This window comes from Halomonas halmophila, from assembly GCF_006540005.1.
In the GTDB taxonomy this organism is placed as follows: domain Bacteria; phylum Pseudomonadota; class Gammaproteobacteria; order Pseudomonadales; family Halomonadaceae; genus Halomonas; species Halomonas halmophila.
In genome coordinates, this window is the sequence record NZ_BJOC01000033.1 from 1 (window position 1) to 54,184 (window position 54,184).

The window sequence follows — 54,184 nt, forward strand, 5'->3', positions numbered from 1 at the left end:
TGGAGTTGGGGGCTTTTGTTTGTGCCTGTACGATGACCAGGCCTTGCCAGGCGCCGCAGAGGCGTCAGGCACTTACATGAAAAATCCCTCGGGGCTTCCCGGGGGATTTTTTTATGTCCGGTTTTCGGGCGATGAGCTGCCTGGGTGGGTCTTGAAATGGCGGTGTAGCGATAAGGCGAATTTCAGGGAGGGGCCTGTTCCGATAGAATACGGGTTTTGCTTGGTTGGGGCTTGTGCATGACCATCGGAGATCTGATCCGTTTGCTGAGTGACGGCGAGTTTCACTCTGGTCAGCAACTGGGAGAGCGCCTGGGTGTGTCTCGAGCAGCGGTGTGGAAGCAGTTGCGCAAGCTTGAGTCGCTGGGCATTGCCATGGAAGCCGTCAAGGGGCAGGGCTATCGTCTGGCCGAACCCCTCGAGCTGCTTGATGGCAGCGCCATCGTGGCGGGCTTGCCGCGCGAGGCTCGAGGCGGTGTTACCCGGCTGTTTGTCGAGGAAGTGCTGCCTTCGAGCAACCAGTTCATGCGTGAGCGCTTCGCTCAGGGAGCAGGTCACGGTGAGGTCTGCTTCGTCGAGCAGCAGAGTGCCGGCAAGGGACGGCGTGGGCGAACCTGGGTGACGCCCTGGGGACGCACGCTGATGCTCTCGGTGGGCTGGCGTTTCGAGTCGGGCATAGCGGCCATGGAGGGCTTGAGCCTGGCTGTCGGCGTTGCCTTGTCACGCGTGCTGGAGGCGCACGGGGTCATGCCGCGCTTGAAATGGCCCAATGATGTGTTGCTGGACACCGAGAGTGGCGCATACGGCAAGCTGGCGGGCATTCTGGTCGAGATGAGTGGCGACGCTGCCGGGCCCTGTGAAGCCGTGATCGGCATGGGGATCAATGTCGATCTGCCCGCCGCCTTCCGCGCCAGTATCGAGCAGCCTGTATCCGCGGTACGCGATCAGGCCCCTGAGCTGTCTCGCAACCAGCTGGCGGCCGAGCTCCTGGGGGAGTTGATGCCGATGCTGGCTTGCTTCGAGGAAATTGGCTTCGCCGGTTGGCAGGAAGCGTGGAATCAACGCCATGCGCTTGCCGAGCAGCAAGTCGATATTCTCCACGGGGAGCGACGTGACACCGCGATCGCCGAGCAGGTGGATGCGTCCGGGAACCTGTGGGTCAGACGCGATGCCGAGCGCTGGAAGCTGGCGGGTGGGGAGATCAGTGTGCGGAGCCGCTCATGATCCTGGACCTGGATATCGGCAATACCTTGTCGAAATGGCGGCTCAAGGATGCCGACAGCAGCGAGATTCGCTCACGCGGTGCCGTCTGGACGCGTGAAGAGTGGCGGCCCGGCGCGGATATTCCGGATCTGGATGTCGTGGAGTCGGTGCGCATTTCCAGTGTGGCACGCAAGGCCGTGCTGGCCCAGACAGTGGCACTGTTGCGCGATCGGGTCGGGGCGGTGCATGTGGCACGCTCCGTCCCCGAAGCCCTGGGGGTGACCAATGGGTACGAAGAGCCCGGACGCCTCGGCGTGGATCGCTGGATGGGGGTTCTGGCCGGCTACCAGCTGGCCGGTGGCTGCTGCTCGGTGGACTGCGGGAGTGCCATCACCATGGACTTCGTGCTGCCGGGTGGCAGGCATCTGGGGGGCTATATTCTGCCCGGGTTGCGCCTCATGAAGGAGAGCCTGAAGCTGGGGACGCGCAATGTGGCGATCGACCCCGACAGCGAAGCCGACGAGCTGCTGGAGCCCGGCGTGCGCACCGTGGAAGCTGTCAATCACGGCATCTACATGGCCGCGGTGAGTGCGGTCAATCGGGTGTACAGTGAAGTCTGTGATCAGCAGGGAGTGGCCTTGCCGCTCCTGGTGACGGGCGGGGATGCCCGGGTGGTGTCGAGAGGGATTCAGGCACCGCATGCCATCTGGCCGGACATGGTCTATGGCGGCCTCGAGGCGTGCTTCCCGTTGACCGCGGCCGAACGCGCCGGGCGCATGTCAGGCGCGCCGACGGTGCCGCGTCCCGTGACGCTGGAAAAGATACGGGCCGGTCTTGCATTCTCCATGCTGCTTTGACAGAATACGTGCTCGTTCCGGGGCGGCGATCATGAGTTTGACGGCTTATGATGGAAAATCAGCCACTTGACATCGGAACGTGGAGCTGTAAAATGCTCCGCCAGTTGGAGGGGTTCCCGAGTGGCCAAAGGGAGCAGACTGTAAATCTGCCGCGAAAGCTTCGGAGGTTCGAATCCTCCTCCCTCCACCAGATTCTGCTGTCCTCGCCTGGCGAGAGCGGCACGGAGTGAGGCAGGCGGGCATAGTTCAATGGTAGAACCTCAGCCTTCCAAGCTGATGATGCGGGTTCGATCCCCGCTGCCCGCTCCATTGTTCCAGGCGCCTGGCGCCGATGTTTGGCTCATGTAGCTCAGGGGTAGAGCACACCCTTGGTAAGGGTGAGGTCGACGGTTCAAATCCGTCCATGAGCTCCATCTTGAAAAGGCGAGCATTGGCTCGCCTTTTCTTTATGCTCCTGGTGGGCGAGCGAGCCAGGAGGGGTTGTCAAGTAGTGCGCCTTTCGCTATGATGGCGCACGCTGTCGCTCGGGTTCGCTGCAAAGGCGAATCATGAAGGCATACAGGCCAGTGGCTCAATTGGCAGAGCAGCGGTCTCCAAAACCGCAGGTTGGGGGTTCGAGTCCCTCCTGGCCTGCCAGTCTTCCCCAGGCTGGCATCATCTTGTATACTGGTTTGTTTTCGATTGCTGCCCCTGAGGAGTCTTGTGGTCATGAAACATAACGCCGAGGTGCAGGAGTCGCGCCACGACGGTCTCAGATGGGCGGTTGTCGTCATTCTGCTGGTTCTTGCTGTCGTCGGGAATACCTATTTCACCGACGTGGCCCTGCTTTATCGGGTGCTGGGTGTTGTCGCGCTGGGCGCTGTCGCCGCGATGGTAGCACTGACAACCACCAAGGGCCGCGAACTGCTCGAGCTGGCTCGTCAGGCGAAGAAGGAAATTCAGCGCGTTGTCTGGCCGACTCGTCCCGAAACCATTCAGACCACTGCCATTGTGCTGGCGGCCGTCCTGGTGGTCGGATTGATGCTGTGGCTGATCGACACGCTTCTTGGCTGGGCGATGTCCGGCGTCATTGGTTAGGAGTCTGCATGTCCAAGCGTTGGTACGTCGTACACGCCTATTCCGGCTTCGAAAAGCATGTCATGCGTTCTCTTCATGAGCGCGTGAAGATGTACGGCATGGAGGATAGCTTCGGCGAGATTCTGGTGCCGACAGAAGAAGTTGTCGAAATGCGTGACGGCAAACGCCGCAAGAGTGAACGCAAATTCTATCCCGGCTATGTACTGGTCGAGATGGAAATGACCGATGAAAGCTGGCACCTGGTCAATGAGACACCGCGTGTCATGGGCTTCATCGGCGGAACCAAGGAGAAGCCGGCGCCCATCACGACGCGTGAAGCGGACGCCATTCTCAGCCATGTTCGTGAAGGCACGGAACAGCCGCGGCCCAAGACCGTCTTCGAACCGGGGCAGTCCGTGCGTGTCGTCGACGGGCCCTTTGCCGACTTCAATGGCGTGGTCGAAGAGGTCAATTACGACAAGAGTCGTCTGCAGGTCAGCGTCTTGATCTTCGGTCGTTCCACGCCAGTCGAACTTGAATTCGCTCAGGTCGAGAAAGAGTGATCTGAGCCTGTTTGTGGCGGCTGCGCAGTTGGCCGTCTAACCCGGGGAGCCGCAAGGCGTTACTACCCAACTGGAGTCTACATCATGGCCAAGAAAGTACAGGCTTACGTCAAGCTGCAGGTGGCAGCTGGCAAGGCCAATCCTAGCCCTCCCGTGGGCCCTGCGCTGGGTCAGCACGGTGTCAATATCATGGAGTTCTGCAAGGCCTTCAACGCCGAGACGCAGAACCTCGAGCCGGGTATCCCGACGCCGGTCGTCATCACCGTCTATGCCGACCGCAGCTTCACCTTCATCACCAAGACGCCGCCCGCGGCGGTGCTGCTGAAGAAGGCAGCGGGTATCAAGTCCGGTTCCGGTGAGCCGAACCGTAACAAGGTCGGCACCGTGACGCGTGAGCAGCTCGAAGAGATCGCGCAGTCCAAGGAGCCGGACCTGACGGCTGCCGACATGGATGCCGCGGTTCGTACCATTGCTGGTAGCGCCCGTAGCATGGGCCTGAATGTGGAGGGTCTCTGATCATGGCCAAGCTGACCAAACGTGCCAAGCTGTTCCGTGAAAAGGTCGACCCGAACAAGGCCTATAGCCTGGATGAGGCGGTCCAGCTCCTTTCCGAACTCTCCACCGTGAAGTTCAAGGAGTCTGTCGACGTCGCCATCAATCTCGGGGTCGATCCGCGCAAATCCGACCAGATTGTCCGTGGTTCCACGGTCATGCCCAACGGTACCGGCAAGGACGTGCGTGTTGCCGTCTTTACCCAGGGCGATAACGCCGATGCTGCCAAGGAAGCCGGTGCCGACATCGTCGGCATGGACGACCTGGCCGAGCAGGTCAAGAAAGGCCAGCTCGACTTTGATGTCGTGATCGCTTCGCCGGACGCCATGCGTGTCGTCGGCCAGCTGGGCCAGATCCTGGGTCCGCGCGGCCTGATGCCCAACCCCAAGGTTGGCACGGTGACACCTGACGTGGCCACGGCGGTGAAGAACGCCAAGTCCGGTCAGGTGCGCTTCCGCAGCGACAAGAACGGCATTATTCACACCACCATCGGCAAGGTCGATTTCGAAGCGGGTGACATCCGGGGCAACCTGGAAGCACTCATCGCCGACCTGAAAAAGCTCAAGCCGAGCACGTCCAAGGGTGTGTATTTCAAGAAGGTCTCGCTGTCCACCACCATGGGCCCCGGCGTGACCCTCGACCATTCCGCGCTGGTCTAAGCGCGGAGAACAAGAGGCAAATGACTTTGCGGTCCCCGTGCGCTGTTTCGACAGGAGCCGGCGGGGCACCGTCAAAGACCGCAGGTGTCGCTGGCGAACGGCGACTTAATCATCCCGCCGGATGGCCTGCGCAGATGGTGTTGCCGCCAGCCAGCTGGTGAGCACCATCTCCCAGGACCCTCGCCGATATCGGCGGGGGAGATGGTAACCATCGGAAGGCTCCTGCGAGCTTCCGACACGAAGGAGTGATCACTGTGCCACTAGCACTAGAAGGCAAGAAAGCGATTGTTGCCGAGGTGAGTGAAGCGGCCAAGGATGCTCTCTCCGTCGTAGTTGCCGACTCTCGTGGTGTTCCGGTCAGCAAGATGACCGATCTGCGCAAGCAGGCCCGCGAGAATGGCGTGCAGATGCGTGTTGTCCGCAACACTCTGGCACGCCGCGCCCTGGAGGGCACTCAGTGGGAGTGCCTGAACGAGACCTTCGTGGGTCCGACTCTGTTGGCCTTCTCCACTGACCATCCGGGCGCTGCCGCTCGTTTGTTCAAGGAGTTCGGCAAGACCGAGAAGAACCTCGAGATCAAGGCGCTGGCATACGAAGGCGAGTTCATCCCGGCAAGCGACCTCGATCGCCTGGCGAATCTGCCGACCCATGACGAAGCCATCTCCAAGCTGATGTCCGTCATGAAGGAAGCGTCCGCCGGCAAGCTGGTTCGTACCCTCGCTGCGTTGCGTGACCAGAAGCAGGAAGAAGCCGCCTGAACGGCGATTTCGACTGCTTCACGCAAAACGACTATTGAATCACCGAGTCATCGGATGACCGAGACTCCCGCAAAGTTAGGAAAGTGAAAATGGCACTTACCCAAGAAGACATCATCAACGCCGTTGCCGACATGTCCGTGATGGAAGTCGCTGAGCTGATCGAGGCGATGGAAGAGAAGTTCGGCGTCTCCGCTGCGGCGGCTGTCGTGGCAGGCCCGGGTGGCGGCGGCGAAGCCGAAGCCGAGGAAGAGCAGACCGAGTTTGACCTGGTGCTGACCGGCGCTGGCGACAAGAAGGTCAACGTCATCAAGGCCGTCCGCGAGATCACTGGCCTGGGCCTGAAAGAAGCCAAGGGCGCTGTCGACGGCGTGCCGGCCACTCTGAAGGAAGGCATGTCCAAGGACGATGCCGAAGAGGCCAAGACCAAGCTCGAAGAAGCCGGCGCTTCTGTGGAAGTCAAGTAACTCTTGGCGCCACAGGCTTTACGCGCGGCGTAAGCTTGTACGGCTGGTGGCGGGACACCCGCTGCCGGCCTTTTTCTGTTGTTGCTGGCCGGCAACGTTGCACGCTGACGGCCAGCCGAATTCCGATGGCGAGCCTCTACCGGGGGCTCGCCGTCAGCGCCTGACGGAGCCGACTCCGTCGGGTGGCGCCGACACGCATCGGTCACCCATGGTGAACAAGCTGGGGAATACAGATGGCTTACTCATACACTGAGAAAAAACGCATCCGCAAGGATTTCGGCAAACTGCCCCAAGTGATGGATGTGCCTTACCTGCTGGCCATCCAGCTTGATTCCTATTACGACTTTCTCCAGCAGGATCGGTCACCCGAAGAACGCTTTGACGTCGGCCTGCACGCCGCCTTCAGCTCCGTGTTCCCGATCGAGAGCTTTTCTGGCAACGCCGCACTGGAGTATGTCAGCTATCGTTTCGGTACGCCGGCGTTCGACGTCAAGGAATGTCAACTGCGTGGCGTCACCTATTCGGCTCCCTTGCGCGTCAAGGTTCGTCTGATCATCTACGACAAGGATTCGTCGAACAAGGCGATCAAGGACATCAAGGAGCAGGAAGTCTACATGGGGGAAATCCCCCTGATGACGGAAAACGGCACCTTTGTCATCAATGGCACCGAGCGTGTCATCGTCTCCCAGCTGCATCGTAGCCCGGGCGTGTTCTTCGACCATGACAAGGGCAAGAGCCATTCCTCCGGCAAACTGCTCTACTCCGCACGCGTGATTCCCTATCGCGGATCCTGGCTCGACTTTGAGTTCGATCCCAAGGACAACGTCTTCGTGCGCATCGACCGTCGCCGCAAACTACCGGCGACCGTGCTGATGCGCGCGCTGGGCATGAGCTCCGAGGAGATCCTCGACGAGTTCTTCGCCACCAGCACCTTCCACATCGAGAAATCCGGTTTCTCCGTGGACCTGGTGCCGTCGCGCCTGCGCGGCGAAACCGCGACCTTCGACATCAAGGACGCCGACGGCAACGTCATCGTCGAGGAAGGTCGTCGCGTGACCCAGAAGCATATCCGCCAGCTCGAGAAGACCGGGCTGGAACGTCTCGAAGTGCCGATGGACTACCTGTTCGGCAAGACGCTGGCCAAGGATCAGGTCAACCCGAATACCGGCGAACTGATCTGCCCCTGCAATACCGCGATCACTGCGGAGCTGCTGGAAAGCCTGGGTCAGGCCGGCATCACCACCATCGAGACGCTCTACACCAACGACCTGGATTGCGGCCCCTTCATTTCCGACACCCTCAAGCTGGACACCACGGGTTCCCAGCTCGAGGCACTGGTCGAGATCTACCGCATGATGCGTCCCGGCGAGCCGCCGACCAAGGAAGCCGCCGAGACCCTGTTCAATAACCTCTTCTTCACCGAAGATCGTTATGACCTGTCCGGTGTCGGCCGCATGAAGTTCAACCGTCGCCTGCGTCGCGAAGGCGACACGGGTTCCGGTGTTCTCGATCAGCGCGACATCCTCGATGTGCTGGGCGAGCTGATCAATATCCGCAACGGCTTCGGCGATGTCGACGACATCGACCACCTTGGCAACCGCCGCATCCGTTGTGTCGGCGAGATGGCCGAGAACCAGTTCCGCGTCGGGCTGGTGCGCGTCGAGCGCGCGGTCAAGGAACGCCTGTCCATGGCCGAGAGCGAAGGCCTGATGCCGCAGGACCTGATCAATGCCAAGCCGGTGGCGGCGGCGGTCAAGGAGTTCTTCGGTTCCAGCCAGCTGTCGCAGTTCATGGACCAGAACAATCCGCTCTCCGAGGTCACTCACAAGCGGCGTATCTCCGCGCTTGGCCCGGGTGGTCTGACCCGTGAGCGTGCCGGCTTCGAGGTGCGTGACGTCCATGCGACCCACTATGGTCGCCTGTGCCCGATCGAGACCCCGGAAGGCCCGAACATCGGCCTGATCAACTCGCTGGCGACCTACAGCCATACCAACAGCTATGGCTTCCTGGAGACGCCTTACCGCAAGGTAGCCAACGGTCAGGTCACCGACGAGGTGGTGCACCTCTCGGCCATCGAGGAGGGCGACTTCGTCATCGCCCAGGCTTCGGCGACCGTCGACGAGAACGGCCATCTGGTCGACGACCTGGTCCAGGCGCGTCACCGTGGCGAGACTTCCTTCATGCGCCCCGAGCAGGTGACGCTGATGGACGTTTCGCCGCGTCAGGTGGTGTCCGTGGCGGCGGCGCTGATCCCGTTCCTCGAGCATGACGACGCCAACCGCGCCCTGATGGGCGCCAACATGCAGCGTCAGGCCGTGCCCACCCTGCGTGCCGAGAAGCCCTTCGTGGGTACCGGCATGGAGCGTTTCGTGGCGCGTGACTCGGGTGTCTGTGCCGTGGCCCGTCGTGGCGGCGTCATCGACTCGGTGGATGCCAAGCGGATCGTGGTGCGGGTCAACGAGGATGAGATCATCGGCGGTGAAGCCGGCGTTGATATCTACAACCTGACCAAGTATCTGCGTTCCAACCAGAATACCTGCATGAACCAGCGTCCGATCGTGCACACCGGCGACTCGGTGGCGTGCGGCGACATCCTGGCCGACGGTCCGTCCGTCGACATGGGCGACCTGGCCCTGGGTCAGAACATGCGCATCGCCTTCATGCCCTGGAACGGCTACAACTTCGAGGACTCCATCCTGCTGTCCGAGCGGGCCGTCCAGGAAGACCGTTTCACGTCCATCCATATTCAGGAGCTGACCTGTGTGTCCCGCGACACCAAGCTGGGCGCCGAAGAGATCTCCTCGGATATCCCCAATGTGGGCGAGTCGGCGCTGTCCAAGCTGGACGAAGCCGGTGTGGTCTACATCGGAGCCGAGGTCGGCGCGGGTGACATCCTGGTCGGCAAGGTCACGCCCAAGGGCGAGACCCAGCTGACGCCGGAAGAGAAGCTGCTGCGCGCCATCTTCGGCGAGAAGGCGTCCGACGTGAAGGACACCTCGCTGCGTGCGCCGACCGGCATGAAGGGCACCGTCATCGACGTTCAGGTGTTCACACGTGATGGTGTCGAGAAGGACTCGCGTGCCCTGTCCATCGAGCAGCAGCAGCTCGATGAAGTGCGCAAGGACCTTCAGGAGACCTATCGCATCGCCGAAGACGCGACCTTCGAGCGTCTCAAGCGCACCCTGTCCGGCCAGGCGGTCAACGGTGGGCCCAAGCTCAAGAAGGGTGATGTGCTGTCGGACGAGTACCTGGACGAGCTGCCGCGTCAACAGTGGTTCAAGCTGCGCATGCAGGACGAGTCGCTCAACGAGCTGCTGGCCCAGGCCGATGAGCAGCTGGAACAGCGTCGCAAGGAGATGGACGAGCGTTTCGAGGACAAGAAGCGCAAGTTGACTCAGGGCGACGACCTGGCGCCCGGCGTGCTCAAGATCGTCAAGGTCTACCTGGCCGTGAAGCGCCGCATGCAGCCCGGCGACAAGATGGCCGGCCGTCACGGCAACAAGGGTGTCATCTCGGCGATCATGCCGATCGAGGACATGCCTTACGACGACAGCGGCGAGCCCATCGACCTGATCCTCAACCCGCTGGGCGTACCGTCGCGCATGAACGTCGGGCAGATCCTCGAGACCCACCTCGGCATGGCCGCGCGCGGTCTGGGCGTGCGAATCGAGGAGATGCTGCGCGATGCCCGCGAGCAGCAGGTCAGCGAGATCCGTGACTTCCTGGGGCAGGTCTACAACACGGCCACCAGCACCAAGGTCGAGGAGCTCGAGTCGCTGTCCGATGAAGAGGTCATCGCCCTGGCGAAGAACCTCAAGTCGGGTGTGCCGATGGCCACGCCGGTCTTCGACGGCGCCCGCGAGAACGAGATCAAGCATCTGCTGGACCTGGGCGGTCTGCCGGAATCCGGTCAGATGACGCTCTACGATGGCCGTACCGGTGAAGCCTTCGATCGACCGGTCACCGTGGGCTACATGTACATGCTCAAGCTCAACCACCTGGTGGATGACAAGATGCATGCGCGCTCCACCGGCTCCTACTCGCTGGTCACGCAGCAACCGCTGGGCGGCAAGGCCCAGTTCGGTGGCCAGCGCTTCGGGGAGATGGAGGTCTGGGCCCTGGAGGCCTACGGCGCAGCCTACACACTCCAGGAGATGCTCACCGTGAAGTCCGATGACGTGGAGGGTCGCACCAAGATGTACAAGAGCATTGTGGATGGTGACCATGCCATGCAGGCGGGCATGCCGGAGTCCTTCAACGTGCTGGTGAAGGAAATCCGCTCGCTGGGTATCGACATCGAACTGGAGAGCTGAGGCTGCCGTAACGGCGCTTCTCAGTATGACGGTCCGCGGGGGCGTGCGCGCCCCCGCCCATGACAACTCCGCAACGGAGCCGACCCATGAAAGATTTGGTGAAAGTCCTCAAATCGCAGTCTCAGTCCGACGAATTCGACGCGATCAAGATTACTCTGGCGTCGTCAGACATGATCCGCAGCTGGTCATTCGGCGAAGTCAAGAAGCCTGAGACCATCAATTACCGTACCTTCAAGCCGGAACGCGATGGCCTGTTCTGTGCCAAGATCTTCGGTCCGGTGAAGGATTACGAATGCTTGTGCGGCAAGTACAAGCGCATGAAGCATCGCGGCATCATCTGCGAGAAGTGCGGCGTCGAGGTCACCAAGGCCGCCGTGCGTCGTGAGCGCATGGGCCACATCGAACTGGCCAGCCCGGTCGCGCACATCTGGTTCCTCAAGTCCCTGCCGTCGCGTATCGGCATGTTCCTGGACATGACCCTGCGTGATATCGAGCGCGTGCTGTACTTCGAAAGCTTCATGGTCGTCGACCCGGGCATGACCACGCTCGAGCGCGGGCAACTGCTGAACGACGAACAGTACTTCGAGGCCCTCGAGGAATTCGGCGACGACTTCGATGCCCGCATGGGTGCCGAAGCCGTGCAGGCCATGCTCAAGGATATCGATCTCGACGAAGAGATCGAGCGTCTGCGCGAGGAACTCCCGCAGACCAACTCCGAGACCAAGATCAAGAAGCTGACCAAGCGCCTGAAGCTGCTGGAAGCCTTCCAGGGCTCCGGCAATGATCCGGCCTGGATGATCATGGAAGTGCTGCCGGTGCTACCGCCGGATCTGCGCCCGCTGGTGCCGCTGGATGGCGGTCGTTTCGCCACCTCCGATCTCAACGATCTGTATCGGCGCGTGATCAACCGCAACAACCGCCTGAAGCGGCTGCTCGACCTCAATGCGCCGGATATCATCGTGCGCAACGAGAAGCGCATGCTGCAGGAAGCGGTCGACGCCCTGCTCGACAACGGCCGCCGCGGTCGCGCCATCACCGGCTCCAACAAGCGCCCGCTGAAGTCGCTGGCCGACATGATCAAGGGCAAGCAGGGACGTTTCCGTCAGAACCTGCTGGGCAAGCGTGTCGACTACTCCGGCCGCTCGGTCATCACCGTCGGCCCGACCCTGCGTCTGCATCAGTGCGGTCTGCCGAAGAAGATGGCGCTCGAGCTGTTCAAGCCGTTCATCTATTCCAAACTGCAGCACAACGGCCAGGCCTCGACCATCAAGGCGGCCAAGAAGATGGTCGAGCGCGAGCTGCCCGAGGTCTGGGATATCCTCGCCGAGGTCATTCGCGAGCACCCGGTGCTGCTCAACCGTGCGCCGACTCTGCACCGTCTGGGCATCCAGGCGTTCGAGCCGCTGTTGATCGAGGGCAAGGCCATCCAGCTGCACCCGCTGGTGTGTGCCGCCTACAACGCCGACTTCGACGGCGACCAGATGGCGGTGCACGTACCGCTGACCCTGGAAGCGCAGCTCGAGTCGCGCACCATGATGATGGCCACCAACAACGTGCTGTCACCGGCCAACGGCGAGCCGATCATCGTGCCGTCTCAGGACGTGGTGCTCGGGCTCTATTACATGACCCGCGAGCGCATCAACGCCAAGGGCGAGGGCATGGTGTTCGCCGGCCTCGACGAGGTCGAGCGGGCCTTCGGTACCCAGAGCGTGTCGCTGCATGCCCGCGTCAAGGTACGCCTCGATGAAGTGATCATCGAGGAAGAGGGCGGTGAAAAGACCTTCAGCCGCAAGATCTACGACACCACCGTGGGCCGTGCGCTGCTGTTCCGCATTCTGCCCGAGGGCGCGCCCTTCTCGCTGGTCGACCAGCCGATGAAGAAGAAGGCCATCTCGGCGCTGATCAACGAGGTGTATCGGCGTGCCGGCCTGAAACCGGCGGTGATCTTTGCCGACCAGTTGATGTACACCGGCTTCCGCATGGCGACCTGGTCCGGCGCTTCCATCGGCGTCAACGACTTCGTCATCCCGGATTCCAAGGCCGAGATCGTCGAGGGCGCCGAGGAAGAGGTCAAGGAAATCGAGGACCAGTTCTCCTCCGGTCTGGTGACCGCGGGCGAGAAATACAACAAGGTCATCGATATCTGGGCACGCGCCAATGACCAGGTCGCCAAGGCGATGATGACCGGTATCTCGAAGGAGAACGTGATCGACCGTGATGGCAACGAGGTCGAGCAGGATTCCTTCAACAGCGTCTTCATCATGGCCGACTCGGGTGCCCGCGGCAGTGCCGCGCAGATCCGTCAGCTGGCCGGCATGCGTGGCCTGATGGCCAAGCCGGATGGTTCGATCATCGAGACCCCCATCGTCGCCAACTTCCGTGAGGGCCTGAACGTACTGCAGTACTTCATCTCGACTCACGGCGCGCGCAAGGGCCTGGCGGACACGGCCCTGAAGACGGCCAACTCCGGGTATCTGACGCGGCGTCTGGTCGATGTGGCCCAGGACATGGTGATCACCGAGGCCGACTGCGGTACCGAGGAAGGCCTGACGCTGCACCCGGTCATCGAGGGCGGTGACATCATGGTCTCCCTGGCGCAGCGGGTGCTGGGTCGCGTGGTCGCCCAGGACGTGATCGATCCCGAGTCCGAGGAAGTTCTGATTGCGCGTGGGACCCTGCTCGATGAGAAGTGGTGTGCCGAACTCGACACCATGGGCGTCGACGAGATCGTGGTGCGGGCCTCGATCACCTGTGAGACCAGTCACGGTATCTGCTCCGCCTGCTACGGTCGCGACCTGGCACGCGGTCATCAGGTCAACGTGGGCGAGTCCGTGGGTGTCATCGCCGCGCAGTCCATCGGCGAGCCGGGTACCCAGCTGACCATGCGTACCTTCCACATCGGTGGTGCCGCCTCGCGGGCCTCCGCCGTGGACAGCGTCCAGGTCAAGCACGGCGGTCGAGTGCGCCTGCACAACATGAAGCATGTCGAGCGCTCCGACGGCAAGCTGGTCGTGGTATCCCGCTCCAGTGCCCTGGCGGTCGCCGACGGCCATGGCCGCGAGCGTGAGTACTACAAGCTGCCGTATGGCGCCGAGCTGTCGGTCAAGAATGGCGACGAGGTCGAAGCCGGCCAGGCGGTGGCCAAGTGGGATCCGCATACCCACCCGATCGTCGCCGAGGCCGAAGGCCAGGTGCAGTACGCCGACATGGACGAAGGGGTCACCATCTACCGCAGCGTGGACGAGATGACCGGCCTGTCCTCCATCGAGGTCATCGAGTCGGCCGCTCGCCCGGTCTCCGGTCGTGACAAGCGCCCGATGATCCATCTGGCCGATGCCGCCGGCAATCCGGTGACCGTGCCGGGCTCCGATACGCCGGTGCAGTACCCGCTGCCGGGCAAGGCCATCGTGTCCGTGGACAACGGTGCCAGCATCGGCGTCGGCGAGGTGGTCGCGCGCATCCCGGTCGAAGCGACCGGCAACAAGGACATCACCGGTGGTCTGCCGCGTGTGGCCGACCTCTTCGAGGCGCGCAAGCCGAAAGAGCCGGCGCTGCTGGCCGAAACCAGCGGTGTCATCAGCTTCGGCAAGGAAACCAAGGGCAAGCGTCGCCTGACGATCACGCCGGAAGATGGCGAACCCTTCGAGATGCTGATTCCGAAGACGCGTCAGATCGCGGTCTTCGAGGGTGAGACCGTCGAGAAGGGCGAGGTGATCTCGGACGGCCCGAGCAACCCGCACGATATTCTGCGTCTGCTGGGCATCGCCGAGCTGGCCAAGTATATCGTCGCCGAGGTGCAGGACGTCTATCGCCTGCAGGGCGTGGGCATCAACGACAAGCACATCGAAGTGATCGTGCGTCAGATGCTGCGCAAGGTCGAAATCACCGAAGCCGGCGATTCCGACTTCCTGCCGGGCGACCAGGCGGAACTGGTACGGGTTCTCGAGGCCAATGCGCGCCTGGAGCAGGAAGACAAGTTCCCGGCCAAGTACCAGCGTCTGCTGCTGGGCATCACCAAGGCCAGCCTGGCGACCGAATCGTTCATCTCCGCGGCCTCCTTCCAGGAGACCACGCGGGTGCTGACCGAGGCGGCTGTGACCGGCAAGCGCGACTACCTGCGTGGCCTCAAGGAAAACGTCGTGGTCGGCCGCTTGATTCCGGCGGGCACCGGACTGACGCACCATGCCGAGCGTCGCCGCAAGCGCGAGGATACCGAGCGTCTGGAGCATCCGTCCGCACAGGATGTCGAGCAGGAGCTGGGTGCTCAGCTCACCGCGCTTGACTCGGATGACGACGAACTCTGATGGCCGAAGCTCAAGCACGGCGCCTGTCAAGGCGTCGTGCTTGACGTTGAGGCGTATCAGCCAGTAGAATGCGCAGCCTTTAACAGTGGGGTGGGTGCGCTCACGCCACTGGTGAAGTGCGCAAGACAGGAAGCGAACGGCTACTCGCTTCCGATTCAGGCAACCCATTTGGAGCAATAAATGGCAACGATCAATCAGCTCGTGCGCAAGCCGCGCAAGCGCCAGGCCGCCAAGAGCGACGTGCCGGCGCTGCAGGCTTGCCCGCAAAAGCGCGGCGTCTGCACCCGCGTTTACACTACCACGCCGAAGAAGCCGAACTCGGCCCTGCGTAAGGTCTGCCGCGTGCGCCTGACCAATGGCTACGAGGTCGCTTCCTACATCGGTGGTGAAGGTCACAACCTCCAGGAGCACTCCGTGGTCCTGATCCGTGGCGGCCGCGTCAAGGACCTTCCGGGTGTGCGTTATCACACCGTTCGCGGTGCCCTGGATACCTCCGGCGTGCAGAACCGCAAGAAAGGCCGTTCCAAGTACGGCACCAAGCGTCCGAAGACCTGATCCAGGTCGCCGACGCCACGGCTACGGCCGACGAGATACCACTAGTCACGGTCTGATAAGAGTAAGGTCGAGCGCCCTTGAGTCGTCTCGGGTTTACCTGAAGGACCCTTCAACGAGGGCTTATCATGCCTAGAAGAAGAGTTGCGGCCAAGCGCGAAATCCTGCCGGATCCGAAGTTCGGAAGCGAGCGCCTGGCGAAGTTCATGAACCACCTGATGATCAGCGGCAAGAAGTCCGTAGCTGAGCGCATCGTCTATGGTGCGCTGGACAGGGTTGCCGAGCGTAGCAAGGAAGAGCCGCTGGAGATCTTCGACAAGGCGCTGGAAACCATCCAGCCGATGGTCGAGGTCAAGTCGCGCCGTGTTGGCGGGGCGACCTATCAGGTGCCGGTCGAAGTCCGTCCGTCCCGCCGTCAGGCGCTCGCCATGCGCTGGATGGTGGACGCGGCTCGTCGTCGCGGCGAGAAGACCATGGTGCAGCGTCTGGCTGGCGAGATGCTGGATGCCGCCGAAGGTAAAGGTTCGGCCGTCAAGAAGCGTGAAGACGTGCATCGCATGGCAGAAGCCAACAAGGCATTCTCTCACTACCGCTTCTAAACCGCATCGCCAACCAACGGGAGTTACATCGTGGCTCGCAAGACTCCGCTAAAGCGTTACCGCAATATCGGTATCGTGGCTCACGTCGACGCCGGCAAGACCACCACGACCGAGCGTGTGCTGTTCTACACCGGCCTTTCGCACAAGGTCGGCGAAGTTCATGATGGCGCGGCCACCATGGACTGGATGCAGCAGGAACAGGAGCGTGGCATCACGATCACCTCCGCTGCGACGACCTGTTTCTGGCAGGGCATGAACAAGCAGTTCGATGAGCACCGCATCAACATCATCGACACCCCGGGGCACGTCGACTTCACCATCGAGGTCGAGCGTTCCCTGCGTGTGCTCGACGGTGCCGTCGTGGTGCTGTGCGGTTCCTCCGGTGTGCAGCCGCAGACCGAAACCGTGTGGCGTCAGGCCAACAAGTACGAAGTCCCGCGCATGGTGTTCGTCAACAAGATGGACCGTGCCGGTGCCGACTACTTCATGGTCCTCGACCAGTTGAAGACCAAGCTGGGCGCCAATGTCGTGCCGATCCAGATCAACTGGGGCGCGGAAGACAACTTCAAGGGCGTCATCGACCTCATCCAGATGAAGGGCATCCTCTGGGATGAAGCCAACTTCGGGATGAACTATGACCTGGTGGACATTCCGCCCGAGCTGCAGGACAAGGCTCAGGAATACCGCGAGCACATGGTCGAGTCGGCGGCAGAAGCCTCCGAAGAGCTGATGGACAAGTACCTCGAAGAGGGCGACCTGTCCCAGGAAGACATCAAGGCCGGCCTGCGTCGTCGTACCCTCGACAACGAGATCGTCCTGGTGACCTGCGGCTCCGCGTTCAAGAACAAGGGCGTGCAGGCGGTGCTGGACGGTGTCATCGAGTACATGCCGTCTCCCACCGAGGTCAAGGCCATCGAGGGCGAGCTGGACGACAAGGACGGCACCGTCGCGACCCGTGAGGCCGACGACAAGGCGCCCTTCGCCGCTCTGGCGTTCAAGATCGCCACCGACCCCTATGTCGGTACCCTGACCTTCATTCGCGTCTACTCCGGCGTGCTGAAGTCCGGCGACAGCGTCTACAACTCCGTCAAGCAGAAGAAGGAGCGTGTCGGCCGTATCGTCCAGATGCACTCCAACTCCCGCGAGGAGATCAAGGAAGTGCTGGCCGGCGACATCGCCGCCTGCATCGGCCTCAAGGACGTTACCACTGGTGACACCCTGTGCGACCTGACCGACAAGATCGTTCTCGAGCGCATGGAGTTCCCGGATCCGGTGATTTCCGTGGCGGTCGAGCCGAAGTCCAAGCCCGATCAGGAAAAGATGGGCACGGCCCTCGGCAAGCTGGCCCAGGAGGATCCGTCCTTCCAGGTCAAGACCGACGAGGAAACAGGGCAGACCATCATCTCCGGCATGGGTGAGCTGCACCTGGACATCATCGTTGATCGCCTGCGTCGCGAGTTCAAGGTGGATGCCAACATCGGCAAGCCCCAGGTGGCCTACCGTGAAACCATCCGCCACAGTGTCGAGCAGGAAGGCAAGTTCGTCCGTCAGTCCGGCGGTCGTGGTCAGTACGGTCATGTGTATCTGCGCATCGAGCCGCTGACAGCCGAGGACAAGGGCGAAGACGAAGAAATGAACTTCAAGTTCGCTTCGGAAATCGTCGGCGGCGTGGTTCCCAAGGAATACGTGCCCGCTGTCGAGAAAGGGGCCTATGAGCAGCTTCAGAACGGTGTCATCGCGGGCTACCCGATGATTGACGTCAAGGTTACGCTGTTCGACGGTTCCTACCATGACGTGGACTCTAACGAGACCGCGTTCAAGGTCGCCTCTTCCATGGCGATCAAGGAAGGCGCTCCCAAGGCCAAGGCCGTGTTGCTCGAGCCGGTGATGAAGGTCGAAGTCGTGACACCCGAAGAATTCATGGGTGATGTGATGGGCGACCTCAACCGCCGTCGCGGCCTGGTGCATGGGATGGATGACTCGCCGACCGGCAAGATCATCAACGCCACCGTGCCGCTGGCTGAGATGTTCGGTTACGCAACCGACCTGCGCTCTCAGACACAGGGCCGCGCAAGCTACACCATGGAGTTTGCGGATTACGAAGAGGCGCCGTCCAGCGTCGTTGAAGCCGTCATCAATCAGAACGGTTAACCGTTAGCTAACGTAAAGAGGTCATAGCAGTGGCTAAGGAAAAATTCGAACGTTCCAAAACGCACGTCAACGTCGGCACCATCGGTCACGTCGACCATGGCAAGACCACGCTGACTGCGGCCCTGACTCGTGTGTCCGCTGAAGTCTTCGGCGGTGACGCCCGTGCGTTTGATTCCATCGACAACGCACCGGAAGAGCGTGAGCGTGGTATCACCATCGCCACCGCACACGTCGAGTACCAGTCCGAAGTGCGCCACTACGCACACGTCGACTGCCCGGGACACGCCGACTACGTCAAGAACATGATCACCGGTGCTGCCCAGATGGACGGCGCCATCCTGGTCTGTTCCGCTGCCGACGGCCCCATGCCGCAGACGCGCGAGCACATCCTGCTGTCTCGCCAGGTCGGCGTGCCGTCCATCGTCGTGTTCCTGAACAAGGCCGACATGGTCGACGACGAAGAGCTGCTCGAGCTGGTCGAAATGGAAGTCCGTGAACTCCTCAGCGAGTACGACTTCCCGGGTGACGACCTGCCGATCATCACCGGCTCCGCTCTGATGGCGCTGGAAGGCAAGGACGACAACGGCATGGGCACCACCGCCGTTGCCGAGCTGATCAAAGCCCTGGATGCCTACATCCCGGAGCCGGAGCGCGCCATCGATCAGCCGTTCCTGATGCCCATCGAGGACGTCTTCTCCATCTCCGGCCGCGGTACCGTGGTGACCGGTCGTGTCGAGCGCGGCATCGTCAAGGCCGGCGACGAAGCCGAAATCGTCGGCATCAAGGACACCGTCAAGACCACCGTCACCGGTGTCGAGATGTTCCGCAAGCTGCTCGACGAAGGTCGTGCCGGCGAGAACATCGGTGCCCTGCTGCGTGGCACCAAGCGTGACGACGTCGAGCGTGGCCAGGTGCTGGCCAAGCCGAAGAGCATCACCCCGCACACCAAGTTCGAGGGTGAGGTCTACGTGCTGTCCAAGGACGAAGGCGGTCGTCACACGCCGTTCTTCAAGGGCTATCGTCCGCAGTTCTACTTCCGTACCACCGACATCACTGGTACCTGTGAACTGCCGGAAGGCATCGAGATGGTCATGCCGGGCGACAACGTCAAGATGGTCGTGACCCTGATCGCTCCGGTCGCCATGGATGACGGCCTGCGTTTCGCCGTGCGTGAAGGTGGCCGTACCGTCGGCGCCGGCGTCGTGGCCAAGATCGTCGAGTAAGCTGCACTATCGCTCGACCGATCGAAGGGGGCTCCGTGAGGAGCCCCCTTTCTTGCGCACCCAAGCAGGGGTTTGACTCCTGAGTTCGGGGCGCCTATAATGCGCATCCTTTGAATGCGTGGGTTGACGGCTCGCGCCGTCAAGATCCATTGGAGTTTAGGGCAAATGCAGAACCAGAAGATTCGCATTCGGTTGAAGGCTTTCGACCATCGCCTGATCGACCAGTCCGCTGCGGAGATCGTGGATACCGCCAAGCGTACCGGCGCCCAGGTCCGGGGTCCGATCCCTCTGCCGACCAATCGCGAGCGCTATACCGTGCTGGTTTCACCGCACGTGAACAAGGACGCTCGTGACCAGTACGAGATTCGTACCCACAAGCGTGTGCTCGATATTGTCGAGCCGACCGAAAAAACCGTTGATGCGCTGATGAAGCTCGACCTCGCCGCTGGCGTGGACGTGCAGATCAAGCTCGACTGATACCACACTAGACACTCGCGGCCCAGCGTTCCTCGCCGAGCAGTCCAGAGGTTCAGCAGCCGCCACGCCGGGATGGCGTTACACAACGTGCTAGTGGAATGCTCTGGAAAGGGCAGCCATAGCGGGTGATAGCCCCGTACACTAAAGGAGACTAAGCATGACTATCGGTTTGGTCGGTAAAAAGGCCGGGATGACCCGTGTCTTTACCGAAGACGGTGCCTCCGTGCCCGTAACCGTTATCGAAGTTGAGCCGAATCGCGTGACGCGTATCAAGTCCGTCGAGTCCGACGGTTACGCCGCGGTTCAGGTGACAACCGGCTCCCGCAAGGCCAAGCACCTGACGAAAGCCCAGGCGGGCGAGTTCGCCAAGGCAGGTGTCGAGGCCGGTCGTTCACTGATGGAGTTCCGCCTGGATGAAGGTGCCGAAGCTCCGCAGGTGGGCGGCGAAATCACCGTATCCCTCTTTGAAGCTGGTCAGCGTGTCGACGTGACCGGTACCTCCAAGGGTAAAGGTTATCAAGGCGCGGTGAAGCGCTGGAATTTCCATACCCAGGACAACAGCCATGGTAACTCCCTGGCCCACCGTGCACCGGGCTCGATCGGCATGTGCCAGACGCCGGGTCGCGTGTTCAAGGGCAAGAAGATGGCCGGCCAGATGGGCAATGCCCGTTGCACCGTGTACACCCTGGAAGTCGTCCGTGTCGATGCCGAGCGCAATCTGTTGCTGGTCAAGGGTGCCGTTCCCGGTGCCACCGGCAGCGATGTGATCGTGCGCAGCGCCGTCAAAGCAGGCTGAGGGGAGTTAACCGATGAATCTGAATCTCGCAGGCGCCGGTGCCGGCACCATCGAAGTGTCCGATGTCACCTTCGCCAAAGATTTCAATGAAGCACTCGTGCATCAGGTCGTCACCGCCTATCTGGCCGGTGGTCGTCAGGGCACCCGTGCTCAGAAGAACCGCTCCGACGTCCGTGGCGGCGGCAAGAAGCCGTGGCGTCAGAAGGGCACCGGCCGTGCCCGTGCCGGTACCATCCGTTCGCCGATCTGGCGTGCCGGTGGCGTGACCTTTGCAGCGCGTCCGCAGGACCACTCGCAGAAGGTCAACCGCAAGATGTATCGCGCCGCCATGCGCTCGATCCTGTCCGAACTGGTTCGTCAGGAGCGCCTGGTTGCCGTCGATAGCTTCGCGGTCGACAGCCCGAAGACCAAGCAACTGGCTGCCAAACTCGGTGAGCTGAACTTGGAAAAGGTTCTGATCGTCACTGAAGAAGTCGACGAGAACCTCTACCTCGCCGCCCGCAACATCCCCAACGTGGATGTCGTGGATGTCGCCGCCGCCGATCCGGTGAGCCTGGTCGCCTTCGACAAGGTGCTGGTCACCGTCTCCGCACTGCGCCAATTCGAGGAGAAGCTGGCATGAACCAGGAACGTGTATTCAAGGTCCTGCTGGGTCCGCACGTGACCGAGAAGGCCGCCATGGCTGCTGAGCGCAATCAGTATGTGTTCAAGGTGGCGGACGACGCGACCAAGCCCGAGATCAAGGTGGCCGTCCAGGAACTCTTCGGCAAGAAGGTCGACAGCGTTCAGGTCCTGAACATCAAGGGCAAGACCAAGCGTTCCGCGAACGGTCTCGGTCAGCGCAAGGGTTATCGCAAGGCGTATGTCACATTGGCCGCCGGCGAAACGCTTGAAGACTTCTCTGGCGCCGAATAAGGGCAGGAGTACGGATCATGGCAATCGTCAAGACTAAACCCACATCCGCCGGTCGTCGCCACGTCGTCAAGATCGTCGGCGAGGAACTGCACAAGGGCCGCGCCTACGCGCCCTTGCTCGAAAAGCAGTCGCGTTCCGGTGGGCGTAACAACAACGGCCGCATCACTACCCGTCACACGGGCGGTGGTCACCGTCAGCATTATCGGATCATCGATTTCAAGCGCACCAAGGATGGCGTTCCCGCCACCGTCGAGCGCCTGGAACATGACCCGAACCGCAGCGCCCATATCGCGCTGCTCAAGTACTCCGATGGCGAGCGTCGCTACATCATCGCGCCGCGTGGCGTGAAGGCCGGCGATCGTCTCGAGTCCGGTGTGAATGCGCCGATCAAGAAGGGCAATACCCTCCCGCTGCGTAATATTCCGTTGGGTTCCACGGTGCATTGCATCGAGCTCAAGCCTGGCAAGGGCGCCCAGCTCGCTCGCAGCGCCGGTACCAGCGCGCAGCTGGTGGCACGTGAAGGCAGCTACGCCACGCTGCGTCTCCGCTCCGGCGAGATGCGCAAGGTGCTGTCCGAGGGCCGTGCCACCCTGGGTGAAGTGAGCAACACCGAGCACAGCCTGCGTCAGCTTGGCAAGGCCGGTGCGAAGCGCTGGAGAGGTTCGCGCCCATCTGTTCGCGGTGTCGCCATGAACCCGGTGGATCACCCGCACGGTGGCGGTGAAGGCCGCACCAGCGGTGGTCGTCATCCGGTGTCTCCGTGGGGTATGCCCACCAAGGGCTACAAGACCCGCAAGAACAAGCGCACCGACAAGCTGATCGTCCGTCGCCGCAAGGCCCGGAAATAAGATCCAACGCCAAGACATCAAGAGGTAACGGCTGTGCCACGTTCACTGAAGAAAGGTCCTTTTATTGACCTTCACCTGTTGAAGAAGGTTGAGGCTGCAGTGGAAAAGAACGATCGCAAACCGATCAAGACCTGGTCGCGTCGTTCGATGGTCCTGCCCAACATGGTCGGGCTCACCATTGCGGTCCATAACGGTCGCCAACACGTCCCGGTGCACGTCTCCGAGGAAATGGTTGGCCACAAGCTGGGCGAATTCGCTGCCACCCGCACTTATCGCGGTCATGCGGCGGACAAGAAAGCCAAACGGTAAGCCGAGAGAGGATTAGAGATGGAAGTCACAGCAAAGCTGCGTGGCGCTCGTTTATCCGCCCAGAAGGCCCGTTTGGTGGCTGACCAGGTGCGCGGTAAACCTGTCGCCGAGGCGCTCGATCAGCTGACCTTCTCGCCGAAGAAGGCCTCCAAGCTGGTCAAGAAGGTGCTGCAGTCCGCCATCGCGAATGCGGAAGAAAACAATGGCATGGATATCGACGAGCTGCGTGTCTCGACCATCTGCGTCGATGAGGGCATGACGCTCAAGCGCATTCGGCCGCGGGCCAAGGGCCGCGCGGACCGTATCCTGAAGCGCACCTGCCACATCACCGTCAAGGTAGCCGAGAAGTAGGAGTCGACCAGATGGGTCAGAAAGTCAATCCAACAGGCATCCGCCTGGGTATCGTCAAGGACCATACCTCAGTCTGGTATGCCGAGCGCGGCGCCTATGCCGAGAAGCTGGTAAACGATCTCGAGGTGCGTCGTTTCCTCGAGAAGCGTCTGCAGAACGCGTCCGTCAGCCATATCATCATCGAGCGTCCCGCCAACAATGCACGTATCACCATCCACACGGCGCGTCCGGGGATCGTGATCGGCAAGAAAGGCGAGGATGTCGACAAGCTGCGGCGTGAGCTCTCCGAGATGATGGGCGTGCCGGTGCACGTCAACATCGAGGAAGTCCGCAAGCCGGAGCTCGATGCCAAGCTCGTCGCCCAGAACATTGCCGGCCAGCTCGAGCGCCGTGTCATGTTCCGCCGCGCCATGAAGCGTTCCGTGCAGAACGCCATGCGCCTGGGTGCCGGCGGTATCAAGGTCGAGCTCTCCGGTCGTCTCGGCGGTGCCGAAATCGCTCGTAACGAGTGGTACCGCGAGGGCCGCGTGCCGCTGCACACCCTGCGTGCGGACATCGACTTCGCTACCTACGAAGCCCAGACCACCTACGGCATCATTGGTGTCAAGGTCTGGATCTTCAAGGGTGAAATCCTCGGGGGCATTGAGGAGGTCCGCGCCAAGGCCAAGCAGACGCAAGGCCAGAACGCGCCCTCCAAGAAGAAAGGTTCCAAGTAAGGGGAGAGCGAATCGATGTTACAACCTAAGCGTCTCAAGTATCGCAAGGTGCAGAAAGGCCGTAACCGCGGACTGGCACAGCGCGGCAACAAGGTAAGCTTCGGCGAGTATGGTCTCAAGGCCACTGGTCGCGGCCGCGTCACCGCCCGTCAGATCGAGGCCGGTCGTCGTGCGATCACGCGCCACGTCAAGCGTGGCGGCAAGATCTGGATCCGGGTCTTCCCCGACAAGCCGATCTCCAAGAAGCCCCTCGAAGTTCGTATGGGTAAGGGTAAGGGCTCTGTCGAGTACTGGGTCGCACAGATCCAGCCCGGCCGTGTCCTGTACGAGATCGAAGGCGTATCCGAGGAGCTGGCTCGCGAGGCATTTGGCCTGGCTGCGCAGAAGTTCCCGGTCTCCACCACCTTTGTGAAACGGACGGTGATGTGATGAAAGCCCAGGAAATTCGCGACAAGTCAGCCGAACAGCTCCAGGAGCAGCTCTTTGAACTCCTCCGCGAGCAGTTCAACCTGCGCATGCAGAAGGCCACCGGCCAGTTGAGCCAGACTCATCTGCTCAAGCAGGTTCGTCGGGATATTGCCCGTGTGAAGACTGTGCTCAACGAGAAGGCAGGTGTCTGAGATGGCCGAAGCAAATAACACGCGTACGCTCATCGGCAAGGTGGTGAGCGACAAGATGGACAAGTCCATCGTGGTCATGATCGAGCGTCGTGAGCGCCACCCGATCTATGGCAAGTATGTCAAGCGCTCCACCAAGCTGCACGCCCATGACGCGACCAACCAGGCCAAGGCCGGCGATACGGTGTCCATTGAGGAGTGCCGTCCGCTGTCCAAGAACAAGGCTTGGACGCTGGTCGAAGTCGTCGAACAGGCCAAGGGTTGATCGGCTCACGCCAGTCAAGCCTGCGCAGTCAGATTAGGTTTGGAGAAAACCGATGATTCAGACTCAGACAATGCTGGATGTCGCCGACAACAGCGGGGCGCGCCGGGTGCAGTGCATCAAGGTGCTCGGTGGTTCACACCGCCGTTATGCCCGCGTTGGTGACATCATCAAAGTCACGGTGAAGGAAGCCATCCCGCGAGGCCGGGTCAAGAAAGGCCAGGTCCTCAAGGCAGTGGTTGTCCGCACCCGTAGTGGCGTCCGTCGTAACGACGGCTCGCTGATTCGCTTCGATGGAAATGCGGCCGTCTTGTTGAACAACATCAACGAGCAGCCGGTCGGTACCCGGATCTTCGGTCCGGTTACCCGTGAGCTTCGCAACGAGAAGTTCATGAAGATCATTTCCTTGGCGCCTGAAGTGCTGTAAGGAGCGAGGCGGATATGCAAAAGATCAAACGTGACGACGAAGTTATCGTCATCGCCGGAAAGGACAAGGGCAAGCGTGGCACCGTCAAGCGCGTCCTCAAGGACGAGCGCTATGTGGTGTCCGGTGTGAACATGATCAAGCGTCACACCAAGCCGAACCCCATGGCGGGCAATCAGGGCGGTATCGTCGAGCGCGAAGCTCCGATTCACGCTTCCAACGTTGCCATCTTCAACCAGGAGACCGGTAAAGCGGATCGCGTCGGCTTCCAGGTTCAGGATGACGGTACCAAGGTACGTATCTACAAGTCGACGCAAGCGCAGATCGACGCTTAACGCGAGTCGGGTAGCAAAATGGCGAACTTGAAAGAACGTTATCAAAACGAGGTGGCAGCTCAGCTGCAAGAGCAGTTCAGCTACGCCAACGTTATGCAGGTGCCCCGGATCACCAAGGTGACTCTGAACATGGGTATCGGCGACGCGATCAGCGACAAGAAGCTGATCGACAACGCCATCGGCGACCTGGAGAAGCTTTCCGGTCAGAAGCCGCTGGTAACCAAGGCACGCAAGTCCATCGCGGGCTTCAAGGTGCGTGAAAGCTGGCCGATCGGGATCAAGGTCACCCTGCGCCGCGAGCGCATGTGGGACTTCCTCGATCGCCTGGTGAATATCGCGATCCCCCGTGTTCGCGACTTCCGTGGTCTCAACCCGAAGTCCTTCGATGGCCGTGGTAACTATTCCATGGGGGTGCGTGAGCAGATCATCTTTCCTGAGATCGAATATGATAAGATCGATCAGGTCCGTGGTCTGGATGTCACCATCACCACCTCTGCCAATACTGACGAAGAAGGCCGTGCACTGCTGAGTGCACTGAACTTCCCGTTCAAGAAATAAGGGTGGGATCATGGCAAAGAAGAGCATGGTAGAACGTGAGGACAAGCGCACCAAGCTGGTAGCCAAGTATGCTGCCAAGCGCGCTGAACTCAAGGCGATTATTCACGACGTCAATGCCTCCGACGAAGAGCGCTTCGACGCACAGCTCAAGTTGCAGAAGCTGCCGCGTGACTCCAGCCCGGTTCGTCAGACGAACCGCTGCAGCATCACCGGTCGTCCGCACGGCTACTACAACAAGTTCGGCCTCGGCCGCAACAAGCTGCGTGAAGCCGCCATGCGTGGCGACGTCCCTGGCCTCAAGAAGTCCAGCTGGTAACGCCACGCAGAATCATCAGGAGCGCAACGTAAATGAGCATGCAAGACACTCTGGCGGATATGTGCACTCGTATTCGCAATGCGCAGATGGCCACCAAGGAGACGGTTTCCATGCCGTCCTCCAAGCTCAAGGTCGAGGTGGCCCGCGTGCTGAAGGAAGAAGGTTTCGTGGCTGACTATGCCGTCGAAGGCTCCGTCAAGCCGGAGCTGAACGTGACCCTCAAGTACTTCGAAGGCAAGCCGGTCATCGAACATCTGCAGCGGGTCTCCAAACCGTCCCTGCGCAGCTACAAGGGCAAGGATACCCTGCCCAAGGTAGCCGACGGTCTGGGTATCGCGATCGTCACCACCTCAAACGGGGTGATGACCGACCGTGCGGCTCGTCAGGCTGGTATCGGTGGCGAAGTCATCTGCACCGTATTCTAGGAGTTTGGAATGTCCCGCGTAGCCAAATATCCGGTTAAACTGCCCAGCGGCGTCGACATCACGCTCGAAGGCGATCAACTGTCCGTGAAGGGTGGTCAGGGCGAACTGTCCATGACCATTCATTCCGATGTGGCCGTCGGCCAGGAAGACGGACAGCTGACCTTCCAGCCGAGCGAGTCCGCCCGGAGCTGGGCAATGGTCGGCACGACCCGTGCACTGGTGCAGAACCTGGTCACGGGCGTGTCCGAGGGCTTCAGCCGGTCCCTCGAAATCAATGGCGTCGGTTATCGCGCTCAAGCGAACGGCCAGACGCTCAACCTGACACTGGGCTTCTCACACCCGGTCGAGTATCAACTGCCTGAGGGTGTCACGGCCGAAACGCCGAAGAACACCACCATCGTGCTGAAGAGCGCGGACAAGCAGAAGCTCGGCCAGGTTGCCGCGGAAATCCGCGCCTTCCGTCCGCCCGAGCCCTACAAGGGCAAGGGTATCCGGTACGGCGACGAGCAGATCCGCCGTAAAGAAGCCAAGAAGAAGTAAGGCAGGGTTATGAACGCGAAGAAAGAATCTCGTCTCCGTCGTGCCCGCCGCGCTCGCGCCAAGATGCGCGAGCAGGGCGTGTATCGCCTGTGCGTCAATCGTACCCCGCGCCACATCTATGCGCAGATCATCTCGCCGGATGGTGGCAAGGTGCTGGCCAGCGCTTCTACGCTGGACAAGGCGCTGCGCGAGGGAGCGACGGGCAACGTCGACGCCGCCACCCAGGTGGGCTCGATGATTGCCGAGCGCGCCAAGCAGGCTGGCATCACCCAAGTGGCTTTCGATCGTGCCGGGTTCAAGTACCACGGTCGCGTCAAGGCCCTGGCCGACGCCGCTCGTGAAGGCGGCCTGGAATTCTAAAGGGTTTTACGATGGCGAAGAATGAACAGCAAGACGGCGATCTGCAGGAAAAGCTCGTGCAGGTCAACCGTGTCGCCAAGGTGGTCAAGGGTGGTCGAATCTTCGGCTTCACCGCACTGACCGTCGTGGGCGACGGTAACGGCCGTGTCGGTTTCGGTCGCGGCAAGGCTCGCGAGGTCCCGGTGGCGATTCAGAAGGCCATGGACCAGGCGCGTCGCAATATGGTCAAGGTCAACCTGTCGGGCAGCACCCTGCAGTATTCCGTCAAGGCACGTCACGGCGCGTCCAAGGTATACATGCAGCCGGCGTCCGAGGGTACCGGGATCATCGCTGGCGGTGCCATGCGTTCCGTGCTCGAAATGGCCGGCGTCCATGACGTCCTGGCCAAGTGCTATGGCTCCACTAACCCGGTGAATGTGGTGCGTGCGACCGTCAATGGTCTGGCCGCACAGCGTTCGCCGGAAGACGTGGCCGCCAAGCGCGGTCTGTCAGTCGAAGCGATCACGGGGTAAAAACCATGTCAGCAACGATCAAGGTTACCCAGACCCGCAGTACCATCGGCGTGTTGGCCAAGCACAAGGCCACCATGAAGGGCCTCGGCCTGCGTCGCATCGGTCACACGGTTGAGCTGGAAGACACCCCCGCCGTGCGCGGCATGATCCACAAGGTCACCTACCTTGTGCGTGTTGAGGGAGAGTAATCCATGAAACTCAATAGCCTGAGCCCGGCACCGGGCTCCAAGCACGCCGAGAAGCGCGTCGGTCGTGGCATGGGCTCCGGTCTGGGCAAGACCGGTGGCCGTGGCCACAAGGGCCTCAAGTCGCGCAGCGGTGGTAGCGTTCAGCCAGGCTTCGAAGGCGGTCAGATGCCGCTGCAGCGTCGCCTGCCGAAGTTCGGCTTCACCTCCGCCAAGGCGATGGTTTCCGAGGAAGTCCGCCTGGCCGAACTTGGCCGGGTCGAGGGTGGCGAAGTCACTCTGGAAAGCCTCAAGCAAGCCAACGTGCTCAAGGATGCCACGCGTCACGCCAAGGTCATCCTTTCCGGCGATCTGAACAAGGCGGTCACGGTCCGCGGTCTCAAGGTCACCAAGGGTGCCCGTGCCGCGATCGAAGCCGCCGGCGGCAAAGTAGAGGACTAAATGGCCAAGTCAGGAAACATGCCGGCGAAGGGCAGCGGTCTGAGTGAACTGTGGGCGCGTCTGCGCTTCGTGCTCCTCGCCATAGTGGTCTACCGTATTGGTGCCCACATTCCCGTTCCCGGTATCAATCCTGACCAGCTTGCTGCCTTGTTCAGGGAGCAGCAGGGTACCATCCTGGGCATGTTCAACATGTTCTCGGGTGGTGCCCTGGAGCGCATGAGTATCCTCGCGCTGGGCATCATGCCCTACATCTCGGCGTCGATCATCATGCAGTTGCTGACGGCCGTCTCGCCTCAACTCGAGCAGTTGAAGAAGGAAGGCGAAGCCGGCCGCCGCAAGATCAGTCAGTACACCCGCTACGGCACGGTACTGTTGGCGTTCATCCAGGCTTCCGGCATGTCCGTGGGACTCGCCAGCCAGGGGATCGCCTATACGGCTGATTTCAGCTTCTATTTCACCGCCATCGTGACCTTCGTGTGCGGTGCGGTGTTCCTGATGTGGCTGGGTGAGCAGATCACCGAGAAGGGCATCGGCAACGGTATTTCACTGCTGATTTTCGCGGGTATCGTGGCCGGCTTCCCGGGTGCTATCGGGCAGGCCTTCGAGTTGGCCCGTAACGAAGGTGCCTGGAACGTCCTGCCGTTGTTGGCGCTTTCCGCCCTGGGTATCGCTACCGTGGCGTTCATCGTCTTCATCGAGCGCGGCCAGCGTCGCCTCACGGTGAACTATCCGCGCCGTCAGGTCGGAAACAAGATGTATGCCGGCCAGAGCAGCTACCTGCCGCTGAAGGTCAACATGGCGGGTGTCATCCCGGCCATCTTCGCCTCGAGCATTCTTCTGTTTCCGGCCTCGCTGGGTCAGTGGATCGGTGCCGGGGATGGCATGGAGTGGCTGCAACGCGCTTCCCAGGCATTGGCGCCGGGGCAGCCACTTTACATCTTGCTTTTCGCAGCAGCGGTGGTATTCTTCTGCTTCTTTTACACAGCGCTGGTCTTCAATCCCAAGGATGTCGCCGACAACCTCAAGAAGTCGGGGGCCTTCCTGCCGGGTATTCGCCCCGGTGAGCAGACCGCTCGCTACGTCGACAAGGTCATGACCCGTCTGACCTTGTTCGGTGCTCTCTACATCACTGCGGTTTCCCTGATGCCTCAGTTCCTGATCGTGGCGTGGAACGTGCCGTTCTTCTTCGGCGGTACCTCGCTGTTGATCGTGGTTGTGGTCGTCATGGACTTCATGTCTCAGGTGCAGTCGCATCTCATGTCGAATCAATACGAGTCGGTGATGAAGAAGTCGAACCTGAAAGGCTACGGCAGCGGCGGTGTCACGCGCTGAAGGCGTCGCCAATCGACCTGCGCGCCGCGAGCCGAATTTGGAGAAAGAACATGAAAGTTCGAGCTTCCGTGAAGAAAATGTGCCGCAAGTGCAAGATCATTCGCCGCAATGGCGCCGTACGCGTCATCTGCAGTGAACCGCGGCACAAGCAGCGCCAGGGCTGAAGCCCTGGGCTGTCATGAACCGGGTGCCGGCATGCCCCTTGCCCTGTGAACGGGAAAGGGGTATGCTGTTGCGCCTTTTAAAGATGATTAAACGAGCAAGCCGCTCAAACTTCGGAGTAAGCTGATGGCCCGTATTGCAGGCGTCAATATCCCGGACAACAAGCATGCGGCGATCTCGCTGACCTACATCTTCGGGATTGGCCACACCACTGCACAGGATATCTGTGTGGCGGCTGGCATCGCTCCGACCACCAAGGTCCAGGAACTGTCTTCTGAAGAAGTCGACACCCTGCGTTCCGAGGTCGGCAAGCATACCGTTGAAGGCGATCTACGTCGTGAAGTCACGCTTAACATCAAGCGTCTCATGGACCTGGGTTGCTATCGTGGTCTGCGTCATCGTCGTGGTCTTCCGCTGAACGGTCAGCGTACCAAGACCAATGCGCGTACCCGCAAGGGCCCGCGCAAGCCGATCCGCAAATAACACGCACGTTCTGGCGTAACGACAGGAATAGACATCAACATGGCTAACCCGCGTAGCAACCGTAAAAAGGTTAAAAAGCAGGTAGTGGATGCGGTGGCGCATATCCACGCCTCTTTTAACAACACGATCATTACGATCACAGACCGCCAGGGCAACGCTCTCTCTTGGGCGACTGCCGGTGGTTCGGGTTTTCGTGGTTCTCGCAAGAGCACCCCGTTCGCTGCTCAAGTGGCAAGTGAACGTGCAGCAACTGCTGCAGCCGACTATGGTGTGAAAAACGTCGACGTGCTGGTCAAAGGCCCCGGTCCTGGCCGTGAATCCGCCGTGCGCGCACTCAATGCCGCCGGCTTCCGCGTGCAAAGCATCACCGACGCGACGCCCATTCCGCACAATGGCTGCCGTCCGCCGAAGAAACGCCGCGTTTAAGGAGACAGATTCATGGGACGTTATATTGGACCGAAGTGCAAGCTGTCTCGTCGTGAGGGCACCGACCTCTTCCTCAAGAGCGGTGTAACTCCCTTCGAGAAGAAGTGCAAATCCGAGCAGATTCCGGGTGTGCACGGCCAGCGTCGTCAGCGTATTTCCGAATACGGCTTGCAGCTTCGCGAGAAGCAGAAAGTACGCCGCATGTACGGCGTGCTGGAAAAGCAGTTCCGCAACTACTACAAGGAAGCGGCCCGTCAGAAGGGCGCGACCGGCGAGGTGTTGCTGCAGCTGCTCGAATCCCGACTGGACAACGTCGTCTACCGCATGGGCTTCGGCTCCACGCGCTCCGAGGCACGTCAACTGGTCAGCCACAAGGCGATCGCGGTCAATGGCCGTAGCGTCAATGTGGCGTCCTACAAGGTCAAGCCGGGTGATGTGGTCTCCGTCCGCGAGAAGGCCAAGAACCAGGCCCGCATCCAGAATGCTCTGGGCATTGCCGCCAACCGTGGCGACGTCGCCTGGGTCGAGACGGATGCCAAGAAGATGGAAGGCACTTTCAAGGCTCTGCCTGAACGCGGTGACCTGTCTGCCGACATCAACGAAAACCTGATCGTCGAGCTGTACTCGAAATAAGCGGCCAGGCCGTGCTGCTTCCCGGTGACGGGAAGCAGCTTTCAGTACCGAGTATCCGTTTGGCAGCCTGATAGGTGTTCATATGCAGCGTTCAGTGACAGAGTTTCTCCGTCCTCGCGATATCAAGGTCGAAGAGACCAGCGCACACCACGCGAAGATCGTGCTAGAACCCTTCGAGCGTGGTTTCGGCCACACTCTGGGGAATGCTCTGCGTCGCATCCTGCTCTCGTCCATGCCCGGCTGTGCCGTGGTCGAGGCCGAGATCCAGGGTGTCGAGCACGAGTACAGCGCGATCGAGGGTGTTCAGGAAGACGTCATCGAAATCCTCCTGAACCTCAAGGACGTGGCGATCAAGATGCATAGCCGCGACGAGGCGGTGCTCTCGCTGAACAAGCAGGGCCCGGCCGTCGTGACTGCGGGCGACATCGCTCTCGACCACGATGTCGAGGTCGTCAATCCCGAGCATGTCATTGCTCACGTCAACGAAGGTGCAGAGCTGAAGATGCAGCTCAAGATCGCACGCGGCCGTGGCTACGAGCCTGCCGATGTGCGTGGCGAAGGCGACGACGAGTCTCGCACTATCGGCCGCCTGCAGCTGGATGCAACCTTCAGCCCCGTGCGTCGCGTTTCGTATTCCGTCGAAGCGGCTCGTGTCGAGCAGCGTACCGATCTCGACAAGCTGATCATCGACCTGGAAACCGACGGCACCCTGGATCCGGAAGAGGCGATCCGTCGCAGCGCCACCATCCTGCAGGAGCAGCTGGCCGCGTTTGTCGACCTGGAAGCCGACAAGGAACAGGAAGTCGAAGAGGAAGAGGATCATATCGATCCGATCCTGCTGCGCCCCGTAGACGATCTCGAGTTGACCGTTCGCAGCGCCAACTGCCTGAAAGCCGAGAATATCTACTACATCGGAGACCTCATTCAGCGCACCGAAGTCGAGCTGCTGAAGACTCCGAACCTCGGCAAGAAGTCGTTGAACGAGATCAAGGACGTGTTGGCCGCCCGTGGCCTGTCCCTTGGCATGCGGCTGGACAACTGGCCACCCGCTAGCCTGAAGGACGACAAGGCCTCCGCGTGAGCGTCGACTCGAGTCCCAGTTTGGTAAGGAATTACAACCATGCGTCATCGTAAGAGTGGTCGTCACCTGAATCGTAACAGCTCGCATCGTCAGGCCATGTTCAAGAACATGTGCGTGTCGCTGGTCGAGCATGAAGTGATCAAGACAACCCTGCCCAAGGCCAAGGAACTGCGTCGTCATATCGAGCCGCTGATCACCCTGGCCAAGCAGGACAGCGTCGCGAATCGTCGCCTGGCCTTCAGCCGTACCCGCTCCAAGGAAGCGGTCGGCAAGCTCTTCAGTGAGCTGGGTCCGCGTTATTCCGAGCGCCCGGGCGGCTACGTCCGTGTGCTGAAGTGCGGCTACCGCACCGGCGACAACGCGCCCATGGCCTACGTCGAACTCGTCGACCGTCCGGTCATCGAGGAAGTCGCCGAGGACTGATCCTCGCGCGATCTCGTGGCGAAACAAAACCGGCTCCCCCAGGGGAGCCGGTTTTTTTACGCCCGGTTATACCGGGAGCCATAAGCTATAAGCTTTAAGCCATAAGAAAACCCCGCCAAGCTTGTGCCTGCGGGGTTTCGTGTGGTGCTTACAGCTTACAGCTTACGGCTTACAGCTGGCATTACGCCGTTGTTTCCGGTTCGCTTTTGGTGGCCTTGGCGCGTTCGAGCATCGGTTTGAGGAAGCGTCCGGTGTGGGAGGCGTCGTTGCGGGCGACCTGTTCCGGGGTGCCTTCGGCGATGATGCGGCCGCCGCCGGAGCCGCCTTCCGGGCCGAGGTCGATGAGCCAGTCGGCGGTCTTGATGACGTCGAGGTTGTGCTCGATGACCACGATGGTGTTGCCGTGGTCGCGCAGGCGGTGCAGCACACCGAGCAGCTGGCGGATGTCCTCGAAGTGCAGGCCGGTGGTCGGTTCGTCGAGGATGTAGAGCGTCTTGCCGGTATCGCGCTTGGCCAGTTCACGCGCCAGTTTGACGCGTTGCGCCTCGCCGCCGGACAGCGTGGTGGCGCTCTGCCCGAGGCGGATGTAGGACAGGCCGACGTCCATCAGGGTCTGCAGGCGCCGGGCGATGGCTGGTACCGGCGAGAAGAATTCCAGGGCTTCCTCGACCGTCATCTCGAGGACCTCGTGAATGCTCTTGCTCTTGTAGGCGATCTCCAGGGTCTCGCGGTTGTAGCGCTTGCCCTTGCACACATCACAGGGCACATAGATGTCCGGCAGGAAGTGCATCTCGACCTTGATCATGCCCTCGCCCTGACAGGCCTCGCAGCGCCCGCCCTTGACGTTGAACGAGAAGCGGCCGGGCTTGTAGCCGCGCGCCCGCGCTTCCTGGGTGCCGGCGAAGAGTTCGCGGATCGGCGTGAAGATGCCGGTATAGGTCGCCGGGTTGGAGCGCGGTGTGCGTCCGATGGGGCTCTGATCGATATCGATGACCTTGTCCAGCTGGTCGAGGCCCTCGATGCGCTCATGAGCCGCCGGGGTGAGTGCCGTGGCGCGATTGAGCTCGCGGGCGGCGATCGGCATCAGGGTCGAGTTGATCAGCGTCGACTTGCCGGAACCGGAGACACCGGTGACACACACGAAGAGACCCAGCGGCAGGCTCAAGGTCACGTCCTGCAGGTTGTTGCCGGTAGCGCCGGACAGCACCACCTGCTTCTCCGGGTTGCCGGGGATGCGCCAGGGAGGCACTTCGATACGCCGCTCGCGGGCCAGGTACTGGCCGGTCAGCGAGTCCGGCGTGGCCATGATCTCGTCCGGGGTGCCCTGGGCGACGATGCGGCCGCCATGCACGCCGGCCCCGGGGCCGATATCCAGCACATGGTCGGCGGAGCGAATGGCGTCTTCATCATGCTCGACCACGATCACCGTATTGCCCAGATCGCGCAGGCGTTCCAGGGTCTGCAGCAGGCGGCCGTTGTCGCGCTGGTGCAGGCCGATGGAGGGTTCATCGAGGATGTACATGACACCCACCAGGCCGGCACCGATCTGGCTGGCCAGGCGAATCCGCTGGGCCTCGCCGCCGGAGAGCGTTTCGGCGCTGCGCTCCAGGTTGAGGTAGTCGAGGCCGACATTGACCAGGAACTCGAGTCGCGCGCGAATCTCGTTGAGGATCTTCTCGGCGATCTCGCCCTTGCGGCCCGGCAGGGCCAGTGCCTTGAAATAGGTCAGCCCCTCGCCGATCGGCAGGCCGACCACATCCGGCAGGGTCTGTCCGTCGATGAAGACGTTGCGTGATTCCTTGCGTAGCCGGCTGCCATGACAGGCCGGGCAGGCCTGGGTCGAGATGTAGCGTGACAGTTCCTCGCGCACCGAGCTGGACTCGGTTTCCCGATAGCGGCGTTGCATGTTGGGCAGCACCCCCTCGAAGGGGTGCTCGCGGGTGACCTTGCGCCCGCGGTCATTGACATAGCTGAAGGCGATGGCGTCCTGGCCGCTGCCGTGCAGGATGACCTCCCGCTCGTGGCGGGCCAGGTCCTGCCAGGCCGTCTCCAGCTCGAAGCGGTAATGCGCGGCGACGGCCTGAAGCTGGTTGAAGTAGTAGACGCTGCGCCGGTCCCAGCCCTTGATGACGCCCTCGGCCAGCGACAGTTCCGGGTGACTGATCAGCTTGTCCGCGGCGAAGAACTGCTGCACGCCCAGGCCATCGCAGGACGAGCAGGCCCCGGCCGGGTTGTTGAACGAGAACATGCGCGGCTCGAGCTCGGCGATGGAATAGCCGCATACCGGGCAGGCGAAACGTGACGAGAAGGCGAGGTCCTCGGCCTCGCCGTCCATGAAGTGGACGATCGCCGTGCCGTCGGCCAGCCCCAGGGCCGTCTCGAAGGACTCGGCGAGGCGCTGCGAGAGCCCGTCCCGCACCTTGATGCGGTCCACCACCACGCTGATGTCGTGTTTCTTGTTCTTGTCCAGCGGCTTGATGTCATCCAGCTCGAGCACCTGACCGTCGATCATGGCGCGCACGAAGCCCTGGGCGCGCAGTTCGGCGAGCAGCTGCAGGTGCTCGCCCTTGCGGCCGCTGACCACCGGGGCCAGCAGCATCAGCTTGCTGCCCTCGGGCAATGCCAGCACCTGGTCGACCATCTGCGAGATGGTCTGGGCCTCGAGGTCCTCGCCATGCTCGGGGCAGCGCGGCGTGCCGGCACGGGCGAACAGCAGGCGCAGGTAATCGTAGATTTCGGTAATGGTGCCGACAGTCGAGCGCGGGTTGTGGGAAGTGGACTTCTGTTCGATGGAAATGGCCGGTGACAAGCCCTCGATATGGTCGACATCGGGCTTTTCCATCATCGACAGGAATTGCCGGGCATAGGTCGAGAGCGACTCCACATAGCGCCGCTGGCCTTCGGCATAGAGCGTATCGAAGGCCAGTGATGACTTGCCTGAACCAGATAGGCCGGTTACCACGATCAGCTTGTCTCGCGGCAACTCGACGTCGATTTGCTGGAGGTTGTGGGTGCGCGCACCGCGAACCAGAATCTTGTCCATTCCCACCTCTGCGAGACACGTCAAAAGGACGATTATACGTGGCCGCTCGTGGCCGCGGCAAAGCCTGACCCGCTTTGACTTTCCCCGGGTGGTGGCAAACCGCTAGAATATGCAGTCCATTCAAGGGCGCCAGCCCCTTCACGGAAACGCCACCCCTATGCGAAAGGTCTTTGGACTGCTGTTGGCCTCCGAGCGTCGGGCCATTGTCGGCCTGGCCGGTCTGTATGCCTCGCGAATGCTCGGGCTTTTCATGGTGCTGCCGGTGCTGGCCCTGCATGCCGAGGATCTGCAGGGCGCCACGCCACTACTGGTGGGCCTGGCACTGGGCATCTATGGCCTGACCCAGGCGGCCCTGCAGATCCCCTTTGGTCTGGTCTCGGATCGGATCGGGCGCAAGCCGGTCATCGCGGCCGGGCTGTGTCTTTTCATCCTGGGCAGTATCGTCGCCGCCCAGGCCGACAGCATCGGTATGGTCATCGCCGGCCGTTGTCTGCAGGGCAGTGGCGCCGTGGCGGCCGCCATCATGGCCCTGCTGGCCGACCAGACCCGCGAGCAGGTGCGCACGGCGGCCATGGCGACGATCGGCCTGTCGATCGGCGTCGCCTTCGCCGTGGCCATGGTGCTGGGGCCACTGGTCTCGGCCCGTTTCGGCCTCGCGGGCGTGTTCTGGTTCACGGCGGGGCTCTCCGCCCTGGGCTTGCTGGTATTGTGGAAGCTGGTGCCGCCGTCGCCGCGGCGCGCGCGCCATCGTGATGTCGGACTCGATCGTGGCCAGCTGAAGAATATCCTGCGCCGTGTCGACCTGTGGCGCATGGACGCCTCGATCTTCGCGCTGCACCTGATCCTGATGGCCATCTTCGTGGCCGTGCCCTTCCGCCTGGTCGAGGCCGGCATCCCGGGCGCCCAGCACGGCTGGGTGTATCTCGGGGTCATGGCGGTGGCCTTCATCTTCATGGTGCCGCTGGTAATCGTGGCCGAGAAGTGGCGCCAGATGAAGCGCATGTGCCTGGGCGCGATCACCGCCATTACCCTGAGTCTGGTGGGACTCGCCGGTTTCGCCCAGGGCCTCTATGGTCTGCTGCTGTGGCTGCTGGTGTTCTTCATCGCCTTCAACCTGCTCGAGGCCACGCTGCCATCGCTGCTCAGCAAGCTGGCTCCGGCCGGGGCCAAGGGCACCGCCATGGGCCTCTACTCGACCAGCCAGTTTCTGGGCGCCTTTCTGGGCGGCGTGCTGGGGGGCTGGCTGTCCCAGCAGTGGGGGCTTGGCGCGGTATTCGCGGGATGTGCCATGCTGGGTGGAGCCTGGCTGATGTTGATGCTCGGCATGGCACCGCCGCGCCACCTGTCCAGCGAGGTGGTCGCGCTCGATGCTCAGCATGACGACGACGCCATGGACACGCTGATGGCCAGGTTCGCCGAGGTGGCGGGCGTGGAAGATGTCATGGTGGTGCCCGAAGAGCGGCTGGCCTACCTCAAGGTCGATCGCCAGCGTCTCGACGAGCAGGCCCTGCAGCGTCTGGTCGCCCGGCCGGGGGAGTCGCAGGACAGCGCTTGAAAGCAGCGGGTCGCGAGGCCCTGACATGATGGCGGTGCCGGTGATCCGGTGCCAAGGAATCCGCAGCATTACGTATTGATAAGGAGTCAACCATGGCCCGTGGCATCAACAAGGTCATTCTCATCGGCAACCTCGGGCAGGACCCGGAGGTGCGTTTCACCCCGTCCGGCACCGCGGTCGCCAACCTCAACCTGGCCACCACGGATACCTGGATGGACCGCCAGAGCGGTCAGCGCCAGGAGCGCACCGAATGGCACCGGGTGGTGATGTTCAACAAGACGGCGGAAATCGCCCAGCAGTATCTGCGCAAGGGCTCCAAGATCTATATCGAAGGCCGCCTGCAGACGCGCAAGTGGCAGGATCAGAACGGTCAGGACCGCTACAGCACCGAGGTCGTCGCCAACGACATGCAGATGCTCGATGGGCGTGGTGATGGCGGCCAGGGCGGCAACTTCGGGGGTGGTCAACCTCAGCAGGGCGGCAACTTCGGCGGCGGGCAGCCGCAACAGGGCGGACAGCAGGCCAACCAGGGCGGGGGGCAGCCCCAGCAGCCCCAGCGCGCGCCGCAACAGCCGGCGCCCAACCAGGGCGGCCAGCAGAGCGGCAATTATGGCGCCCCGGACCCCGGCAGCTTCGATGACTTCGATGATGAAATTCCGTTCTAGCCTCCGGCGTCATGGTCTCGCGTTCACGCCTCGTTCTGCCGGGGCGTGATGACCCGGCGGGGCGCGTCGCGCGGCACGCCCCGCAGGCCGCGAAGCTGGTGTAAAATGGTGCCGCTGGAAGCGTCGGTTCGTCGGCATCTCGACGAACGGATGCATCATCGAACATAGGAGCCGTCGTGAAGCTGTTGATTCTGGATGCCGGCCATTGCTTGAGCCTGGCGCTGGCCAGGGAGAGCAACCGGCGCAGCGATGTCGAGCTGGTCATCGAGTCGAGCCTCGCCATCACCCCGCAGAGGCTCGATGATGTGGCGCCGGATGCCCTGATCGTCCCGCCGCTGTCGCGTCCCATCAACGCGGATCCGGCGTCGGTGACGGCGCATGCCGAAGCCGTCGAGGCCTGTCTGGGTCTGTGCCGCCAGCGTGATCTGCCGTTGGTGTGGTGCGTGTCCGACCAGCTTTACGAACAGGGCCATGAAGAGCCCATCGACGAGCATGTCATCCCCGAGCCGCGGGATGACGATCTCAGGCGGCTGGTGCAGGCTGGTGACCGGATTCGTGCCGAATTGCCGCGCCACCTGATCGTGCGGCTCGGGCCGCTGTTCGCGCTGGATGGCAGCCATGCCTGGCTGGGTGAAGTGCTGGACGGCCTGGTCAGGGGCGAAGAGCAGCGGGCCGCCTCCGATGTGGTCTTCTGTCCCACCTCCTCCGATGCCGTGGCCATGGCCCTGATCGGCATCCTGCAGCAGCAGGGCTGTGGCGCGGATGCCTGGGGCAGCTACCACCTGGCCGGTACGGAACCGGTCAGTGCCTACACCTTCGTCTCGATGGTGCGCACGCAGCTGCAGACCCGCCTCGAAGGGCGCGGCGAGAGCGTCGAGCTGGGCGGTGTCAAGGCGCTCAATCATCACCATGATCAGCCACTGCGGCGCGTGCTCAACTGTCGACGCGTACTGGAAGTCTTCGGCGTGCATCAGAAGCCCTGGCGGCTCGAGGTTGGCCGCATGCTGGACCTGTGGTGCCTGGCGAGGGATGAAGCCGATGGTCTGCACAAGGAGCCGGGCAAGGCATGAATGTCGTTCGCAGTACGGTCTTCTATATCGGTTATTTTGCCGCCATGCTCGTGTGTGGCGTGCTCTTCCTGCCGCCGGCGCCTTTCCTGCCGCTGGCCAGTCGCTATCGCCTGCTCAACCTGTACAACCACTTCATCATCGCCTGGTTCCGCCTGGTGTGCGGCGTGCGCTACGAGATTCGCGGCCGCGAGCACTTGCCCGAGGGCGCCTGTGTGCTGTTGTCGAATCACCAGTGCGAGTGGGAGACGGTCTATCTGCAGTTGCTCAAGCCGCCGGTCTGCACCGTGCTCAAGAAGGAGCTGCTGAATTTTCCGATCTTCGGCTGGGGGCTGCGCCTGCTGCACCCCATTGCCCTGGATCGCTCCAGGCCGTCGCGGGCCATGAAACAGGTGCTGACTCAGGGCAAGCAGCGTCTGGAGGAAGGCCTGTCGGTGCTGATCTTTCCCGAGGGGACGCGTGTCGCCCCGGGGCAGCGGCGTCGCTACAACAAGAGCGGCGCGGTGATCGCCTGTCGCGCGGGCGTGCCGGTGGTGCCGGTGGCGCACAATGCCGGGGAAAGCTGGCCCGGGCGTCACTGGGTCAAGCAGCCGGGGCGCCTGACCGTGGTGGTCGGGGAGCCCATCGAGACGGCGGGACGCAGTGCGGAAGAGGTGCTGGCGGAGACCGAGGCCTGGATCGAGGCGCAGCTGAGCGAGATTTCCGACGTGCCGCGTCCGGCGTCGGCTTGACCGGAGACGTGGGCCCGGCGGCTATAAAGAAAGGCGCCCTGTGGCGGGCGCCTCCTGGCGTTGCGGGCCGGTAGTGGCTGACTCTCAGTCGCGGTACTTTTCCAGCACCAGGCAGGCGTTGGTGCCGCCGAACCCGAAACTGTTGGACAGCACGCGCTCCACCGCCGTATCGCGCCGCTCGGTGACGATATCGAAGCCCGCGGCCTGCTCGTCGAGGTTCACGACATTGGCGGAGGCCGCGATGAAGTCGTGGTTCATCATCAGCAGCGAGTAGATGGTTTCCTGGACCCCGGTCGCGCCCAGCGAATGGCCGGTCAGCGACTTGGTCGAACTCATCGCCGGCGTCTCGTCGCCGAACACTTCGCGCACGGCCTTGAGCTCCGCCACATCTCCCACGGGCGTGGAAGTGCCGTGGGTGTTGATGTAGTCGACGCCGCCATCCACCGTGGCCAGGGCCTGGCGCATGCAGCGGGCGGCACCCTCGCCGGAGGGCGCGACCATGTCGTAGCCGTCGGAGGTGGCGCCGTAACCGACCAACTCGCCATAGATCCGGGCGCCGCGCGCCCGGGCGTGCTCGAGCTCCTCGAGTACCAGCATGCCGCCGCCGCCGGCGATGATGAAGCCGTCGCGGGCCTGGTCATAGGGACGCGAGGCCTTGTCGGGCGCGTCGTTGTACTGGGTGGAGAGCGCACCCATGGCGTCGAACAGGCAGGACAGGGTCCAGTGTTCTTCCTCGCCGCCACCGGCGAAGACCACGTCCTGCTTGCCGAGCTGGATCTGCTCCATGGCGCTGCCGATGCAGTGCGCCGAGGTGGCGCAGGCCGAGGAGATCGAGTAATTGACGCCCTTGATCTCGAAGGGCGTGGCCAGGCACGCCGAGACCGTGCTGCCCATGGTCCGGGTGACCCGATAGGGGCCGACCCGGCGCAGGCCCTTGTCGCGCATGACGTCGGCCGCCTCGACCTGGTTGGCGCTCGAGGCGCCTCCCGAGCCGGCGATCAGGCCGGTACGCTCGTTGGAGACCTGCTCCGGCGTCAGGCCCGAATCCTTGATGGCCTGCTCCATGGAGACATAGGCATAGGCTGCGGCATCGCCCATGAAGCGCTTGAGCTTGCGGTCGACCACGGCATCCAGGTCGATATCGACCACGCCGGCGACCTGACTGCGAAAGCCGCGCTCGGCATAGTCTTCCTTGAAGCGAATGCCTGACCGCCCTTGGCGCAGTGCCTCGAGTACCTGTTGTGCGTCGTTACCCAGGCAGGAAACGATGCCCAGGCCGGTGACTACCACTCGTCGCATGGGAGCCTCCTGTTCAGAAATTCGCAGTGGAGGTGAAAAGACCGACACGAAGGTCATTGGCCTGATAGATGTCGCGGCCATCCACGGACACGGTTCCGTCGGCCATGCCCAGGATCAGGCGCCGGGTGATGATGCGCTTGATATTGATATGATACTTGACCTTCTTGGCCTCGGGCAGGATCTGGCCAGTAAACTTGACCTCGCCACAGCCCAGCGCGCGTCCCCGGCCGGGGTAGCCCATCCAGCCCAGGTAGAAGCCGACCAGCTGCCACATGGCATCCAGGCCGAGGCAGCCGGGCATGACCGGGTCACCGGGGAAATGGCAGTCGAAGAACCAGAGGTCCGGATGGATATCCAGCTCGGCGATCAGTTCGCCCTTGCCGTGTTCGCCACCCTCTTCATGGATGTGCGTGATGCGATCGAGCATCAGCATGTTGGGTGCCGGCAGTTGGGCGTTGCCGGGGCCGAAAAGTTCGCCACGGCTGCATGCCAGCAGTGCTTCGCGATCAAAGGAATGTTGCTTGGTCACTGAGTCGTTCCGAGAGTCGAGATTACTGTATGCCGTGTCACGGCATGCGACCGCCAGGCGGTACTGCCTAGTCTACTGTTCGCGTTCGTCGAATGCACGTCGCGTTGACATTGAGCATTCCACCCTGCCTTGAAGTAAAGTGTTAAATCCAGGCTTGCCGACTCTAGCATGCCATGCTGGCATGCAGGAGACGACTCTCACCCCACTCTCGGTATCCTTGACCATGTGGCCCGTATTCCGCCTCGATCGCCCCCTCTTCTGGATCACCCTGGTGGCGCTGTGCTCGGCCCCCTGGGTCGACATGCTGGGCTGGCGGCTCATGGCCTATTGCCTGCTGGCGCTGAGCCTCCACCAGGCCTGGCGCCAGTGGCGCGACTGGCAATGGCGTGATGCCGCCCAGCGCGAAGCCCTGGGGATGATTCCCGAAGGGGTGATCGTCACCGATGCCGATTTCCGCATCGTGAACGTCAACCCGGCGTTCACGCGCGCCTCCGGCTATGCGCTGGCCGATGTGCGTGGCCTGAATGCCACCACACTGGCAGCACCGCGGCATGACGCGGCCTTCTTCGAGAGCCTGTGGCAGACCGTGCATGCCACCGGCATCTGGGAGGGCGAGATCTGGCAGCGGCGCAAGCAGGGGGGCGAGTATCCCGAATGGTTGAAGGTGCAGCCGGTACGGGACCGCCATGGCCATATCCAGCACTATGTGTGCGTGCTGTCCGATATCGCCGGCCACGCCTCGAGCGAAAGCGATCTCAGGCGAATCGGCTTTGAAGACCCGTTGACCGGGTTGCCCAATCGGCGACGCCTGCACGAGCTGCTGGGCTCGCGGCTGCGCCACATGACCGCGGGGGAAAAACTGGACCTGGCCGTGATCGACGTCGATGGCTTTCGGGCCATCAATGAAGGCCTGGGCAGCGAGTTGAGCGATCGTTTGCTGGTGCTCATCGGCAGGCGTCTCAACGAGTTCGTGCCGGGAGGCAGCGTCGGGCGCCTGGGGGGCAACCAGTTTCTGGTCCTGCGTCCCTCCTCGAGGCAGGATCACGCGGACTGGGTGGCGCGCCTGCAGCACTGGATGGCGGCGCCCTTCGAATTGCCGGGCCATTTGCTGCGGCTGGGCGTGACCATCGGCAGCTGTCAGGCGCCGGAGGATGGCCTGGTAGCCAGTGCGCTCTTCCTGCGCCTCGAGTCGGCCCTGTTCCATGCCAAGCGCAATGGTCGCAACCATGCCCTGCGTTACTGCCCCAGTCAGGACCGGCGCAGTCGACCGGCATTGGGCCTGCTCAACGACCTGCGCAGCGCGCTGGCGAATGGCGGGCAGCTGGAGCTGTATTATCAGCCCCAGTACCGCATGCGCGATAATGCCATGACCGGCCTGGAAGCCCTGCTGCGCTGGCGGCATCCCCAGGAGGGATTGATCCTGCCCGCCGACTTCATCCCCCTTGCCGAGTGTCATGGGCTGATGGCATCACTGGGCAACTGGGTCATCGACCAGACGCTGGCGCAGATGGCCAACTGGCGTGACCGGGGCAGACTCGAGGTGCCGGTGTGGATCAATATTTCCGCGCTGCAGCTCTTCCAGGGCGATGTGGAGGCAGCCCTGCAGGCGGGGCTGACGCGCCATCGGCTCGATGCCCGCTGGCTCGGGCTGGAGTTGACCGAGTCGGCTCTGCTGGATGAGCGTGCCGGCGACATCTCGCCCCGGCTCGAGGCACTGCGCGAACGCGGCCACCCGGTGGCGCTGGATGACTTCGGCACCGGCTACTCATCGCTGGGTTACCTCACGCGCCTGCCGCTGGACAAATTGAAGCTCGACCGCACCTTCGTCGAGGCCCTGCCGGGCGATCGCGCCAATGCCGCCATCGTCAGTGCGGTGCTGGCCATGGCCAGGGGGCTGTCCCTGGCGGTCGTCGCCGAGGGAGTCGAGACCCCGGCGCAGCGTGACTTTCTGCGCGAGGCAGGCTGCGACGAGGTGCAGGGGTTCTTGTATGCGCCGCCGCTGGTGGCCGCCGACATTTAACCCTGTGGCTCATGCGGATGGCCCCGCGCAGGGCCCAGGTGCCGGGCGAGTGCATAGCAGACGAGCAGCCAGACCACGGCCTCGGCCGGGACCAGCCACGGCGCGAGGGCCACGTCGGCCAGCCTGGCGCCGCTGAAATAGGACAGCGCACCTCCACAGGCGCCGCCCAGCATGGCCAGGCGCGGGTAGCGCCACAGCCAGGCCAGCCCGTGGCGGATGGTGCTGGCGAACAGCGGCCACAGCAACCACAGCCAGAGTGGCAGCGGCCCGAGGTGCCAGCCGGTGTCGGCGAAATGGAATCCGCCGGCGAGTGTCAGGCCGCCATCGACGAGCAGGCCGAGCCCCGCGAACCCGGCCAGCAAGCGCCACTCACCGGGCAGGGCCAGCCAGCGCAGATGGGCGCTCAGCAGCACGAGCGTCGCGAGCAGCCCGGCCAGGCTGCTGCCCAGCACACACACCAGCCAGCCCAGTTGAAAACCCGCCAGGTTGACCAACACGCGCCAGCTCACGGCGCCCCCGTCAGGGGGGTCGGGCGGGCCCCGGGCTTGGCCATCAACAGCTGACAGGTGCCGATGGTGCGCTCCATGAAGCCCCCCTCGCAGTAGCCCAGGTAATAGCGCCACATGCGGATGAAACGCTCGTCATAGCCAAGGCGGCGCACCGTGTCGAGGTTGTCCTCGAAGCGCTGGCGCCACTCACGCAGCGTGCGGGCATAGTGCAGGCCGATCTCGTCCAGCGCGATCAGGTTCAGGGAGGTGCGCCGCGTCAGGCCCTCGAGGATGGCGTGGTGCGACGGCAGGAAGCCCCCGGGGAAGATGTAGCGCTTGATGAAATCCATCTCGCGGCTGGCGGCCTTGAAGCGCTGGTCGCGGATGGTGATGGCCTGCAGCATGGCCAGGCCATCATCCGTCAGCAGGCGGTCCAGGGTGGCCAGGTAGGTCCCCAGGTACTGGTGGCCGACTGCCTCGATCATCTCCACCGAGACGAGGCGGTCATAACGTCCGGTGAGTTCCCGGTAGTCCTGCTTGAGCAGCGTGACCCGCTCCGTCAGGCCCTCCTCGGCCAGCCGGCGTGCCGTATGAGCATATTGCTCGTCGGAGATGGTGGTGGTCGTGACCCGACAGCCCCGCGTCTGGGCGGCGTGAATGGCCAGGCCGCCCCAGCCGGTACCGATCTCCAGCAGGTGGTGATGGGGCTGGACGTCCAGCTTGTCGAGCAGCAGGTCGAGCTTGTGCGTTGAGGCGACCTCCAGGCTGGCCTCGGGGTGCGGGAAGACCGCGCTCGAGTACATCCAGTGATGGTGATCCAGGAAGGTCGCGAAGAGGGCATTGCCGATATCGTAATGGGCGGCGATGTGGCGCTTCGAACCACCCAGGGTGTTGCGCCGCACGCCATTGGCGACGCTCAGCAACCAGCGTGCCAGCGACGCCATGCCACCCTCCATGTCGCGATTGACGCGTTCCAGGTTGGCCGCCAGCAAGCGAACCAGGGCCACCAGGTCATCGGTATCCCAGTCGCCGTCCATGTAGGCTTCCGCGGCCCCGACCGTGCCGCCCAGCGCGAAGCGTCGCCAGGCGCGCGGGTGGTGGATGTAGAGGGTGACGCAGCGCTCGCCGCCCTGGCCCAGCGACTGCCGGGCGGACTCCTCGACGAGTGTCAGCCGGCCGCCTTCGAGGCGCGCGAGCTGGGGTATCAGGCGGGCGCGGCACCAGCGTGAAAAGCGGTCTTCCTTGCCCGAAAGACGGGGAGTTTCAAGGGAGTGGGGAGCATTCACGGGGGTGTCTCCTCATGCCGGGAACGGGGATACCAGGGAAGGCGCTTGAACCACAGGCGCAGCGCTTCGTAGTGGATGCCGGCCAATGTCTTGAGCGGCATCAGCGGGTGTCGCGCCAGGGTGGCAAGCAGGGCACGGGGTGTCGCCGGGCGTCCGCTCAGCCACAGCGAGGCGTCGAAGTGGCGGCGGCCTTCCCGGACGACATCCATGTGCAAGTTCAGCGCCTCGCCGGGCGTGTTGAAGCGCCACTGATACTGCATGTCCATGGGCAGAAAGGGCGAGACATGCATGGCCTTGTCGAAGACGGCGCGATGGCCATGGCGCTCAGGGTCCACCTGACAGGCGTAGTGGGTGCGATCATGCCAGGGGGTGTTGGTGACCTCGCCGAGCACGGCCCGCAGTTTGTCGTCGGTATCGAAGGCGTAATACAGCGAGATCGGGTTGAAGCCTGTCCCCAGGGTGCGCAGCTGGGTCAGCAGGCAGATGCGCCCCGCAGGTGCCGCGCCGAGCTGGCGCTGTAGCTCGTCGCACACGGCCTGTTTCAGCGACGGCGTCTCCGGGCTCAGATAATCCTCGCGGCGAAAGCGCACCAGTGCCGGGCGGCGTGCGCTGAAGCCCGGCACGCCATCGAAGAGCTCGGGCAGCTCGTCCAGATCGAGCCAGGCCATCCACACCCGGTAGCGGAAGGCATGGTGCCGGGGCGTGAAGCGACGGTGCTGCAGCCAGCCCCGATACAGGCGTGAGCGAGGCGCGGTCAGCATGCGGGCTCCCCCAGCGATGGCTCGTCGACCCCCAGCGCCCGGGCCACGCGCAGGGCGCTCCAGACGCCGTCCTCGTGAAAACCGTTGCGCCAGTAGGCACCGCAGAAGTGGGTACGCCGGTCGGCGCGCGAAATTTCGGCATGGCGCTGCTGGGCGAGCTGGCCCGCCAGCGTGAAACGCGGGTGCGCATAGGTATAGCGTCCCAGCACCGTCTCGGCGGCGATGGCGTCGTCATCGTTGAGGGTCACGCACAGGGTTCGTGATGCCTCGAGGCGCTGCAGGATATTCATGTTGTAGGTGACCGAGGCGCGTGCATGGCCGCCGCGGCCATCCAGGCGGTAATTCCAGCTGGCCCAGGCCCGGCGCCGGCGCGGCAGGAGTCGGGTATCGGTATGCAGCACCACGCTGTTGTCCTGATAGGGCATGGCGCCGAGGATGGCGCGCTCGTCGGGGCTGGCGTCCTCCAGCAGTTCCAGCGCCTGGTCGGCATGACAGGCCAGCACGACCTGGTCGAAATACTGGTTGCCCTCGGAGGTGCGCAGTTGCACCCGGTCGGCGTGGCGGCGGATGCCCAGCACCGGCGTGTCTCGCTGGATGCGCTCGGCATAGGGGGCGGTCAAGGCCGGGATATAGGCGCGGGAGCCACCGACGACGGTGTACCACTGCGGGCGGTTGTGCACCGACAGCAGGCCGTGATGATGGAAGAAGCGCACGAACAGGTGCAGCGGAAAGGCGCGCAGGTCCTCGATGCTGGCCGACCAGATGGCGGCCCCCATGGGCAGCAGGTAGCGCTGCTGGAAGAGCGTGCCATAGCCTTGTTCATCGAGGTATTCGCCGAGCGTGATGTCTTCCGCCAGGCGTTCTTCGAGCAGGTCGCGTGTCGCTTCGCGGTTGAAGCGCAGGATATCGCGCAGCAGGCCGAGGAAGGACGGCCTGAACAGGTTGCGCCGCTGGGCGAAGAGCGAAGCCAGGGTATGACCGTTGTACTCGAAGTCGCGCTGGGTCTCGTGAACCGAGAAGCTCATCTCGGTGGGCTGACTCGCTACGTCCAGGGCGTTCAGCAAGCGCTGAAAGTGTGGATAGGTTCGGTCGTTGAAGACGATGAATCCGGTATCGATGGCGTGCTGTTGCCCATCGAGCGTGATATCCATGGTCGCCGTGTGGCCACCCAGTCGGGCATTGGCCTCGAACAGCGTGACTGAATGGCGTCGTGACAGGTACCAGGCAGCGGCCATGCCGGCAATGCCGCTGCCGACCACGGCGATACGCTGCTCGGCGCGAGAGGCGGCGGGCATCATCCGTCGGACTCTCCCGCTGTTTCCTGGCGGGCCAGGCGGCGCCCCAAACGGAAGCGCAGCGCCGGCGGCAGGCTACCCAGCAGCTTCAGCAACCAGGTGAAGCGGCGCGGGAAATGAATATCAAGGCGCCGGGCATCGAGGCCGCGCAGGATGGCCGCGGCGGCGGTCTCGGTGTCGACCCGCATGGGCATGGCAAAGTCGTTGCGGTCGGTCAGCGGTGTCTTCACGAAGCCGGGGTGAATGATGCTGACGTCGATGCCTTCCTGATCCAGGTCGAGACGCAGCGACTCCAGAAAGTGGCTCAGGGCCGCCTTGGACGCGCCATAGGCCTCGGCACGCGGCAAGGGCAGGTAGGCCGCGGCGCTGGAAGTCGCGGCCAGCAGGGGGCGGCCGCCGCCGGCGCCCGAACGTCGCAGCAGCGGTAGTGCGGCTTCGATGCCGTAGAGGGTACCGGTGAAGTTGGTCGTGAAGACGCGTTCGACCAGCGCCGTATCGAACCGCCGGGCATCCAGGTATTCGCAGGTGCCGGCATTGAAGATCGCCATGTCCAGGCCGCCGAACGCCGCCTCGATATCCTCGGCGGCGCCGAGCACCGCGCCGCGGTCGGTCATGTCGACCGGCAGTACCAGGGCATTGGCATGGCCATCGGCCAACTCCGAAAGCTCGGCATGACGGCGTGCGCTGAGGGCGACACGATGCCCCTGGTCGAGCAGTCGTTCGGCCAGGGCGAGGCCGATCCCGGAGGTGGCTCCGGTCAACCAGATGCGTTGCGTCGCTTTCAGTGAACCCATCGTCGTCTCCTGAGGCGGGCGCCTTCGGTGGCTTACCGGATACGTGGCATGACCGGCCTAGGTTTCAGTCCGCAGCGCGCTGCCTGATACGGCGGATGAGACGGCCCAGGACGGGAAGCCGTTCGTAGAGCAGCTCGCCGGCATCGAAGTAATCGCGATGCTCGCAGACCCGGTCGCTGCCATCCGCCGCAAAGGTCAGATGCGAGCAGCCCTCGACCGTGAAGGACCGCCCGCCGGCCAGCCGGGGATGTGCCAGTGACAGCGTCCAGGTCACGAAGGCCCGATGCTGGTGCCGCTGTCCGTCATGGAAGGTGAAGCGGCACTCTGTGACATTCTTGTACATGGCATCGAAATATTCCTTGAGCGCCGTGATTCCCTCGACATGGTGGAGCGGGTCGCGAAACCGGATGTCCTCAGTGTAAATCTCGTACAGCCTCTCTGTACAATTCTTGTCTAGCTGATGATAGACATCACAGAAACGGGCCAGGGATTCATCCTGCAGCATGGTGTCCCTCCCTGCTCGGCCCGGACAGCCTCATGGCGTCAGGCCCTTGAAGGCTTCCAGCGCCCGCGCCCGGGCCGCACGGTGTTCGACGACGGGGGCGGGATAGCCCGTGGCCTGGCGCTGCCGGGCCGAGGGCTCATGCAGCGACCCGGTGGGCAGCTCGGCCAGTTCCGGTAGCCAGTGGCGGATGAAGCGCCCGTCCGGGTCGAAGCGTTGCGACTGGGTGGTCGGGTTGAAGATGCGAAAGTAGGGTACGGCATCGGTCCCCGTGGAGGCGGCCCACTGCCAGCCGCCGTTGTTGGCGGCAAACTCGCCATCCACCAGGTGCTCGAGGAAGAAGGCTTCGCCGCGGCGCCAGTCGATCAGCAGGTGCTTGGCGAGAAACATGGCCGTGACCATGCGCAGGCGGTTGTGCATCCAGCCGGTGTGACGCAGCTGGCGCATGGCGGCATCGACCAGCGGATAACCGGTGCGCCCTTCCTGCCAGGCGGCCAGGCCCGCCGCATCACCCCGCCAGGGCAGGGCCTCGGTGTGTGGCTGGAAGGCGTGGTGGCGGCAGACGTCCGGGAAGCCGACCACCACGTGCTGGTAGAACTCGCGCCACACCAGTTCGCTGACCCAGGCGGTGAGGCCGGCATCACCCTCGGCCAGGTGGCCGCCATTCTCGGCGAGCACCGCCTGCATGCACTGGCGGTATGACAGCATGCCCAGTGCCAGGTAGGGAGACAGACTGCTGGTGCCGGCCACGCCCGGGAAGTCGCGCTGCTCGACATAGTGATGGCCGCGGAAACGCAGGAAGCGTTCCAGCCGGTCGGCGGCGGCTTCTTCGCCGGCCGGCCAGGCCTCGGGCGCCGCCGGGGTACCCGCCAGTGTCGGCGGCTCGGGCGCCGGGTCGGGTGGCACGGGCGACTCGTGCTGGGGCCGGGGGGCGTCGTGCAGCGTCAGCCGCTCGCCGCTCAGCTGGCGGTGCCAGGCCTTGGCGAAGGGGGTGAAGACCTTGTAATAGTCTCCGCCACCGGTGAGCAGCTCGCCCGGGGCATAGGCGATGGCGTCATGGTGGCCGATCGCCGTCAGGCCGGCCTCGTCGAAGGTCCGAGTGACCTCGACATCGCGGCGCGCTTCGTTCCATGGGTATTCACGGTTGAAATGCAGCCGGGTGGCGCCGGTCTCGCGCGCGATGTCCAGCAAGGCGGCCGGCGCGGCCGCGAAGTCGTCGATATCGCGATGCAGCAACGGAATGTTCAGGCCCTGCAGTGTCTCGCGCAGGGCGAGCAGGCCGCGGTGCCAGAAGTCCAGCTTGTTGGCGCCGTGGCCATGCCGACGCCATTGTGGCGTGCTGCGCAGGAAGACGGCCACGACCGGCCCCTCGGCGGCGGCTCGAGACAGGGCGGTGTTGTCGTGGACCCGCAGGTCGCTGCGAAACCAGATGAGGCGCGGGGTCATGCATGCTCCCGGTGGCAGTCGGTTGGCTGGCGAGGCGTCGAGGCGGTGGTCATGCCCTGCCCTGTGGGAGCTCGGCGAGCAGCGCCCCGGCGCGTGCGGTGGCCTCGGCCAGCTGGTCGCCCAGCGCGATGATCCGGCTGTCGCCGATATCGCCGGCACGGATGCGTGCCACCGGGCCGCACAGGGCCAGGGGCGCCTCGAGCTGGTCAGCCAGGCGGGGCAACTGACGCTTGATGAGGTCGGTCTTCTCGGCCTTGCCGCTGGCCAGCAGGATCAGATCGATGCCCAGTCGTTCGGCGGCCAGGTTCAGCTCCTGGGGCGACATGGGGGCATCCAGCAACTGGACGCGATGCCCCTGTTCGCTGAGCAGCAGGGCGGTCATCAAGCCCCATAACGGGCTGTCGGCCTCGGGCATGGGGGTGACCAGTACCTGGCGCGGACCGGCCTGGGGGTTGGCATGGTAGAGCCGTGTTCCGATGCGGGTGCGCAGGAAGGTTTCCAGCACGCGGCGCTGCAGGGTCAGGCCGAGGCGGTCGCCCCAGTTTTCTTCCAGCTCCTGTACCACCGGCTGCCAGAGCTTCTCGATGCAGACCCGGGCGGGGTAGAGGGCCAGTACCTGATTGAACAGGCTGTCCAGCCGGGCGGTATCCATGGCCTCGATGGCCGCCGTCAACTGCTGGCGCTGGTTGGCCCAGTCATCCAGGTCCGCGCTGGGCCTGGCCGACGTGTCCGGCTGATCGAGCAGTTCGCGCACCTGGCTGACGGGCACGCCACGATGCAGCCACTGCAGGATGCGTTCGACACGCTCGATGTCCTCGCGGGCATACAGGCGATGGCCCTTGGGGGTACGATGCGGTCGCAGCAGGCCGTAGCGACGCTCCCAGGCGCGCAGTGTCACGGAGTTGACGCCGGTCAGTCGCGAGACCTCGCGAATCGGATAGCGTGGGGTGTCGCCAGGGGGACTCGCCTTTTGACTCATGCCGGCCTCATGACGTGGGATGGGGATGAACGGGCAGCCAGTTGCGATTGTTGATTGTTGTACAGATCGGAAGCTTTGTACAACTCCGGGTTCAACGCCGGTTTCACGAGGCGTCCCGCTCGGCGATGACGCCGGCCAGGGCCGCGATGAAGTCCGGGTGCTCGCCGACCGGTGACAGCAGGCTCAGGCGGATACTCGGGTGCTGTGTCTCCAGGGCGTCCACCTGGGCCGGAACGTCCTTGCGCAAATGGCGGCCGGCGGCAAAGAATAAGGGCAGGATATCGGCATGCTCGATGCCGGCCTCGGCGAGTTCGGCGACCGTGTCTTCCAGTGAGGGATCGCACAGCTCCATGTAGGCCAGGCGCAAGGGCTGGCTCAGGCGCTCCGCCGCGGCCTGATGAACGCGCTCGAAGGGCTCGCGCCAGCGCGGGTCGCTCGAACCGTGAGCCATGAGAATCAGCGCTTTTTTCATGATGGGGCCTCCCGGCAGTGGTCTGGTCGTGGGTGCCCAGGGCGTATGATGGGCAGCATGCCATGCAGACTAGCAAAGGTGTATAACCGTTGTATAACACAGCTCCAGCAAGGAGAACGTCATGCGTGTATTGATCACCGGCGGTAGCGGTTTCGTGGGCCAGGCCCTGTGTCCGCTGTTGAAGGAAGCCGGCCACCGGCCAATGGTGGCGTCGCGATCTCCCGAGCGAGCGCGCACGCTGCTGCCGAGCGGTACCGATATCCGGCGTTCCGCGCTGGATTTCGTCGATACGCCGCCGGATGCCATCGTCAACCTGGCCGGCGAGCCGATCGCCGGCAAGCGCTGGAGCGATGCCCAGAAGGAGCGCCTGGTCGACTCCCGGCTCGAGACGACGCAGGAACTGGTCAGGCTCTGCGAGCAGCTCTCGCATACCGGGGATGCGCCCCACGTACTGGTCTCTGCCTCGGCCATGGGCTATTACGGTGATCAGGAAGACCGCGAGGTCGACGAGGACACGGCGCCGCACGACGAGTTCGCCCATCGCCTGTGCCGGCGCTGGGAAGAGGCCGCCCAGGGGGTCACCGAGTTCGGCACCCGGCTGGCGATCCTGCGCATCGGCCTGGTGCTCGACGCCCAGGGCGGCACCCTGCAGAAGATGCTGCCGGCCTTCCGCTTGGGCCTGGGCGGGCGGCTCGGCCATGGTGAGCAGTTCATGCCCTGGGTGCATCGTCACGATCTGGTGCGCATGATCGCCTTCCTGCTCGAGCATGACGAGCAGCAGGGCGCCTTCAACGGCAGCGCCCCGCATCCGGTGACCAATGCCGAGTTCACTCGGCAGCTGGCACAGCATCTCAAGCGTCCCGCCCTGATGCCGGTGCCCTCCAAGGTGCTGGAGGTCATGCTCGGCGAGATGTCACGGCTGCTGTTGACCGGCGCCGACATGCGTCCCCGGCGCCTGGAACAGGCGGGCTTCGAGTTCGACTACCCGACCCTCGACAAGGCACTGGACGACATCATCGGCGCAGCCTGACAGGGGCGCTCGCGTGCTGCCGCGAGCGCCCCGCGCGGCCGGGTCAGCGTGACTCCTGATCCACGGTGACGATCACGCGCACCGCGTCGAGGCGCAGCCGGGTCGCATCGATGGCCGTCCCCAGGGTGTCGCGTTCGTCGCGCAGTGCGCTCACTTCTTCGTCGCGCACCGAGGGATTGCGCCGCGCCAGGGCTTCCAGACGTGCCAGCTCGGCGTCGAGGCTGGTGCGCATGCGCTGCTGGGCGGCTTCGACAATGCTCGGCAGTTCGCGCTCGGCTTCCTGCTCGGCGCTGTCGAGCAACTCCCGCAACTGGCCGTGGCGGCTCTTGATCAGGTCGCGCGCGGCCGCCTTCTTGACCTTTTGCAGGTTCTTCGACAGGCCGGTGAAGGAAATCTTGTCGGTGAGATTGGCGCCCGACTCATCCAGCAGCACGCGCACCGCGGTGGGCGGCAGGAAGCGATTGAGGTGCAGCCGCCGCGGGGCCGGGCAATGGGTGCGGAAGACCAGCTCGACCATCACCCGCCCGGCGGGAATCGAGGGATGCCGGAGCAAGGCCAGGGCGGTGTTGCCCATCGGGCCGTCGAGGATGCGTGCCATCATCTCGCGGGTCAGCGGGTGCTCCCAGGTGAGATGTTGCACATCATCCCGGGCCAGGGCGCGTTCTCGGGAGAAGGTCGCGGAGAAGCCTTCCTCGCCCTTCACCAGGCCCGGCAGGCCATCGAGCATCTGCGGGCTGGGGCTCAACAGCTGCAGATCGCCGCCCAGGTCCTGGCTGTCGACGCCGAAGATATCTAGGGCCTGGTCGATATAGCGGCGCAGGGCGCGGTCATTGTCCAGTTCGTGGATGGCCTCGGCCACGCTGGCGGCGCGTTCCTGGCGGCAGGCATTGAGCTCGAGCAGCCGGTTGCGGCCCGCGTCGCGCTCGGCCAGGCGTGCCTCGAAGAAGCTGCGGGTCTCGTCGATGACCTCGCTCAGCGCCTCGGGGTCGAGCAGTGCATCGGCCAGGGCATCGCCGAAGGCGGCGTAGAGATCGCTGCCCAGGC

At 63.2% G+C, this 54,184-nt stretch carries 61 protein-coding genes and 4 tRNA genes (1 of these 65 cut by a window edge); 52 read left to right on the forward strand and 13 right to left on the reverse strand.

The features are described from left to right. Positions 1-237: 237 nt before the first annotated feature. From HHA01_RS11610 to rplQ, 46 genes are all read left to right on the forward strand, one after another. Positions 238-1,221: a biotin--[acetyl-CoA-carboxylase] ligase gene (locus HHA01_RS11610; RefSeq protein ID WP_141320867.1), complete on the forward strand. Its 984-nt coding sequence runs from the start codon at positions 238-240 to the stop codon at positions 1,219-1,221. After that, positions 1,218-2,057: a type III pantothenate kinase gene (locus tag HHA01_RS11615; protein WP_141320868.1), complete on the forward strand. Its 840-nt coding sequence runs from the start codon at positions 1,218-1,220 to the stop codon at positions 2,055-2,057. The genes HHA01_RS11610 and HHA01_RS11615 overlap by 4 nt, the downstream gene beginning before the upstream one ends. 106 nt (positions 2,058-2,163) lie before the next feature. Continuing rightward, positions 2,164-2,247, forward strand: a tRNA-Tyr gene (locus tag HHA01_RS11620). Positions 2,248-2,292: 45 nt separating this feature from the next. Then, positions 2,293-2,366: transfer RNA gene (locus HHA01_RS11625), tRNA-Gly, on the forward strand. 29 nt (positions 2,367-2,395) lie between these two features. Then, positions 2,396-2,470: transfer RNA gene (locus HHA01_RS11630), tRNA-Thr, on the forward strand. 147 nt (positions 2,471-2,617) lie between these two features. Beyond that, positions 2,618-2,693 (forward strand) — tRNA-Trp (locus HHA01_RS11635). Between the two features lie 72 nt (positions 2,694-2,765). After that, entirely contained in the window at positions 2,766-3,134 is a 369-nt protein-coding gene (secE, locus tag HHA01_RS11640; protein ID WP_141320869.1) for a preprotein translocase subunit SecE, read from the forward strand. Positions 3,135-3,142: 8 nt separating this feature from the next. Continuing rightward, positions 3,143-3,676: a transcription termination/antitermination protein NusG gene (gene nusG, locus HHA01_RS11645; protein ID WP_141320870.1), complete on the forward strand. Its 534-nt coding sequence runs from the start codon at positions 3,143-3,145 to the stop codon at positions 3,674-3,676. Between the two features lie 84 nt (positions 3,677-3,760). After that, positions 3,761-4,192 (forward strand): 50S ribosomal protein L11, encoded by a 432-nt coding sequence (gene rplK, locus HHA01_RS11650; RefSeq protein WP_141320871.1) that lies wholly within the window; start codon positions 3,761-3,763, stop codon positions 4,190-4,192. A gap of 2 nt (positions 4,193-4,194) precedes the next feature. Further along, complete coding sequence (gene rplA, locus HHA01_RS11655; protein ID WP_141320872.1) at positions 4,195-4,887, forward strand: 50S ribosomal protein L1; 693 nt, start codon at positions 4,195-4,197, stop codon at positions 4,885-4,887. A 254-nt stretch (positions 4,888-5,141) separates the two neighbouring features. Beyond that, positions 5,142-5,645 (forward strand): 50S ribosomal protein L10, encoded by a 504-nt coding sequence (gene rplJ / locus HHA01_RS11660; protein ID WP_141320874.1) that lies wholly within the window; start codon positions 5,142-5,144, stop codon positions 5,643-5,645. A gap of 89 nt (positions 5,646-5,734) precedes the next feature. Then, positions 5,735-6,109, forward strand: a complete 375-nt coding sequence (rplL, locus tag HHA01_RS11665) for a 50S ribosomal protein L7/L12 (RefSeq protein ID WP_141320876.1) — start codon at positions 5,735-5,737, stop codon at positions 6,107-6,109. A 233-nt stretch (positions 6,110-6,342) separates the two neighbouring features. Beyond that, a complete protein-coding gene (gene rpoB / locus HHA01_RS11670) occupies positions 6,343-10,422 on the forward strand; it encodes a DNA-directed RNA polymerase subunit beta (protein ID WP_141320878.1) in 4,080 nt (1,359 codons plus the stop codon). Positions 10,423-10,508: 86 nt separating this feature from the next. Then, complete coding sequence (gene rpoC / locus HHA01_RS11675; protein ID WP_141320880.1) at positions 10,509-14,726, forward strand: DNA-directed RNA polymerase subunit beta'; 4,218 nt, start codon at positions 10,509-10,511, stop codon at positions 14,724-14,726. A gap of 180 nt (positions 14,727-14,906) precedes the next feature. Continuing rightward, complete coding sequence (gene rpsL, locus HHA01_RS11680; protein ID WP_141320882.1) at positions 14,907-15,281, forward strand: 30S ribosomal protein S12; 375 nt, start codon at positions 14,907-14,909, stop codon at positions 15,279-15,281. Positions 15,282-15,406: 125 nt separating this feature from the next. Next, positions 15,407-15,877: a 30S ribosomal protein S7 gene (rpsG, locus tag HHA01_RS11685; RefSeq protein ID WP_013330989.1), complete on the forward strand. Its 471-nt coding sequence runs from the start codon at positions 15,407-15,409 to the stop codon at positions 15,875-15,877. A gap of 30 nt (positions 15,878-15,907) precedes the next feature. Continuing rightward, positions 15,908-18,028 (forward strand): elongation factor G, encoded by a 2,121-nt coding sequence (fusA, locus tag HHA01_RS11690; RefSeq protein ID WP_141320884.1) that lies wholly within the window; start codon positions 15,908-15,910, stop codon positions 18,026-18,028. A 29-nt stretch (positions 18,029-18,057) separates the two neighbouring features. Next, entirely contained in the window at positions 18,058-19,251 is a 1,194-nt protein-coding gene (gene tuf / locus HHA01_RS11695; protein ID WP_141320886.1) for an elongation factor Tu, read from the forward strand. 165 nt (positions 19,252-19,416) lie between these two features. Beyond that, a complete protein-coding gene (rpsJ, locus tag HHA01_RS11700; protein ID WP_089848256.1) occupies positions 19,417-19,728 on the forward strand; it encodes a 30S ribosomal protein S10 in 312 nt (103 codons plus the stop codon). Positions 19,729-19,885: 157 nt separating this feature from the next. Beyond that, positions 19,886-20,524, forward strand: coding sequence for a 50S ribosomal protein L3 (gene rplC / locus HHA01_RS11705; protein WP_141320888.1), 639 nt, complete (start codon positions 19,886-19,888; stop codon positions 20,522-20,524). A 13-nt stretch (positions 20,525-20,537) separates the two neighbouring features. Continuing rightward, entirely contained in the window at positions 20,538-21,146 is a 609-nt protein-coding gene (gene rplD, locus HHA01_RS11710) for a 50S ribosomal protein L4 (protein ID WP_141320890.1), read from the forward strand. Beyond that, on the forward strand, positions 21,143-21,439 hold the full coding sequence (gene rplW / locus HHA01_RS11715) for a 50S ribosomal protein L23 (RefSeq protein ID WP_141320892.1): 297 nt from the start codon (positions 21,143-21,145) through the stop codon (positions 21,437-21,439). Before rplD ends, rplW begins: the two co-directional genes overlap by 4 nt. A 17-nt stretch (positions 21,440-21,456) precedes the next feature. Further along, positions 21,457-22,287, forward strand: coding sequence for a 50S ribosomal protein L2 (rplB, locus tag HHA01_RS11720; RefSeq protein WP_141320894.1), 831 nt, complete (start codon positions 21,457-21,459; stop codon positions 22,285-22,287). Positions 22,288-22,320: 33 nt separating this feature from the next. Continuing rightward, the gene (gene rpsS / locus HHA01_RS11725) at positions 22,321-22,596 is read left to right on the forward strand and encodes a 30S ribosomal protein S19 (RefSeq protein ID WP_141320896.1); all 276 of its coding nucleotides are present in this window, start codon (positions 22,321-22,323) and stop codon (positions 22,594-22,596) included. A gap of 18 nt (positions 22,597-22,614) precedes the next feature. Continuing rightward, positions 22,615-22,947 (forward strand): 50S ribosomal protein L22, encoded by a 333-nt coding sequence (gene rplV, locus HHA01_RS11730; RefSeq protein WP_141320898.1) that lies wholly within the window; start codon positions 22,615-22,617, stop codon positions 22,945-22,947. 11 nt (positions 22,948-22,958) lie between these two features. Beyond that, the gene (gene rpsC / locus HHA01_RS11735) at positions 22,959-23,663 is read left to right on the forward strand and encodes a 30S ribosomal protein S3 (protein WP_141320900.1); all 705 of its coding nucleotides are present in this window, start codon (positions 22,959-22,961) and stop codon (positions 23,661-23,663) included. A gap of 15 nt (positions 23,664-23,678) precedes the next feature. Beyond that, entirely contained in the window at positions 23,679-24,092 is a 414-nt protein-coding gene (gene rplP / locus HHA01_RS11740) for a 50S ribosomal protein L16 (RefSeq protein ID WP_141320902.1), read from the forward strand. Further along, complete coding sequence (gene rpmC, locus HHA01_RS11745) at positions 24,092-24,283, forward strand: 50S ribosomal protein L29 (protein WP_141320904.1); 192 nt, start codon at positions 24,092-24,094, stop codon at positions 24,281-24,283. Before rplP ends, rpmC begins: the two co-directional genes overlap by 1 nt. A 1-nt stretch (position 24,284) precedes the next feature. After that, positions 24,285-24,545, forward strand: a complete 261-nt coding sequence (gene rpsQ, locus HHA01_RS11750; protein ID WP_141320906.1) for a 30S ribosomal protein S17 — start codon at positions 24,285-24,287, stop codon at positions 24,543-24,545. A gap of 52 nt (positions 24,546-24,597) precedes the next feature. Further along, the gene (gene rplN, locus HHA01_RS11755) at positions 24,598-24,969 is read left to right on the forward strand and encodes a 50S ribosomal protein L14 (protein ID WP_064700141.1); all 372 of its coding nucleotides are present in this window, start codon (positions 24,598-24,600) and stop codon (positions 24,967-24,969) included. A gap of 14 nt (positions 24,970-24,983) precedes the next feature. Next, positions 24,984-25,301, forward strand: a complete 318-nt coding sequence (gene rplX / locus HHA01_RS11760; protein WP_141320908.1) for a 50S ribosomal protein L24 — start codon at positions 24,984-24,986, stop codon at positions 25,299-25,301. A gap of 18 nt (positions 25,302-25,319) precedes the next feature. Continuing rightward, entirely contained in the window at positions 25,320-25,859 is a 540-nt protein-coding gene (gene rplE, locus HHA01_RS11765; protein WP_141320910.1) for a 50S ribosomal protein L5, read from the forward strand. A gap of 10 nt (positions 25,860-25,869) precedes the next feature. Beyond that, a complete protein-coding gene (rpsN, locus tag HHA01_RS11770) occupies positions 25,870-26,175 on the forward strand; it encodes a 30S ribosomal protein S14 (protein WP_141320912.1) in 306 nt (101 codons plus the stop codon). Between the two features lie 32 nt (positions 26,176-26,207). Continuing rightward, positions 26,208-26,600 carry a 30S ribosomal protein S8 gene (gene rpsH / locus HHA01_RS11775; RefSeq protein WP_141320914.1) on the forward strand — a complete coding sequence of 131 codons (393 nt, stop codon included), beginning with the start codon at positions 26,208-26,210 and terminating at the stop codon, positions 26,598-26,600. A gap of 9 nt (positions 26,601-26,609) precedes the next feature. Next, positions 26,610-27,140, forward strand: a complete 531-nt coding sequence (gene rplF, locus HHA01_RS11780) for a 50S ribosomal protein L6 (protein WP_141320916.1) — start codon at positions 26,610-26,612, stop codon at positions 27,138-27,140. Positions 27,141-27,149: 9 nt separating this feature from the next. Further along, positions 27,150-27,500 carry a 50S ribosomal protein L18 gene (gene rplR / locus HHA01_RS11785; RefSeq protein WP_141320918.1) on the forward strand — a complete coding sequence of 117 codons (351 nt, stop codon included), beginning with the start codon at positions 27,150-27,152 and terminating at the stop codon, positions 27,498-27,500. An 11-nt stretch (positions 27,501-27,511) separates the two neighbouring features. Continuing rightward, entirely contained in the window at positions 27,512-28,012 is a 501-nt protein-coding gene (gene rpsE / locus HHA01_RS11790; RefSeq protein WP_141320920.1) for a 30S ribosomal protein S5, read from the forward strand. Positions 28,013-28,017: 5 nt separating this feature from the next. Beyond that, on the forward strand, positions 28,018-28,200 hold the full coding sequence (gene rpmD / locus HHA01_RS11795) for a 50S ribosomal protein L30 (RefSeq protein ID WP_141320922.1): 183 nt from the start codon (positions 28,018-28,020) through the stop codon (positions 28,198-28,200). A gap of 3 nt (positions 28,201-28,203) precedes the next feature. Continuing rightward, positions 28,204-28,638, forward strand: a complete 435-nt coding sequence (gene rplO, locus HHA01_RS11800) for a 50S ribosomal protein L15 (RefSeq protein WP_141320924.1) — start codon at positions 28,204-28,206, stop codon at positions 28,636-28,638. After that, positions 28,639-29,970 (forward strand): preprotein translocase subunit SecY, encoded by a 1,332-nt coding sequence (gene secY / locus HHA01_RS11805; protein ID WP_141320926.1) that lies wholly within the window; start codon positions 28,639-28,641, stop codon positions 29,968-29,970. It begins immediately after the preceding gene. Positions 29,971-30,020: 50 nt separating this feature from the next. Then, entirely contained in the window at positions 30,021-30,134 is a 114-nt protein-coding gene (gene rpmJ / locus HHA01_RS11810; RefSeq protein ID WP_141320928.1) for a 50S ribosomal protein L36, read from the forward strand. Positions 30,135-30,258: 124 nt separating this feature from the next. After that, positions 30,259-30,615, forward strand: coding sequence for a 30S ribosomal protein S13 (gene rpsM / locus HHA01_RS11815; RefSeq protein WP_141320930.1), 357 nt, complete (start codon positions 30,259-30,261; stop codon positions 30,613-30,615). A gap of 39 nt (positions 30,616-30,654) precedes the next feature. Further along, positions 30,655-31,041, forward strand: a complete 387-nt coding sequence (rpsK, locus tag HHA01_RS11820; protein WP_141320932.1) for a 30S ribosomal protein S11 — start codon at positions 30,655-30,657, stop codon at positions 31,039-31,041. A gap of 12 nt (positions 31,042-31,053) precedes the next feature. Beyond that, positions 31,054-31,674, forward strand: a complete 621-nt coding sequence (gene rpsD, locus HHA01_RS11825; protein ID WP_141320934.1) for a 30S ribosomal protein S4 — start codon at positions 31,054-31,056, stop codon at positions 31,672-31,674. 82 nt (positions 31,675-31,756) lie between these two features. Continuing rightward, complete coding sequence (locus tag HHA01_RS11830; protein WP_141320936.1) at positions 31,757-32,755, forward strand: DNA-directed RNA polymerase subunit alpha; 999 nt, start codon at positions 31,757-31,759, stop codon at positions 32,753-32,755. Between the two features lie 39 nt (positions 32,756-32,794). Then, positions 32,795-33,178: a 50S ribosomal protein L17 gene (rplQ, locus tag HHA01_RS11835; protein ID WP_141320938.1), complete on the forward strand. Its 384-nt coding sequence runs from the start codon at positions 32,795-32,797 to the stop codon at positions 33,176-33,178. Between the two features lie 181 nt (positions 33,179-33,359). On the opposite strand, the gene uvrA is transcribed toward rplQ, so the two are convergent. Next, positions 33,360-36,221 (reverse strand): excinuclease ABC subunit UvrA, encoded by a 2,862-nt coding sequence (gene uvrA / locus HHA01_RS11840; protein ID WP_141320940.1) that lies wholly within the window; start codon positions 36,219-36,221, stop codon positions 33,360-33,362. 157 nt (positions 36,222-36,378) lie between these two features. On the opposite strand from uvrA, the gene HHA01_RS11845 reads away from it, so the two are divergent. The 4 genes from HHA01_RS11845 (at position 36,379) to HHA01_RS11860 (ending at position 40,239) form a co-directional block, all read left to right on the forward strand. After that, entirely contained in the window at positions 36,379-37,776 is a 1,398-nt protein-coding gene (locus HHA01_RS11845) for an MFS transporter (protein WP_141320942.1), read from the forward strand. 92 nt (positions 37,777-37,868) lie between these two features. Next, positions 37,869-38,441 (forward strand): single-stranded DNA-binding protein, encoded by a 573-nt coding sequence (locus HHA01_RS11850; protein ID WP_141320944.1) that lies wholly within the window; start codon positions 37,869-37,871, stop codon positions 38,439-38,441. Positions 38,442-38,617: 176 nt separating this feature from the next. Next, positions 38,618-39,511 (forward strand): sugar nucleotide-binding protein, encoded by an 894-nt coding sequence (locus HHA01_RS11855; protein ID WP_141320946.1) that lies wholly within the window; start codon positions 38,618-38,620, stop codon positions 39,509-39,511. Further along, positions 39,508-40,239 carry a lysophospholipid acyltransferase family protein gene (locus HHA01_RS11860; RefSeq protein ID WP_141320948.1) on the forward strand — a complete coding sequence of 244 codons (732 nt, stop codon included), beginning with the start codon at positions 39,508-39,510 and terminating at the stop codon, positions 40,237-40,239. The genes HHA01_RS11855 and HHA01_RS11860 overlap by 4 nt, the downstream gene beginning before the upstream one ends. Before the next feature lie 84 nt (positions 40,240-40,323). Here the strand turns inward: HHA01_RS11860 and fabB are convergent, their stop codons facing one another. Both fabB and fabA read right to left on the reverse strand, forming a co-directional pair. Continuing rightward, positions 40,324-41,538 carry a beta-ketoacyl-ACP synthase I gene (gene fabB / locus HHA01_RS11865; RefSeq protein ID WP_141320950.1) on the reverse strand — a complete coding sequence of 405 codons (1,215 nt, stop codon included), beginning with the start codon at positions 41,536-41,538 and terminating at the stop codon, positions 40,324-40,326. A gap of 13 nt (positions 41,539-41,551) precedes the next feature. Beyond that, positions 41,552-42,067, reverse strand: a complete 516-nt coding sequence (fabA, locus tag HHA01_RS11870) for a 3-hydroxyacyl-[acyl-carrier-protein] dehydratase FabA (protein ID WP_141320952.1) — start codon at positions 42,065-42,067, stop codon at positions 41,552-41,554. A gap of 223 nt (positions 42,068-42,290) precedes the next feature. Between fabA and HHA01_RS11875 the strand changes: the two genes are divergently transcribed. Further along, entirely contained in the window at positions 42,291-44,087 is a 1,797-nt protein-coding gene (locus HHA01_RS11875; protein WP_141320954.1) for a putative bifunctional diguanylate cyclase/phosphodiesterase, read from the forward strand. Here HHA01_RS11875 and HHA01_RS11880 read toward each other — a convergent pair. From HHA01_RS11880 to HHA01_RS11920, 9 genes are all read right to left on the reverse strand, one after another. Continuing rightward, the gene (locus HHA01_RS11880) at positions 44,084-44,596 is read right to left on the reverse strand and encodes a DUF2878 family protein (protein WP_141320956.1); all 513 of its coding nucleotides are present in this window, start codon (positions 44,594-44,596) and stop codon (positions 44,084-44,086) included. The two genes, HHA01_RS11875 and HHA01_RS11880, sit on opposite strands and share 4 nt — an antisense overlap. Continuing rightward, positions 44,593-45,861, reverse strand: coding sequence for an SAM-dependent methyltransferase (locus tag HHA01_RS11885; protein WP_141320958.1), 1,269 nt, complete (start codon positions 45,859-45,861; stop codon positions 44,593-44,595). The genes HHA01_RS11880 and HHA01_RS11885 overlap by 4 nt, the downstream gene beginning before the upstream one ends. After that, positions 45,858-46,622, reverse strand: a complete 765-nt coding sequence (locus HHA01_RS11890) for a DUF1365 domain-containing protein (RefSeq protein WP_141320960.1) — start codon at positions 46,620-46,622, stop codon at positions 45,858-45,860. Before HHA01_RS11890 ends, HHA01_RS11885 begins: the two co-directional genes overlap by 4 nt. Next, positions 46,616-47,920 (reverse strand): NAD(P)/FAD-dependent oxidoreductase, encoded by a 1,305-nt coding sequence (locus tag HHA01_RS11895; RefSeq protein ID WP_141320962.1) that lies wholly within the window; start codon positions 47,918-47,920, stop codon positions 46,616-46,618. Before HHA01_RS11895 ends, HHA01_RS11890 begins: the two co-directional genes overlap by 7 nt. Next, positions 47,917-48,711, reverse strand: a complete 795-nt coding sequence (locus tag HHA01_RS11900) for an SDR family NAD(P)-dependent oxidoreductase (RefSeq protein ID WP_141320964.1) — start codon at positions 48,709-48,711, stop codon at positions 47,917-47,919. The genes HHA01_RS11895 and HHA01_RS11900 overlap by 4 nt, the downstream gene beginning before the upstream one ends. Positions 48,712-48,775: 64 nt before the next feature. Further along, positions 48,776-49,216: a nuclear transport factor 2 family protein gene (locus HHA01_RS11905; RefSeq protein ID WP_141320966.1), complete on the reverse strand. Its 441-nt coding sequence runs from the start codon at positions 49,214-49,216 to the stop codon at positions 48,776-48,778. 30 nt (positions 49,217-49,246) lie between these two features. After that, positions 49,247-50,659: a deoxyribodipyrimidine photo-lyase gene (gene phrB / locus HHA01_RS11910; protein ID WP_141320968.1), complete on the reverse strand. Its 1,413-nt coding sequence runs from the start codon at positions 50,657-50,659 to the stop codon at positions 49,247-49,249. 49 nt (positions 50,660-50,708) lie between these two features. Next, positions 50,709-51,638, reverse strand: a complete 930-nt coding sequence (locus tag HHA01_RS11915; RefSeq protein WP_141320970.1) for a MerR family transcriptional regulator — start codon at positions 51,636-51,638, stop codon at positions 50,709-50,711. Positions 51,639-51,741: 103 nt separating this feature from the next. Continuing rightward, positions 51,742-52,110, reverse strand: coding sequence for a sirohydrochlorin chelatase (locus HHA01_RS11920; RefSeq protein ID WP_141320972.1), 369 nt, complete (start codon positions 52,108-52,110; stop codon positions 51,742-51,744). A 121-nt stretch (positions 52,111-52,231) separates the two neighbouring features. Here HHA01_RS11920 and HHA01_RS11925 point away from each other — a divergent pair, with 121 nt between their 5' ends. Further along, positions 52,232-53,140 (forward strand): TIGR01777 family oxidoreductase, encoded by a 909-nt coding sequence (locus tag HHA01_RS11925; protein ID WP_141320974.1) that lies wholly within the window; start codon positions 52,232-52,234, stop codon positions 53,138-53,140. A 43-nt stretch (positions 53,141-53,183) separates the two neighbouring features. On the opposite strand, the gene rapA is transcribed toward HHA01_RS11925, so the two are convergent. Further along, positions 53,184-54,184: the 3' end of an RNA polymerase-associated protein RapA gene (gene rapA / locus HHA01_RS11930; protein WP_141320976.1), read on the reverse strand. 1,933 nt of this gene lie beyond the right edge of the window; 1,001 of the gene's 2,934 nt are visible here — the last part of the coding sequence; its start codon lies off the right edge, out of view; it ends in the stop codon at positions 53,184-53,186.

What these genes read in the sequence shown, in the direction of transcription:
- secY (WP_141320926.1), top strand. Translation starts at nt 28,639, where the DNA reads ATGGCCAAGTCAGGAAACATGCCGGCGAAGGGCAGCGGTCTGAGTGAA.
- rplK (WP_141320871.1), top strand. Translation starts at nt 3,761, where the DNA reads ATGGCCAAGAAAGTACAGGCTTACGTCAAGCTGCAGGTGGCAGCTGGC.
- rplQ (WP_141320938.1), top strand. Translation starts at nt 32,795, where the DNA reads ATGCGTCATCGTAAGAGTGGTCGTCACCTGAATCGTAACAGCTCGCAT.
- rplE (WP_141320910.1), top strand. Translation starts at nt 25,320, where the DNA reads ATGGCGAACTTGAAAGAACGTTATCAAAACGAGGTGGCAGCTCAGCTG.
- rpsE (WP_141320920.1), top strand. Translation starts at nt 27,512, where the DNA reads ATGGCGAAGAATGAACAGCAAGACGGCGATCTGCAGGAAAAGCTCGTG.
- HHA01_RS11895 (WP_141320962.1), bottom strand. Translation starts at nt 47,920, where the DNA reads ATGATGCCCGCCGCCTCTCGCGCCGAGCAGCGTATCGCCGTGGTCGGC.
- rplL (WP_141320876.1), top strand. Translation starts at nt 5,735, where the DNA reads ATGGCACTTACCCAAGAAGACATCATCAACGCCGTTGCCGACATGTCC.
- rplC (WP_141320888.1), top strand. Translation starts at nt 19,886, where the DNA reads ATGACTATCGGTTTGGTCGGTAAAAAGGCCGGGATGACCCGTGTCTTT.
- rplV (WP_141320898.1), top strand. Translation starts at nt 22,615, where the DNA reads ATGGAAGTCACAGCAAAGCTGCGTGGCGCTCGTTTATCCGCCCAGAAG.
- HHA01_RS11900 (WP_141320964.1), bottom strand. Translation starts at nt 48,711, where the DNA reads ATGGGTTCACTGAAAGCGACGCAACGCATCTGGTTGACCGGAGCCACC.
- rpsM (WP_141320930.1), top strand. Translation starts at nt 30,259, where the DNA reads ATGGCCCGTATTGCAGGCGTCAATATCCCGGACAACAAGCATGCGGCG.
- nusG (WP_141320870.1), top strand. Translation starts at nt 3,143, where the DNA reads ATGTCCAAGCGTTGGTACGTCGTACACGCCTATTCCGGCTTCGAAAAG.
- HHA01_RS11920 (WP_141320972.1), bottom strand. Translation starts at nt 52,110, where the DNA reads ATGAAAAAAGCGCTGATTCTCATGGCTCACGGTTCGAGCGACCCGCGC.
- rplW (WP_141320892.1), top strand. Translation starts at nt 21,143, where the DNA reads ATGAACCAGGAACGTGTATTCAAGGTCCTGCTGGGTCCGCACGTGACC.
- HHA01_RS11615 (WP_141320868.1), top strand. Translation starts at nt 1,218, where the DNA reads ATGATCCTGGACCTGGATATCGGCAATACCTTGTCGAAATGGCGGCTC.
- secE (WP_141320869.1), top strand. Translation starts at nt 2,766, where the DNA reads ATGAAACATAACGCCGAGGTGCAGGAGTCGCGCCACGACGGTCTCAGA.
- rpsL (WP_141320882.1), top strand. Translation starts at nt 14,907, where the DNA reads ATGGCAACGATCAATCAGCTCGTGCGCAAGCCGCGCAAGCGCCAGGCC.
- HHA01_RS11905 (WP_141320966.1), bottom strand. Translation starts at nt 49,216, where the DNA reads ATGCTGCAGGATGAATCCCTGGCCCGTTTCTGTGATGTCTATCATCAG.
- rplR (WP_141320918.1), top strand. Translation starts at nt 27,150, where the DNA reads ATGAACGCGAAGAAAGAATCTCGTCTCCGTCGTGCCCGCCGCGCTCGC.
- rpsD (WP_141320934.1), top strand. Translation starts at nt 31,054, where the DNA reads ATGGGACGTTATATTGGACCGAAGTGCAAGCTGTCTCGTCGTGAGGGC.
- rpsN (WP_141320912.1), top strand. Translation starts at nt 25,870, where the DNA reads ATGGCAAAGAAGAGCATGGTAGAACGTGAGGACAAGCGCACCAAGCTG.
- HHA01_RS11860 (WP_141320948.1), top strand. Translation starts at nt 39,508, where the DNA reads ATGAATGTCGTTCGCAGTACGGTCTTCTATATCGGTTATTTTGCCGCC.
- fabB (WP_141320950.1), bottom strand. Translation starts at nt 41,538, where the DNA reads ATGCGACGAGTGGTAGTCACCGGCCTGGGCATCGTTTCCTGCCTGGGT.
- rplA (WP_141320872.1), top strand. Translation starts at nt 4,195, where the DNA reads ATGGCCAAGCTGACCAAACGTGCCAAGCTGTTCCGTGAAAAGGTCGAC.
- HHA01_RS11925 (WP_141320974.1), top strand. Translation starts at nt 52,232, where the DNA reads ATGCGTGTATTGATCACCGGCGGTAGCGGTTTCGTGGGCCAGGCCCTG.
- rpoB (WP_141320878.1), top strand. Translation starts at nt 6,343, where the DNA reads ATGGCTTACTCATACACTGAGAAAAAACGCATCCGCAAGGATTTCGGC.
- rpsK (WP_141320932.1), top strand. Translation starts at nt 30,655, where the DNA reads ATGGCTAACCCGCGTAGCAACCGTAAAAAGGTTAAAAAGCAGGTAGTG.
- rpsH (WP_141320914.1), top strand. Translation starts at nt 26,208, where the DNA reads ATGAGCATGCAAGACACTCTGGCGGATATGTGCACTCGTATTCGCAAT.
- HHA01_RS11845 (WP_141320942.1), top strand. Translation starts at nt 36,379, where the DNA reads ATGCGAAAGGTCTTTGGACTGCTGTTGGCCTCCGAGCGTCGGGCCATT.
- HHA01_RS11830 (WP_141320936.1), top strand. Translation starts at nt 31,757, where the DNA reads ATGCAGCGTTCAGTGACAGAGTTTCTCCGTCCTCGCGATATCAAGGTC.
- uvrA (WP_141320940.1), bottom strand. Translation starts at nt 36,221, where the DNA reads ATGGACAAGATTCTGGTTCGCGGTGCGCGCACCCACAACCTCCAGCAA.
- rplB (WP_141320894.1), top strand. Translation starts at nt 21,457, where the DNA reads ATGGCAATCGTCAAGACTAAACCCACATCCGCCGGTCGTCGCCACGTC.
- rplN (WP_064700141.1), top strand. Translation starts at nt 24,598, where the DNA reads ATGATTCAGACTCAGACAATGCTGGATGTCGCCGACAACAGCGGGGCG.
- rpmC (WP_141320904.1), top strand. Translation starts at nt 24,092, where the DNA reads ATGAAAGCCCAGGAAATTCGCGACAAGTCAGCCGAACAGCTCCAGGAG.
- rpmJ (WP_141320928.1), top strand. Translation starts at nt 30,021, where the DNA reads ATGAAAGTTCGAGCTTCCGTGAAGAAAATGTGCCGCAAGTGCAAGATC.
- HHA01_RS11890 (WP_141320960.1), bottom strand. Translation starts at nt 46,622, where the DNA reads ATGCTGACCGCGCCTCGCTCACGCCTGTATCGGGGCTGGCTGCAGCAC.
- rplD (WP_141320890.1), top strand. Translation starts at nt 20,538, where the DNA reads ATGAATCTGAATCTCGCAGGCGCCGGTGCCGGCACCATCGAAGTGTCC.
- HHA01_RS11610 (WP_141320867.1), top strand. Translation starts at nt 238, where the DNA reads ATGACCATCGGAGATCTGATCCGTTTGCTGAGTGACGGCGAGTTTCAC.
- rpmD (WP_141320922.1), top strand. Translation starts at nt 28,018, where the DNA reads ATGTCAGCAACGATCAAGGTTACCCAGACCCGCAGTACCATCGGCGTG.
- rplF (WP_141320916.1), top strand. Translation starts at nt 26,610, where the DNA reads ATGTCCCGCGTAGCCAAATATCCGGTTAAACTGCCCAGCGGCGTCGAC.
- rplX (WP_141320908.1), top strand. Translation starts at nt 24,984, where the DNA reads ATGCAAAAGATCAAACGTGACGACGAAGTTATCGTCATCGCCGGAAAG.
- rplO (WP_141320924.1), top strand. Translation starts at nt 28,204, where the DNA reads ATGAAACTCAATAGCCTGAGCCCGGCACCGGGCTCCAAGCACGCCGAG.
- HHA01_RS11915 (WP_141320970.1), bottom strand. Translation starts at nt 51,638, where the DNA reads ATGAGTCAAAAGGCGAGTCCCCCTGGCGACACCCCACGCTATCCGATT.
- rplP (WP_141320902.1), top strand. Translation starts at nt 23,679, where the DNA reads ATGTTACAACCTAAGCGTCTCAAGTATCGCAAGGTGCAGAAAGGCCGT.
- rpoC (WP_141320880.1), top strand. Translation starts at nt 10,509, where the DNA reads ATGAAAGATTTGGTGAAAGTCCTCAAATCGCAGTCTCAGTCCGACGAA.
- HHA01_RS11875 (WP_141320954.1), top strand. Translation starts at nt 42,291, where the DNA reads ATGTGGCCCGTATTCCGCCTCGATCGCCCCCTCTTCTGGATCACCCTG.
- rpsG (WP_013330989.1), top strand. Translation starts at nt 15,407, where the DNA reads ATGCCTAGAAGAAGAGTTGCGGCCAAGCGCGAAATCCTGCCGGATCCG.
- rpsQ (WP_141320906.1), top strand. Translation starts at nt 24,285, where the DNA reads ATGGCCGAAGCAAATAACACGCGTACGCTCATCGGCAAGGTGGTGAGC.
- rpsJ (WP_089848256.1), top strand. Translation starts at nt 19,417, where the DNA reads ATGCAGAACCAGAAGATTCGCATTCGGTTGAAGGCTTTCGACCATCGC.
- rpsC (WP_141320900.1), top strand. Translation starts at nt 22,959, where the DNA reads ATGGGTCAGAAAGTCAATCCAACAGGCATCCGCCTGGGTATCGTCAAG.
- phrB (WP_141320968.1), bottom strand. Translation starts at nt 50,659, where the DNA reads ATGACCCCGCGCCTCATCTGGTTTCGCAGCGACCTGCGGGTCCACGAC.
- HHA01_RS11850 (WP_141320944.1), top strand. Translation starts at nt 37,869, where the DNA reads ATGGCCCGTGGCATCAACAAGGTCATTCTCATCGGCAACCTCGGGCAG.